Below are 56,076 nucleotides of genomic sequence, written 5' to 3' on the forward strand. Positions count from 1 at the left end.
CACTCAAGGGTAACGGCAACCCCGGGCCCCTCATGAACACCGCTGAGGGCAACCCCCTAAGGGGCGCGGGGCTGCATCAATTTGCGGCTCCGCCGCGTGGGCGCGACCAGCCACAACGCACCCGCACCCGCACCCGCACCCGCACCCGCCCCACAACCGTCCGATGCACCCCCCTAGGCGCTACGGCTCCAGCAAGCGCGGCGAAAGCGCCCCACACGGCACGAGATCAACCTCAGCCCCCGCATCCCGCAAATCCGTAAGCACCAGCTCGTCATACATCAACAACCCCGACTGCTCAGGCCAGACAACCGCCCACAGCCACAACCCCAACGCCTCGCCGGCGAAAACCGCCCGGTCATCCGGCGCCGTAGAAACATGCCACAACGGCGTAGGCCGCCCCGCGGCGAGCAACTTCGCCTGAGGAGGCTTCTCCACGTTCATGTAAGGCCCAGGATCCGGCCCGTCGATCCCCGCATACCGCGCCCCGAGCCCAACCCCCAGCTCCTCGGCGACAAGGATCAACTCCCCGACCCCTCCAAGGGGCCCCGGCCCGGAACAGGCAACAGCCGTAGCCCGCCCGCCACTACGGTCGTCCCCCGCACAGGCCACGCCGGTGAACAGCCACCCGACGGGCAACGGCCACGGCATCCACACCGGCACGTTCGTCCGATGCACCACGACACTGAGCGCCTCGACGCTGGGCGGGATCACGGGCTGCAGCGGATGCACCGTCCCGTGGACATCGCACTGCCAGGAATCGGCGAAGAGTCCGGGAGCCCTGACCCGGCCACCACACTTCGGGCAACTGGGTTCGCCCCTCATAGGGCCCCACGGTCCTACCCTCACCCGCGCACGTCAAGGACGATCACCCGTCCGGCCGGGACCACTCACGGAGCGAAACCAGGGCCATCCGCCGAGCGAAACTAGATGTAACTTGCATTCATTACCTTGCCTAACTTACTATGTGCATATACCAACTACTTGGGAGGAAGCATGGACGACCCCTTCGACAAGGGAGCCGACACCGGCTCGGGCAGCATCCTGCGGCAGCCCAAGGCGGTCTGGGCCACCGCCGGCGCCTCGGTCGTCGCCTTCATGGGCATCGGACTCGTCGACCCGATCCTGCCGTCGATCGCCAAGGGCCTGGACGCCACGGCGAGCCAGGTCTCCCTGCTCTTCACCTCGTACTTCCTGATCACCGCCATCGCGATGCTGGTGACCGGCTTCGTCTCCAGCCGCATCGGCGGCAAGAAGACCCTGCTGCTCGGCCTCGCCCTCGTCGTGGTCTTCGCGGGCCTCGCCGGCACCTCCGGCTCGGTCGGCGAACTGGTCGGCTTCCGGGCCGGCTGGGGTCTCGGCAACGCGCTCTTCGTGTCGACCGCCCTCGCCGTCATCGTCGGCGCGGCGGCCGGCGGCAGCGCCGCGGCGATCCTGCTCTACGAGTCCGCCCTGGGCCTAGGCATGGCCTGCGGCCCGCTGCTCGGCGCCCTGCTGGGCAACCAGAGCTGGCGCTACCCCTTCTTCGGCACCGCGTTCCTGATGGCGATCGGCTTCCTGTGCATCACGGTGTTCCTGAAGGAACAGCCGAAGCCGGCCCGGAAGACGTCACTGCTCGACCCGATCAAGGCCCTCGGCCACGGCGGTCTGGCCTCAGCCGCCGTCTCGTCCTTCTTCTACAACTACACGTTCTTCACCGTGCTGGCCTTCACCCCGTTCGTGCTGAACATGACCCCGTACAAGTCCGGTGCCGTGTTCTTCGCGTGGGGCGTGCTGCTCGCCGTCTTCTCGGTCTTCGTCGCCCCGCGCCTGCAGGCCCGCTTCGGCTCCCTGAAGGTGCTCGGCGGTTCACTCGTACTGCTCGCCGCCGACGTCCTGGTCCTCGGCTACGGCAGCCACACCACCGCCATCGTCTGCACGATCCTGTCCGGCGCCTTCATCGGCGTGAACAACACCGTCTACACCGAGCTGGCCCTGGGTGTGTCGGACGCGCCGCGCCCGGTGGCGAGCGCGGGCTACAACTTCGTCCGCTGGTTCGCCGCAGCTGCCGCGCCGTTCTTCGCGCCGAAGATCGAGGGGTGGAGCAACATCCACATCCCGTTCGTGGTCGCGGCCGTCACCGCGGCGCTGGGCGCGCTGGTGGTCCTCGTACGACGGAACGCGCTCACGCACGAGGCCGAGGAGCTGGAGCCCAGGCACGCGGTGGAGGACAGTGTCGCGGTGTTCGCCAACTGACGGATTCCGGCCGGGCATTGGTGACATCGGTCACGCGCGTGGCCGGTCAGGAGGTCAGTCCAGCGGGACGGACCTGCGGGAGGGATCCCGGAGGTCCGTCCCGTTCGTCAGCCAGCGTTCCTGGAGGGCCTGGGCGCCGTGGACGCGCTTCCAGGCGGCCTCGTTCGGGGTCATGGGGAGCAGCGGCAGGAAGCGCACCGGGTCGAGAGGTTCGTCGAGTTCCAGGTCCTCGACCAGGCCGCCCGGCTCGGCGACCAGAACCGAGGTGAACGGGGCGCCGGGCCACAGCGGTTCGCCCACGTCGAGCGAGGCACCGGGGGCCACGATCACGCCCTCGACCTGCGGGGACGCGGCGAGCACGGCAAGGGGCCGGAGCACTTTGTCGGTGTCGGCGAGGCCGCCGCGGACGGAGAGGACCAGCTCGGCGCGCGGGCCCGCGACCGGGTCGGCGAGCATCGCCGTGGGGTCGCTCATCGGCTGCGCGGACATGCCGAGGGTGGCGTAGCGGACGACGGTCCCGTCCTGGTTGTCGCCCGGGAAACGCAGGACCTCGACGCGGTCCGTGCCGAGGAAGGTGACCGCGGCGCGGGCGTCCGGATCGCCCAGCGCGGTACGCAACCGTGCCTCGACCAGAGCAAGAACATCAACCATGCGGCGAGCATAGAACTCGTCAGTACCGGGCAAAGCAGCGCCTTGACAGTTCAGTCGGCTGATAGTCTTGGCCGGTCGTTCGGGGCAGCACGCAGAAGCGTCGCGATCAAGTCCCGACGCCGTTGAGACTCCCCCACGGGGGACCGGCCGGAGGAGGTGGGGCTGCAATGGACCGAAGTCGGCCTGGCAGTACCACCCGCTCTTCCGGCCGCTGATGTCGTCGCTCTGGCTCTGCTTCTAGCCTCCAGTCGGCTGCCGCCGCCTCTCGCACTTCTTCACTGTCGCGGAAGAGCACTTCGTTTCTTTTTCCTGATCTGCCTGATCTGTTCGGTGTATCCGATCCGACCGATCTGTCTGTTCCGAAGTCAGTGCCTGTATCAGTAGCGAAGCTCGCCACCGCGACGGTGCGGTGCTCCCCGCTTTGTGGACGTGCCAAACATCCGCACTCAGGACGTCCCCATTCCGGGCAGTTCCAACCGTCGTCGGCGCCTTTCGTTGCTCTTCGCGAAGGAGCCCGCCATGTCGATGATCCGCGACCTGCGTGCCGTGGTCCGCCCGTCCCGTCCCTCCCTGCGCAAGGACAGCGGCGCGTACGACACGACCCGCGACCCCGGCACCCCCTCGGCCGTCGTCGACTGCGCCGTGTACCGCGACGGCGCCCGCATCGACACCGGCAAGCCGCTCACCCCGCACGAGGCGATGCGTCTGGTGCGCCGTGACGGCGGCTTCGTGTGGATCGGCCTGCACGAGCCGACCGAGGCCGAATTCGCCGGTATCGCCCGGGAGTTCGGACTCCACCCGCTCGCCGTCGAGGACGCCGTCCAGGCCCACCAGCGGCCCAAGCTGGAGCGCTACGACGACTCGCTGTTCACCGTCTTCAAGACCATCCACTACGTCGAGCACGACCGACTCACCGCCAACAGCGAGGTAGTCGAGACCGGCGAGGTCATGTGCTTCACCGGGCGGGACTTCTTCATCACCGTCCGGCACGGCGGCCAGGGCTCGCTGCGGGCGCTGCGGCACCGGCTGCAGGACGACCCGGAGCTGCTCGCCCGCGGTCCCTCGGCGGTGCTGCACTCGATCGCCGACCACGTCGTCGACGGCTATGTCGCGGTCGCGGACGCGGTGCAGGACGACATCGACGAGGTCGAGACCGAGGTGTTCACGCCGGGCCGCAAGGGCGGGGTCTCGCGCGGTGTCGACTCGGCGCGGATCTACCAACTCAAGCGCGAGGTACTGGAGTTCAAGCGCGCGGTGTCGCCGCTGCTGCGTCCCATGCAGCTGCTGAGCGAGCGGCCGATGCGGCTGATCGACCCGGACATCCAGAAGTACTTCCGCGATGTCGCCGACCACCTCGCCCGCGTCCACGAGCAGGTCATCGGCTTCGACGAGCTGCTCAACTCGATCCTCCAGGCCAACCTCGCACAGGCGTCCGTCGCCCAGAACGAGGACATGCGGAAGATCACCGCGTGGGCCGCGATCATCGCCGTACCGACAATGGTGACGGGCGTGTACGGCATGAACTTCGAGCACATGCCCGAACTGCACGCGCGGTACGGGTATCCGGCGGTGCTCGCCTTCACCGTGACCGTCTGTCTGGCGATCCACCGAACGCTGAAGCGCAACGGCTGGCTGTGAGCGGCCTGGATAGGCTGAGCCCATGACTAGCAGCGAGCTGCTCGACCAGGCCCTCGTCGAGGAGGCCACGAAGAAGTCCGGCCTCGTCTGGGTCAACGGTCCGGGCGTCCCGGCCCGCGCCCTGTGGCACGTCTGGCACGAGGGCGCGGCCTGCCTGATCGGCGACGGACCGGGCGAGCAGCCGCTGCCGGGGCTGACCGACGGCGGCCCCGCCGAGGTCACGGTCCGCAGCAAGGACAAGGGCGGCCGGCTCGTCTCGTGGACCGCGAAGGTCGTGGAACTGGCCCCGGACTCCGAGGCCTGGACGGCGGCCGTCGCCGAGCTGAAGGGCAAGCGCCTCAACGCCCCCGACGGCGAGGCGATGACGGCCCGCTGGGCCCGCGAGTGCCGGGTACTGCGCCTGGAACCGACGGGAGCGACGGCCGGTCTGCCCGAGGGTTCGCTGGCGGAGCCCCCGCTGCCGACCCCGGCGACGACCCGTCAGCCGGTCCCGGCCGGGTTGCCGCGCCTGCTCCTGAAGAAGAAGCGCAAGCAGCGATAAGTACGTAACTACCGCTAGGAAGACGGCAGTTGCTTGCCGTAGTCGACAGTGTCGTCGCCCGCCGGCTCCTTCACCGTGAAGCTCTTGCCCCAGTCCGAGAAGGTCAGGGTGCCCGCGCCGCCCGCGCGGACCAGCCGGAGCGGATACGGCTTGCCCTCCAGGGACACGTCGAGGGTGCCGCCGGAGCCGTGGTCGCCGGTGATGCGGATCGTCCGGACACCGTTCTGCGCGTGGTGTCCGTCCGTCGCGAGCGAACCGTGCAGGGTCAGCAAGCTGGAGAGGAGGATGTCCTTGTCCGTGAAACCACTGAACTTCTTGTACGAGGGGTCCCCCTGCGGCACCTTCACGTACTTGCCGTGCAGCGAGTCGCCGGCGCCCGAGTCCCCGTTGCTGTTCCAGAAGTCCGCGTCGGCCTTCAGGTACAGCTGCTCGCCGATCCGCAGCAGCCCGAAGGTCGACCCCTTCGAGGTGACCGACCCGCTGCCGCCGTCGGACTTCAGCCGCATGTCGAGCGTGTACGTCAACCCACTCGTGACGACGGTCCCGGACAGCCGTACGGCGTCGGCGGCGCCCGCGGCCGTCACCGACCTGGACTGGATCTTGTCGGCGGCCAGCTTGCCGACCCCGTTGGTCCCCGCGTCCGGGTCCCCGCCGCCGCACCCCGTCAGGGCCACGACACAGACCGCGCCGAGCAGCGCCGCACGACGGTTTCGGACCTGGGGGATCGCAGTCACAGGTGGGGTGCCTTCCGTGCGGCGGGGGCGATGGCGTACGGCAGCGTACCGGGGCCGCGAGGCGTCGGCCGAGCCAGTCCGTCCGGACCGCCCACCAGCGCGGATCACATGGGGACGGGCTAGCCTGAAGCCCGTCCGAGCAGGCATTTCGGAACATCCGGAAACCACGGAATCCACCAGCGGACCAGCAAAGAAAGAAGGAGGTGCGGCCATGGCAGCCGGCGCTCCCCGAGTCTTCGTGTCGCACCTCTCCGGTGTCGCCGTATTCGACCCGAACGGCGACCAGGTGGGCCGCGTCCGCGACCTCGTCGCCATGCTCCGTGTCGGCCGGCGGCCCCCGCGGCTGCTCGGCCTCGTCGTCGAACTCTCCACCCGGCGCCGCATCTTCCTCCCGATGACCCGCGTCACCGGCATCGAGTCCGGCCAGGTCATCACGACCGGCGTGCTGAACGTCCGCCGCTTCGAGCAACGGCCCACCGAGCGGCTGGTGTTCGGCGAACTCCTCGACCGGCGCGTCACCCTCGTCGAGACCGGCGAAGAGGTCACCGTCCTCGACCTGTCGGTGCAGCACCTGCCGGCCCGCCGCGACTGGGAGATCGACCGGGTCTTCGTCCGCAAGGGCAGGGCCGGCGGAGCCTTCAGAAGGGCCAAGGGCGAGACGCTGACCGTGGACTGGTCCAGCGTCACCGGTTTCTCCCTTGAGGAGCAGGGACAGGGCGCGGAGAGCCTCCTGGCCACCTTCGAGCAGCTGCGCCCCGCCGACCTCGCCAACGTCCTGCACCACCTCTCCCCCAAGCGCCGGGCCGAGGTCGCCGCCGCCCTGGACGACGACCGCCTCGCCGACGTCCTCGAAGAGCTCCCGGAGGACGACCAGATCGAGATCCTCGGCAAGCTGAAGGAGGAGCGCGCGGCGGACGTCCTGGAGGCCATGGACCCGGACGACGCGGCCGACCTCCTCTCCGAACTCCCCGAGGACGACAAGGAGCGCCTGCTCAACCTGATGCAGCCCTCCGAAGCGGCCGACGTACGCCGCCTGATGTCGTACGAGGAGCACACCGCGGGCGGCCTCATGACGACCGAGCCGATCGTCCTGCGGCCGGACGCGACCGTCGCCGACGCGCTCGCCCGCGTCCGCAGCGCCGACCTCTCGCCGGCCCTCGCCGCCCAGGTCTACGTCTGCCGCCCGCCCGACGACACCCCGACCGGCAAGTACCTCGGCACGGTCCACTTCCAGCGGCTGCTGCGCGACCCGCCGTACACCCTGGTCAGCGCGATCATCGACGACGACCTTCAGCCGCTCGACCCGGACGCGACGCTGCAGCTCATCGCCGGGTTCTTCGCGACGTACGACATGGTCGCGGCGCCCGTGGTCGACGAGACCGGGTCGCTGCTCGGGGCGGTGACCGTGGACGACGTGCTGGACCACATGCTGCCGGAGGACTGGCGGGAGACCGAGTTCCATCTCGACGAGGGCGACGGCGAGAACGAGGCAGAGACATCGGCAGAGGCGGAGGAGGTGGCGGCTCATGACTCCTGAGCGCGAGACCACGCGCGAGCGGACCCCGGCGGGCGCGACCGCCACCAGCCGGACGCGGGCCCGGCTCGACCAGCCGCGTTCGCCCCGGCGCCGGTTCCTGCCCGAGTACGACCCGGAGGCCTTCGGGCGGCTGTCGGAACGGATCGCGCGCTTCCTCGGCACCGGGCGGTTCATCGTCTGGATGACGATCGTCATCATCGTCTGGGTGCTGTGGAACATCTTCGCGCCGGCCGATGTGCGCTTCGACAACTACCCGTTCATCTTCCTGACGCTGATGCTGTCGCTCCAGGCCTCCTACGCGGCCCCGCTGATCCTGCTCGCGCAGAACCGGCAGGACGACCGCGACCGGGTCAACCTCGAACAGGACCGCAAGCAGAACGAGCGGTCGATCGCCGACACCGAGTACCTGACCCGCGAGATCGCAGCCCTGCGCATCGGCCTCGGCGAGGTGGCGACCCGGGACTGGATCCGCTCCGAACTCCAGGATCTGGTGAAAGAGCTGGAGGAACGGGAGAACGGCCACCACAAACACGTCGTATTCCCGGCGGAACGGTCGCACGGACGTGACGTAGACGACCGGTGACCGACTTACCTGGGGCCCGGCGCGGCGCCGTACCATCGACTCTATGGCTACGGAAGACGCGGTGCGTGAAGCGCTGTCGACGGTGAACGACCCCGAGATCAACCGACCCATCACCGAGTTGGGGATGGTCAAGTCGGTGGAGATCGGTGCGGACGGAGCGGTCGCGGTCACCGTGTACCTGACGGTCTCCGGCTGTCCCATGCGCGAGACGATCACGCAGCGCGTGACGGAGGCGGTCCTGGGTGTCGAGGGCGTCACCGGTGTCGACGTGACCCTGGACGTGATGAGCGACGAGCAGCGCAAGGAACTCGCGACCGCCCTGCGCGGTGGCAAGGCCGAGCGCGAGGTCCCCTTCGCGCAGCCCGGCTCCCTCACGCGCGTGTACGCGGTCGCGTCCGGCAAGGGCGGCGTCGGCAAGTCCTCGGTGACGGTGAACCTCGCGGCCGCGATGGCCGCCGACGGCCTGAAGGTCGGTGTCGTCGACGCGGACATCTACGGCCACAGCGTCCCGCGCATGCTGGGCGCCGACGGCCACCCCACCCAGGTCGAGAACATGATCATGCCGCCGTCGGCACACGGCGTGAAGGTCATCTCCATCGGCATGTTCACGCCGGGCAACGCACCGGTGGTGTGGCGCGGCCCGATGCTGCACCGCGCGCTCCAGCAGTTCCTGGCGGACGTGTACTGGGGCGACCTGGACGTCCTGCTCCTCGACCTCCCGCCGGGCACGGGCGACATCGCGATCTCCGTCGCCCAGCTCGTCCCGAACGCCGAGATCCTGGTCGTGACGACCCCTCAGCAGGCGGCGGCCGAGGTCGCCGAGCGGGCCGGCTCCATCGCCGTACAGACCCACCAGAAGATCGTCGGCGTCGTCGAGAACATGGCGGGCCTGCCGTGCCCGCACTGCGGCGAGATGGTCGACGTCTTCGGCACGGGCGGCGGCCAGTCGGTGGCGGACGGCCTCACGCGCACGACGGGCGCGTCGGTCCCCGTCCTCGGCTCCATCCCGATCGACGTCCGTCTCCGCGAGGGCGGCGACGAGGGCAAGCCGGTCGTCCTGACGGACCCGGACTCCCCGGCGGGCGCGGCACTGCGAGCGATCGCGGGCAAGCTGGGCGGCCGGCAGCGCGGTCTTTCGGGCATGTCGCTGGGGATCACCCCGAGGAACAAGTTCTAGGGATCTTCTTACGACGATGGGGGCGCCGTCCGGTGAGACGGCGCCCCCATCGTCGTAGCCGCTACTGGGGTGCGTAGGTCGCGATGTCCTTGATCATGGCGAAGCCGAGCCCGTACGCGCTCATGCCCCGGCCGTACGCCCCCACGTGCACGCCCTCCTGAGTCGACCCGGCGAGGACCCAGCCGAACTCGGACTCGCGGTAGTGGAAGGGCGTGGGGACGCCGTCCACGGGGAGGGACAGGGTCGACCAGTCGTCGCCGGCGAGGTCGTCGGCCAGTACCCAGGCCGTCTCCGTCTGCTGCTCCAGCCAGTCGTCGCGCAGGGTGTGGTCCATCTGGCCGGGCCAGGTGAAGGACAGCAGCCCCACACCGGCGAGCCAGGCCGCCGAGGAGACCGAGGTGGCCTCCAGGAGGCCCGTGCCGTCGGCGGTGCGCCGGGCGGGGTTGCCCGCGACGGTGACGACGACCGCGAACTTCTCCTTGTCCTCCGTGCCTTCGTTGCGTACGGAGGGCTCGTCGCCGTGCCCGATCGAACCGTGCTCGACGGCTCCGTCCGCCGCCATGCCCACCTGCATCAGCCAGCGCGGTCCCGTGAAGGCCTCGTCGAGGCCGTACCACGGGAAGGGCGCCAGCAGGTAGCCGTCGACCGTGCGCCGGGCGGAGGGGAGTTGTTGTCCACCCTCCGCGGCCGGCGCCTGCGCGCCTACCCGACTCGTCGTCTCCATGCTCCGGACGCCTCCTCGTTCTCGTCGGACCGGGGCGGCCCGCCCCCCTTCGGGCGACTCGCCCGGTCCGCACAACAACTCGGCAGCATAGCCACCTCGTGCGAGGCAGCCCGGAAAGCGCCCGGCGCGCGAGGCGCACGGGGGCCTTGTTCAGGCCGTACGGAGGCGTGGAAGTGACGGGAGACGTATGAAACGCGTCACGTAGGACGCGGTGAGGCGACTGTCCTCATGCGGCTCGGTCTGCGTCCGCCTACGGCTCAGGTGGCGTCCGCGTCGAAGGGCGGGCGGTCGTCCTTCTCCGGGTCCTCGGACTTCTTGGTCATGTCGAGACGACCGCTGCCGGAGGAGGACGAAGAGGGGGACGACGAGGAAGAGGAGGGGGAGTCCGCGCTCTGGACCGCCTCCGTGACCTCGGCCATCTCCTTCTTCAGGTCGAAGCCGTTGCGGATCTCCTTGAGCCCCAGTTCGTCGTTGTCCAGCTGCTTGCGCAGGAACGTCTTGGGGTTGAGGTCCTCGAAGTCGAAGTCCTTGAACTCCGGGCCCAGCTCCTCGCGGATGTCCGCCTTGGCGCTCTCCGAGAACTCTCGGATCTTCCGGATCGTCCGCATGACGTCCTGGATGACCTTCGGGAGCTTGTCCGGACCGAAGACGAGCACGGCGAGGACAATGATCGTCACCAGCTCTAGCGGGCCTATGTCATTGAACACCTGAAGCTCCTTGCGATGTCCTCGGTCCTCGGCCCTCGGTGGTCTGTGCGGGTCTTCCGTGGTCCGGGCCGGGTCCACGGTACCCGGCGATCCCACCCGACCGGTACTGTCCCGGGGGCTACGAGTGGGTGTACACCACCGGTTTTCCGGGTTGTTTGCCTAGTGGGACGGGGCGCGGGCCTCTCACCTGTGACGTTTCTGTCAATCACCGGTCGCCGAGCCCAGAACGAGCGACAAGGTCATCTCTTTGCCGCCTCGCCGCAAGGTCAGCCGCAGGTGGTCGCCGGGCCGATGCGCACGCGTCCTGACGATGAGCTCGTTCCCGGAGTGGACTGGCTCGCCGTCGACCCGGGTGATGACGTCGCCGGCCTTGAGTCCCGCCTTCGCACCGGGACCGCCCGCGGTGACGGCGGGCCCGTCCCCGCTGCCCTTCGTGGCGACCCGGGCCCCGTCTCCCGCGTATTCCATGTCGAGGGTGACGCCGATGACCGGATGAGTCGCCTTCCCCGTATTGATCAGCTCCTCGGCCACCCGCTTGGCCTGATTGACGGGAATGGCGAATCCGAGCCCGATGGACCCGGCCTGTCCGCTCTCCGTCCCGTCCCCTCCCCCGCCCCCGTAATCGGCGGACCGGATGGCCGAGTTGACCCCGACCAGCCGTCCCTGAGCATCGAGCAACGGCCCACCGGAGTTCCCGGGATTGATGGGCGCGTCGGTCTGCAACGCGTCGACATACGACACATCGCTCCCGTCCGACGCCTCACCCCCGGCGGTGATCGGCCGCTCCTTGGCACTGATGATCCCGGAGGTCACGGTGTTGTCGAGATCGAAGGGCGCGCCGATCGCGACAACGGGGTCCCCCACCCGCACGTTGTCGGAATTCCCTAGCGGCATCGGCGTCAGCCCCCGCACCCCGCTCACCTGCACGACGGCGAGGTCGTATCCGGTGTCACGCCCGACGACTTTGCCCTTGACGGTCTGTCCCCCACTGAAGCTGACGGATATCCGGCCGTCACCACCAGCGGACTCCACCACGTGGTTGTTGGTGAGGATGTGCCCCCGCGTGTCCAGCACGATCCCCGTCCCGGTCCCCGACTCCTCATCCCCGGTGACATGCAGCGTCACGACACTGGGCAGGGCCCGAGCGGCAATCCCGGCAACACTGCCGGGCGCCCGCCGGCTGTCCTCCTTACCGGCCTGCGGCAACACGATGTCCCCACCGATCCCGTCCCGCTCCAGATGCGCCCCTACGACGCCACCGATGCCGCCGGAGAGAAGAGCCAGGACGAGGGCTGGGCCGACGAGAAGCTTCCGGGTGCGGGCGCGCTGCTGTCCGGGGGTGGGGGTTGGGGTGCCGGTCTGTTGGAGGGGGGCGGGGGTGGCCCAGGGGTCGTAGCGGTGCCAGGGGTTGGTGGATGGGGCGGGGGCTGGGGCCTGGCCCGGGACAACAGGGGTGTGGGCGAGGTCGGGCGGGGTGAGAGGGCCGGTGGCCGAGGCGTTGGAGAGGGGTGGTGCGGGGGAGGCGACGGGCTCCAGGCCTGAGCCGTCGCCGCCAAGCCCGGGGCGCAAGGGTGCCGTGAGGCGCGATGGCGGCGAAAGATGATGCAGGAGCACCAGGAGACGCAGGACCGGCACACGGGACGGGCGTACCAGGAGCCACTGTGGAGGCCTGTGGGGCCGCCCCGGACCCAGAGGTGCCCCCCGGATGCTGAACGGCCGGCGCGGGCGCCCAGGGCCCCGGCTCACCGTACGGCGGGGTGCTGTAGGGGTCGGGGTCGTGCAGGGACCTGGGCCGGTCGGCGGGCGGGAGGACCGCGCCGGGCGGTATCGGGGGTTCGGCCACGGGAGGTCCCGGTTCCACATCAGCGCCGGCGCCTACAGAGGCGGCGGTCGGGGAGAACGACTCGGGGTGGTCCGACTCGGAAACACCGTCGACGTCTACGGCCGCGCCGCCGCGCCGGGAACCCGACGCGGGGTGGCCCCACCCGGAAACACCGTCGCCGTCCACGGCCACGCCGCCGCCCCGGGAACCCGACACGGGCTGGCTCAGCTCGAAGTCACCGCCAGCGTCTACGGCCGCGCCGACGGCCTGAGACCCCGACGCGGGATGGTCCAACTCGGAAACACCATCGCCGTCCACGGCCACGCCGCCACCCCGGAAACCCGACACGGGCTGGCTCAGCTCGAAGTCACCGCCAGCGTCTACGGCCGCGCCGACAGCCTGAGACCCCGAGACCGGGTGACCCAACAGGACACCAACGTCCGCTGCCGCAAGGCCCGTTGGAGACTCGGCCGCAGACCTGTCCAGCTCTGAGGCACCGCCTTCGCCATCGACCGCACCGCCGGGCGAGGACGCCGACGCAGGACGGCTCAACTCAAAGTCACCGCCAACACCCGCAACCGCACCGCCGGCCGAGACCTCCGGAACACAACGCCCCGACTCAGTCTCACCGCCAGCGTCTACGACCGCCCCGGCAGCCGAAGACCCCGCTACGGGACGCCCCAGCTCGAAATCCCCATCAACGTCCGCACCCGCACCGCCAGTTGGGGCCCCGCCCGCAGGCCGACCCGGCTCGACGTCACTGCCGGCATCGTCAGCCGCGTCCCCGGCCGAGCCCCTCGCCACAGGACGCCCCGTCTCGAAGTCGCCCCCACCGGAAGCCTCTTCACCGCTCGGTCCCTCGGCAGGTGCTCGCAGCTCGAAGTCCCCGTCGTCGGCTCCCCGCGACGTTTCGCCCCGCAACGCGCCCGGCGGCCGCGACGCAAAGTCCCCGTCGGCATTCCCGACACCCTGGGTATCCGCGCCGACATCCCCGTCGATGCCAACCCCGCGGACAGGGACCCCGGCATCACCCAAAGGCTCCGGCGCAGCACCCTCCGCCTCAGCCGCTCCCGGCACCGCGGGACCCCAGCCCCGAGCCCACCACTTCGTCTTCGCAGGCCCCTGACCCGACGTCCCCTCGTCCATGGTCCCGTCCCCCCCCCAACTGCCCGCGCCGACCCCGTACTCCCCGGATTCAACCAGGTTCGCGGGTCGTGGCGCAGAGGGCGGTCAGTGGAGGGGGTGGGAGGGGAGCGAGGGGGTGGAAGAGGGGGACGAGGTGGCGTCGGGCGCCGGGGTGCGGAGCAGGCCCGGGGTCATGACCTCGGGGGCCGCGGACCACGACGTGAGGGCGACCGGCGGGGTCGCGTTCAGCGGGCGTATCAGGGGGGACATGACCGCCGCTCCGGCCATCACCGGCGCGGAGAGCGTGTGCATGACCTCGTCGCCCTGGACGGCCGCAGGTGACGGCACTCCGGGGAGCAGCGGGGCGGAGACCGAGGTCGACGGGACCCCGGTGTCGCCGAGCATCGAGCGCTGGCTGGTGCCCTGGGCGAGCAGGGGGCCGACCGCACGGCGGCGCCCCGCGTCGGTGGTCGCCGCCGCACCCGTGCCCTGCGTACGCGCCGGCGTCACACCCGTACCGCCCCGCGCTTCCGCGGCCGTGTCGCCCGGCGCGACCGTGGCCACCCCGCCCAGCGCGATCGCGGCCAGCGAGACCGCCCCGGCAGCGACGAACGCGAACCGCATTCCGCGCGAGGCGGAGCGGTCGGCGTCGTGCCGGCTGACGTCATGGATACGGAAGCCGTCACGGGCGGACCGGGACGGGGACGAAGGGGTCAGGGCCGTAGCGGCATGCGGGCCCGCGGGGACGTAGCCGAACTCGAACGCGTCGAGCGGGCCGTCTCTTTTGACGCCGAAGACGCCGATTCCGGCGGCGAACAGTCCCCCGCCGGGCGGCTCCTCGCCGTCCGTGTCGCCGCCTCCCCCGGGGAGCCCCTGCAGACGGGCCAGGAAGCTCTCGGAGGGGGGCGGCGGGGCCATTTCCGCGAACACGTTCTTCAGTCGGCGCTGCGCGTCGGCCTCGGCCTTGCACTTCGTACAGGTGGCCAGGTGCGCCAGTACACGCTCGCGCGACTCATGACCGAGCTCCCCGTCCACCAGGGCGGAAAGTCGGTCTCCCAGGTGCTGCTCCGCAGGCGTAGGACGTGATCCACTCACGCGGTCGCGCCCCCTCCCCCCAGCGCGGGCACACGCGCCACGAAGGAACGGCGCTCGGCCCGTGCTTCCGGCGAGCGGTGCGCGAGGGCCTTGCGGAGCTGGGAGCGGCCGCGGTGGATCCGGGAACGGACCGTACCGAGCTTGACGCCCAGGGTCGCGGCGATCTCCTCGTACGAGAGACCCTCGATGTCGCACAGGACGACCGCCGCCCGGAACTCCGGGGCGAGGGTGTCCAGGGCCTGCTGGACGTCCGCGTCGAAGTGCGCGTCGTTGAAGACCTGCTGGGGTGACGGCTCGCGGCTGGGCAGCCGCTCGGCCGCGTCCTCCCCCAGCGCGTCGAAACGGATGCGCTGCTTGCGGCGGACCATGTCCAGGAAGAGGTTGGTGGTGATGCGGTGCAGCCAGCCCTCGAAGGTGCCGGGCGTGTACGTCGACAGCGAACGGAAGACCCGGACGAAGACCTCCTGAGTGAGGTCCTCGGCGTCGTGCTGGTTCCCCGTCAGGCGGTACGCGAGCCGGTACACACGGCCGCTGTGGGTGCTGACGATCTCCTCCCAGGTGGGCGGAGTCCACGCCTGCCCGTCCGCGTCGGTGGAGAAGGTCGCGGTCTGGGCATGGTCAGCGGCGTGGCTGTGGTCAGCAGCGGTGTCGTTCACGGATTTCGGCCTGCCCGCCGATCCGAGAAAGCGCCGAAGCACTCCTCCCCGATCCACAGGTACAGCCGCACCTCCCCTGTCGGCTCTGGTGGTGTCCAGTGGAGCCCCTACCATAGCCACCTCGCCCGTTAGCTCCGGATAAGCGGTTTTACGAGAATTTGATACACGCTCATACCGACCTGCCGGTGGCGTGAGCCGATGCCCGCGCCCCTGCCCGACGCCTTGCTCGACGTCGTGCTCGACAACCTGATCCATCGTCATCCCCCGCCCTTCCCTCCGGTCGCGCCCCCCAGTGCTTTCCTCCCCCCTCTAAACGCCCGGTCCCATCAGCAGGTTCCCGGCGCCAACGGATACAGTCACGCCCAGGCAACCACGGGGACAGGAGAGGGTCATTACCGGCAACCGGCAGACGAGCTGGGCGTTCGCCGACGCCTATGTCGCCGAGGACGAAGCACTGCGCTGGGCCCGTGACCGGGCCCGCGATGCAGGGCTGCGCTCGGTGTCGCCCGGCACGGGCGCCGCGCTGCGGATGCTCGCCGCCACCGTGGACGCGAAAGCGGTGGCCGAGATCGGAACCGGGACGGGTGTCTCCGGAATGCATCTTCTGTACGGCATGCGGCCGGACGGGGTACTGACCACCGTCGACCCGGAGCCGGACCACCAGCAGTTCGCCCGCCAGGCCTTCCGCGCGTGCGGCTTCGCCAGCAACCGGGCCCGCTTCATCCCGGGCCGCGCCCTGGACGTGCTGCCCCGGCTCGCGGACGCGGGCTACGACCTCGTGTTCTGCGACGGTGACCGGCTGGAGTTCCTGGACTATCTCGCTGAATCGTTGCGCCTGCTGCGTCCGGGTGGCCTGGTGGTCTTCGAGGGCGTCTTCGCCAACGGCCGCACCGTCGACTCGGGGCCCCAGCCCACCGAAGTCCTCCGGCTGCGCGAGCTGCTGCGCGCCGTGCGCGAGAGCCCGGAGCTGGTGCCGTCGCTGCTCCCGGTGGGCGACGGCCTGCTGTGTGCCGTCAAGCGGTAGAGCGGTAGACAGGCGTCAAGCGCCGGACCTGCCGTACGACTCCGAACTCAGGACCCCGGGAAAGCAGCTGCCCCGGCACCGTCTCGGGTGCCGGGGCAGCTGAAGGGGTATGGTCGCGTTCCGCCCCGTCAGCCGACGACCTTCTTGAGGGCGTCGCCCAGCGCGTCGGCCTCGTCAGGGGTCAGCTCGACGACGAGCCGCCCGCCGCCTTCGAGCGGAACGCGCATGACGATGCCCCGCCCCTCCTTGGTCACCTCGAGCGGGCCATCGCCCGTCCGCGGCTTCATGGCCGCCATGCTCGTTCCCCTTCCTGAAACCAGCTCATCGTCGCCGACGGCCCCATGGAGGGCACGCGCGGCCCCTAATGAGACACGCGTCACCGGCATCGAACACATTGCTTCCAAGCCATTATCCCGCATCTCAGGACCCGATGACCAACATCAGTCGGCATCGCTTGGGCAACGCGCGCGAGCAAAACCACTCAATTCGACGATGTGACTGCGATACTGCGCCGCCGCGCCGACCCCCGCCGCCCGAATCCGGAGCGGAATTCTTTGACGCAGGTCACACGTCCGGTCCGGTGCGCGGACGGTGATCTCCGCCATGCTGTCCTACGGACGTACGGCGTACCGACCGGTACGCCGGAGCCGCGACACCTGAGGGGATACGCCATGGCCGACACCGTGCTCTACGAGGTGAGCGACGGACTCGCGACGATCACGCTGAACCGCCCCGAGGCGATGAACGCGCTGAACATCGCGACCAAAGTCGCCCTCCGGGACGCGGTACGGGCCGCGGCGGACGACGACGCCGTACGGGCCGTGCTGCTGACCGCGGCCGGCGAGCGGGCGTTCTGTGTGGGCCAGGACCTCAAGGAGCACATCACGCTGCTGGCCTCCGACCGCGAGGCCGGGACCGGGGCCACGATGACCACGGTGAAGGAGCACTACAACCCCATCGTGCGGGCGCTGGCCGGCATGACGAAGCCCGTGGTCGCCGGGGTCAACGGGGTCGCCGCGGGCGCCGGTTTCGGGCTCGCCCTGGCCGCGGACTACCGGGTCGTGGCGGACACGGCCGGCTTCAACACGTCCTTCGCGGGGGTCGCCCTGACCGCGGACTCCGGCATCTCCTGGACGCTGCCCCGGGTGGTCGGTCCTGGTCGCGCCTCCGACCTGCTGCTGTTCCCGCGCACGATCACTGCGCAGGACGCGTACGACCTGGGGATCGCCAACCGTCTCGTGCCGGTCGCTGAGCTGCACGCCGAGGCGGAGAAGGTGGCCCGGCAGCTGGCGGACGGCCCGACGGTGGCGTACGCGGCGCTCAAGGAGGCGGTGGCCTACGGCCTGACGCACACCCTTGAGGAGACGTTGGAAAAAGAAGACGAACTTCAGTCTCGGGCGGGCGCGTCGGAGGACCACGCGATCGCTGTGCAGGCGTTCGTCAACAAGGAGAAGCCGAAGTACTTGGGCCGCTGAGTTCTCAAGCTGCGGGTGCGTGGGGGCTGGTCGCGCTCACGCGGCGGAGCCGCAAATCGACACAGCCCCGCGCCCCTTAAGGGGCGCTTCTCGCCACGCATGCTTCCAGGTGATCGTCGACCAACCCACACGCCTGCATCAGGGCGTATGCCGTCGTCGGCCCTACGAACTTCAGGCCCCGCTTCTTCAGGGCCTTAGACAGGGCCGTCGACTCGACCGTCACCGCCGGGACGTCCCCGAGTGTCTTCGGGGCCGGGCCCGGCTTCGGGGCGTGGGACCAGATGAACTCGTCGAGCTCGCCCGGCGCCCAGTCGGCCAGCACGCGCGCGTTGGCGATCGTCGCGTCGATCTTGAGGCGGTTGCGGATGATGCCGGTTTCGGCGAGGAGGCGTTCGCGGTCGGTGTCCGTGAAGGTGGCGACCTTGGAGATCTGGAAGCCGTCGAACGCGGCCCGGAAGCCCTCGCGGCGGCGCAGGATCGTGATCCAGGAGAGGCCGGACTGGAAGGCCTCCAGGCTGAGCCGCTCGTAGAGGGCGTCGTCGCCGTGGACCGGGCGGCCCCACTCCTCGTCGTGGTACGAGACGTAGTCCTCCGTGGACAGCGCCCAGGGGCAGCGCAGGGCGCCGTCCGGACCGGCGACGGCCCCGCCCTCGCTCACTGGTGGTCGCCTTCGACCGGCTTCTGCATGGAGACGTGGGCGCTGGCCTGCGCGCCCGCGAGGGCGTGCTCCAGGTCGGCGATCCGGGCGTCGCGCTCGGCGAGTTCGGCGGCGATGCGGCCCAGCGCGTCGTCCACCTCGGCCATGCGGTAGCCCCGCGCGGCGAGCGGGAAGCGGAGGGTCTCGATGTCGGCGTGGTTCACCGGCCGGTCCGGGGGCAGCGGGTCGTCGAGGCGCTCGGGCGCGGCGTCGGGCAGCGGGGCGCTCTCGCCGCCGCCGATCACCGAGAGGGTCACGGCGCCGACCACGACGGCGAGCGCGACGACCAGGAACACGAACATGAACATCTCTGAGGTCTCCACGGGCGTCGATGTCGGACGTGCCGAAGCCGAATGTGTCAGGGTCCGATCGTGCCATGCGACGCTGACAGTTAGGGTCACAGGCGGCTGAAGACCGGTACGTACTAGGAGAGGTCACAGGGGATGCTCAGGCTGGGCAGGCGTGAATTCGACGCGCACGAGCCGGTGATCATGGCGATCGTGAACCGGACCCCGGACTCCTTCTACGACCAGGGGGCCACGTTCCGCGACGAGCCCGCCCTCGCGCGCGTGGAGCAGGCGGTGGCCGAGGGCGCCGCGATCATCGACATCGGCGGGGTCAAGGCCGGCCCCGGCGAGGAAGTGACCGCCGACGAGGAGGCGCGGCGCACGGTCGGCTTCGTGGCCGAGGTGCGGCGGCGCTTCCCGGACGTGATCATCAGCGTGGACACCTGGCGGCACGAGGTCGGCGAGGCCGTCTGCGAGGTGGGCGCGGATCTCCTGAACGACGCGTGGGGCGGTGTCGATCCCCGGCTCGCGGAGGTCGCCGCGCGGTACGGCGTGGGACTGGTGTGCACGCACGCGGGCGGCGCCGAGCCCCGTACGCGGCCGCACCGGGTGACGTACGACGACGTCATGGCCGACATCCTGCGCGTGACCCTGGGTCTCGCCGAGCGGGCAGTGGAACTCGGGGTCCCCAGGGAGTCGGTTCTGATCGATCCCGGGCATGACTTCGGGAAGAACTCGCGGCACAGCCTGGAGGCGACGCGGCGGCTCGGCGAGATGGTCGGCACGGGGTGGCCCGTGCTCGTCTCGCTGTCCAACAAGGACTTCGTGGGCGAGACGCTCGACAAGCCGGTCAAGGAGCGGGTTGTCGGGACGCTCGCGACCACGGCGGTGTCGGCGTGGCTGGGGGCGCAGGTGTACCGGGTGCATGAGGTCGCGGAGACTCGGCAGGTGCTGGACATGGTTGCTTCGATCGCGGGGCATCGGCCTCCGGCCGTGGGGAGGCGGGGGCTGGCGTAAGTTTTTTTCGCCCCCGCCGCCCCTACCCGTCCCATCACTGGGGGCTGCCGCCCCCAGACCCCCGCTTCGGCCTGGACGGCCTCGTCCTCAAACGCCGGACGGGCTGGGAATCAACGTCCCGCTTCCTTCGAGACGAGGGCTACCGCCTCGTCCACGTCGTCCGTCACGTGGAACAGCAGCAGGTCCTTCTCCGACGCCTTGCCCTGGGCGATCAGCGTGTTCTTCAGCCAGTCGACCAGGCCGCCCCAGTACTCGCTCCCGAAGAGGACGATCGGGAAGCGGGTGACCTTCTGGGTCTGTACGAGGGTGAGGGCCTCGAAGAGTTCGTCGAGGGTGCCGAGGCCGCCGGGGAGGACCACGAAGCCCTGGGCGTACTTGACGAACATCATCTTGCGGACGAAGAAGTAACGGAAGTTCAGCCCGATGTCGACGTAGGCGTTGAGCCCCTGCTCGAAGGGCAGCTCGATGCCGAGGCCGACAGAGATGCCCTTGGCCTCCAGGGCGCCCTTGTTGGCCGCCTCCATGGCGCCGGGGCCGCCGCCGGTGATCACGGCCCACCCGGCCTCCACGAGGGCGCGTCCGAGCCGTACGCCCGCTTCGTACTCCGGTGACTCCGGCTTGGTGCGGGCGGAGCCGAACACGCTGATCGCGGGCGGCAGTTCGGCCAGGGTGCCGAAGCCCTCGATGAACTCCGACTGGATCCGCAGGACGCGCCACGGGTCGGTGTGGACCCAGTCCGAGGGGCCGCCCGCGTCCAGGAGGCGCTGGTCGGTCGTGCTCGCGGTCACCTGGCCGCGCCGCCGGAGGACCGGTCCCAGGCGCTGCTCCTCCGGTGGCTGCTGCTTGCCCTCGGGGTTGCCTGTAGCCATGTGCGCTCCCTCCACTTGCAGGTGTTTCGTACTTCAGCGTAGGTCTACGCGGGTTACGGAGGGGGGACATACGGATGTCAGGCGGTGAGCCAGTCCCGCAGCCGCCGCTCCGTCTCGGGGATCAGGGCCGCCTCGACCCGCTCGTCGACCTTGTGGGCGAGGAGTTGGGCGCCGGGGCCGTAGTTCACCGCGGGCACGCCGAGCGCGCTGAAGCGGGCCACGTCGGTCCAGCCGAACTTGGGGCGGGCTTCGCCGCCGACGGCCGCCATGAAGGCCGCGGCGGCCGGGTGGGTCAGGCCGGGGCGGGCTCCGCCCGTGTGGTCGTCGACGACGAACTCGTCGACCCCGCAGTCGGCGAAGTAGTCGCGTACGAAGGCCTCCGCCTCCTCCTCGCTGCGGTCGGGCGCATAGCGGAAGTTGACAACCAGGGTGCACGCGTCGGGGATGACGTTGGTGGCCACTCCCCCTTCGACGCGTACCGCGTTGAGGCCCTCGTGGAACTGGAGGCCATCCACCACGGGCGTGCGCGGCTCGTACGCGGCGAGCTTGGCCAGTGCCCTTGAGGCCGCGTGGATCGCGTTGGAGCCCATCCACGCGCGCGCGGAGTGCGCTCGTTCACCCTTGAACTTCAGGAACACCCGGAGCGTGCCCTGGCAGCCGCCCTCGACCTGACCGTCGGTCGGCTCCAGGAGGACCGCGAAGTCGCCCTCCAGCCAGTCGGGATGGGCCTCGGAGACGTGCTTGAGGCCGTTGAGGTGGGCGGCGACCTCCTCGTTGTCGTAGAAGACGAACGTCAGGTCGCGGTTGGGGGCCAACACCGTTGCCGCGATGCGGAGTTGGACCGCCACGCCGGACTTCATGTCGCAGGTGCCGCAGCCCCACAGGACGCCGTTCTCGTCGAGGCGCGAGGGGACGTTGTCGGCGATCGGGACCGTGTCGATGTGGCCGGCCAGGACGACGCGTTCCGTACGGCCGAGGTTCGTGCGGGCGACGACGTTGTTGCCGTACCGGTCGACCGTCAGGTGCGGCAGGGTGCGCAGGGCGGTCTCGATCGCGTCCGCGAGGGGCTTCTCGCTGCCACTCTCCGAGGGGAAGTCGACGAGCTGCGCGGTGAGCCGTGCGGCGTCCAGCGTGAGGTCAAGTGCGGTGTCGGCCATGGCGTCGACCCTAACCCGAACGGTCTGCACACCGTTTGTCCACACCCGGCGCAGCGGTAACAGGAGCCTCCGCTACCTTGTGGGGATGCTCCAGTCCCCCACCCCCAAGAAGCGTCGACGCGGCCGCCTCTTCCGGTTCTCCTCGGCGTTCGTGGTGCTGCTCGCGGTCGCGGGCTATCTGGTCGTCCAGTACGTCACCGGCGGCCGGGGCGGGCCCGGTTGCAAGGTGGTCTCCGGCAAGGACGACGGCCAGGCGTACGAGTTCTCGCAGGAGCAGACGATGAACGCGGCGACGATCGCCGCCGTCGGCACCGGGCGCGGTATGCCCGAGCGGGCCGTGACGATCGCGCTCGCGACCGCCCTCCAGGAGTCGCAGCTCGTCAACATCCAGCACGGCGACCTGGATTCGCTCGGCCTGTTCCAGCAGCGGCCCTCGCAGGGCTGGGGCACCAAGAAGGAGATCCTGGATCCGACGTACGCGGCGGGCGTCTTCTACGAGCACCTCTCCAAGGTGGACGACTACCAGCAGCTCCCCCTCACCGTCGCCGCGCAGCGCGTGCAGCGCAGCGGCTACCCGGAGGCGTACGCCAAGCACGAGCCCGAGGCCACGCTGCTGTCCGCCGCCCTCACCGGACAGGCGGCCGCCACGCTGACCTGCCAGGGCCTTCCGGACACCACCCGGGCGGACACCGGCCCGGACGCCGTACGGGCCGCGCTGGTACGGGACTTCGGGCGCACCGTGCTGAAGGAGACGGGCGCGGAGGTGACCGGGGACGGCTCGGCGTCGAAGGACAAATCGGAGTCCAAGGCGAAGGCCGAGTCCACGCCCACTCCCAGCACGAGTGCGTCCGGCGGGAGCAGCACGGTGACCCTGCCGGTGCGGTCCGGCAGCACGCGGACCGGCTGGCAGCTCGCGCACTGGGCGGTGGCCAACTCCTCGGTGCTGCACATCGAGCGCGTGTCGTACGCCGGCCGCGAGTGGGCCGCCGGCAGCGCGGACGACCCGTGGCACTCGACCGCCGCGAAGGCCTCCGGCGGGGTGCGGATAGTGACCGAGCGGCAGGGCGGGCAGAAGTAGCCGCGAGGTGTTGACCGGGCAGTCGTACGGGTCGTCACCCGTAGGGGTTATGCGCGGTCGTTCCGGGTCCGGGCGTGCTCAGGTTTTCGTGCCGTCACCCTGGCGTGCACCAAAGCCCTTGAAAACAAAGGGCTGCGAGCATTTGGCAGGCTTTCACACCGGGCGCTCTTTGTCCGTTTTTATCCGTAGCTGATTATGCGACGCATTGCCAACTCTTTGCGTTGCCGCTCCGCAACCTTCGCGCGCTTCGAGCGGTAGTCACTGCGTCCGAGCCCGGAGATCAACACAAGGAGCATCATGTCCCTCCCCCTGACCCGCCGGATCGCCCGTGCCGCGCTGCTCGTCGCAGCGGGAGCGGCAGCCGGGGTCGGTGCGGCCGGCTCCGCCAGTGCGGCCCCCTCCCTGCCGGCCACCCCGAACCTGGGCGCACTGACCGCCCTGGACGGGGCGAGCGTCGGCAACACGGTCGACGGCGCGAGCCAGAACGTCACGGGGGTCGCCGGCAAGTCCGGTGGCCAGACGCTGGAGAAGGCGGTGCCGGCCGCAGGCAAGACCGGCGGGAAGGTTGCCAAGACGGTGGCTCCGGCTGCGCAGCACGTTGCCGGGGACACGGCGGGGCAGGCCGGAGGCCTGCTCGGCGACACGGCCAAGACCGCGACTTCGGGTGGTGGGTTGCCGACCGACGCGGTGACCAAGGGTGGGTTGCCCACGGCGCAGGAGCTGCCGCTGAAGGGGTTGCCTCTCGGCTAGTTCGGCTGCGTTTTAGTGCGGCTGCGTTGAAGGGGTCCAGGGAGTTTCCCTGGACCCCTTTTCTGCGTTGTTTGTCGGCTTACGGCCGGTGGGGGCTGGTCGCGCAGTTCCCCGCGCCCCTAGGGGGTTTCAGCTCAGCCTGTTTACAGCTGCCTGTACTCGCTCGTCCGTTGCTGTCAGTGCCACGCGTACGAAGTTTTCGCCGGCCTCTCCGTAGAAGTCGCCCGGGGCCACGAGGATGCCCAGGTCGGCCAGGTGGGCGACCGTGTCCCAGCAGGACTCGCCTCTGGTCGCCCAGAGGTACAGGCTCGCCTCGCTGTGTTCGATGCGGAAGCCGTGGTTCAGCAAGGCCTCGCGGAGGGCCGTGCGGCGGGTGGTGTAGCGCTCGCGCTGTTCCTGGACGTGGGTGTCGTCGCCGAGGGCCGCCACCACTGCCGCCTGGGTCGGGGACGAGGTCATCATGCCGCCGTGCTTGCGGATCTCCAGGAGCGGGGCGAGGACCGCCGGGTCGCCGGCCAGGAAGGCGGCGCGGTAACCGGCGAGGTTCGAGCGCTTGGAGAGGGAGTGGACCGCGACGATGCCCTCGTACGAGCCGCCGTTGACGTCCGGGTGGAGGACCGAGACCGGGTCGGCCTCCCAGCCGAGTTCGAGGTAGCACTCGTCGGAGAAGATCAGGATGCCGTGCTGGCGGGCCCAGGCGACGATCCGGGTCAGCTCGTCCTTCGGCAGGACCTCGCCGGTGGGGTTCGACGGGGAGTTGAGCCAGAGGAGCTTCAGGCCCTCCGGGTTCAGCTGTGTCGGGTCGTCGTAGGTCTCGTACTCGGCTCGGGCCAGGCGGGCGCCGACCTCGTACGTCGGGTACGCGAGGCGCGGGTAGGCGACGCGGTCGCCGGGGCCGAGGCTCAGCTGGGTGGGGAGCCAGGCGACGAGTTCCTTGGAGCCGACGATGGGCAGGACGTGGCGGTGGGTCACGTCACGGGCGCCCAGGCGGCGCTCCACCCAGCCGGTGATCGCGTCGCGCAGTGCCGGTGTGCCCCAGACCGTCGGATAGCCGGGCGAGTCCGCCGCGGCGATCAGCGCTTTCTGGATCAGGTCGGGAACCGGGTCCACCGGGGTGCCGACGGACAGGTCGACGATGCCGTCCGGGTGCGCTGCTGCCGTCTTCTTGTACGGCTCCAGCTTGTCCCAGGGGAAGGCGGGCAGGCGGTCGGTGACTGCGGACACGATGACTGGCTCACTTTCTGGTGCGTGCGCCCCGTACGCGCGCCCCGTACAGCCGTCGTCAGACCGCCGTACGGCAAACGCCTCGGCCCCGTAGGGCGCTGATCGGGCGTGATCAGGCCGTACGGGACCGAGGCGGCGCGTCTGTTGCGGGCCGCTCTTACTGGTTCTGCGGCGGCAGCGCGGCGACGAAGGGGTGGTCGCGCTCGATCAGGCCCAGCTTGCTGGCGCCGCCGGGGGAGCCGAGCTCGTCGAAGAACTCGACGTTGGCCTTGTAGTAGTCCTTCCACTCCTCGGGAGTGTCGTCCTCGTAGAAGATCGCCTCGACCGGGCACACCGGCTCACAGGCTCCGCAGTCGACGCATTCGTCCGGGTGGATGTACAAGGACCGTGAGCCCTCGTAAATGCAGTCGACCGGGCACTCCTCGATGCACGCCTTGTCCTTGACGTCTACACAAGGCTGCGCGATGACGTAGGTCACGCTGTCGTTCCTCCTCGATAGGGCGCTGGCGGGCCTCCGTAGGCTCCGCCGCCCGGCGCGCGGGAGCGCGGCGTCGTCCATGCCCGCACCTAGTATCTCCGTTCCGGGGCGTGATCCATACAGGAGGGGTGAACTGACCTGTGGAAATCTCTGCGGCGGGACGTCTTGAGGTCCGTATAACCGCTGCTGACGTGGGCAAACGGGTGTCCGTCAGGTGCTTGACAGATGCTGAAGACACGACGGAGAAGTTCACCGACACGGTGGGTGTTCTCACATCATGGGACAGCGGTGTGTTGACGATCACACGGAAGGGTGGCGAGTCCGTCCGTATTTCGGAATCCTCGCTGGTGGCGGGCAAGGTCGTCCCGGCCGCTCCGGCCCGGCGACGGGGACCGTCCGCCACTTACGCGGAGTTGGCTCACGTCTCCTCGCGCGCGTGGCGGCCGGTGGAGAGCGAGCGGCTCGGCGAGTGGGAGCTGCGCGCCGCCGCCGGATTCACCCGCCGCGCCAACTCCGTGCTGCCCCTCGGCGATCCCGGCCCGCCCCTCGACGAGGCCCTGGCTGTCGTACGACGGTGGTACGGCGACCGCGGCCTGCCCGCGTACGTCCAGACCGCGACGGGCGCCGAGGGCACGCAGGAGCTGCTCTGCGCCGAGCTGGAACAGCGCGGCTGGACCCGGGAGGTGACGGCCGAGCTGTGGGTCGGGGCCCTGGCCCCTGTCGCCGACCGCGCCGATGCCTCCGGAGTCGTGCTGTCCCGGTCGGCCGACGAGGCGTGGCTGGCCCGCTATCAGCGCAAGGGGGTGAGCGAGGTGGCCCTGAAGGTGCTGGGGAGCGGGCCCTCGGTGTGGTTCGCGACCGTGCCCGGCGAGGGGGCCGAGCCTGCGGCCATCGGGCGGTGTGTCGTCGACGGGCGGTGGGCCGGGTTCGCCGCGGTCGAGGTCGATCCGGCGCTACGGCGGCGGGGGCTGGGGTCGGTCGTCATGGCCGCGTTGGCTTCGCGGGCGTTGGAGGAGGGGGCTTCGGCCGCGTGGTTGCAGGTCGAGGCGGACAATATGGGGGCGCGGGCGTTGTACTCCGGGATGGGGTTCTCCGCGCATCACGCCTATCACCACTACCGCGACGACCGCGGCGGTTCGTCGTGACGGGTTACGAGTTCGCCATGTCCGGTCCCTGCCCCCCGCCCCCCGAGCGGGCCGCCGAGGTACGTCGGCTGTTCGCCGAGGAGGTTCGGTCGGAACGGCCCGATCTGGCCGCACTGTGCCTGCTCATCGGAGCTGCGGCGGACGGGGCGCTGGACGACGCGGGCATCGACGTGGCGCAGATGGAGCTGGACCGGCTGGCCGGGCAGGTACCGTTCCGGCCCGGCGCGCCGCTGGCCTGGGCGAACGCGCTGCGCCAACTCCTGGGCGACCGTTTCGAGTTCCGGGGTACCCCGGGCGACTATCAGCGGCTGGAGTCCTCACTGCTGCACTCGGTGCTGCGGCGGCGGCGCGGGTTGCCCATCCTGCTCTCCCTGGTGTGGATGGAAGTCGCTCGGCGGGCGGGGGCGCCCGTGTACGGGGTCGCGTTGCCGGGGCACTTCGTGGTGGGGTTCGGGCCGGCGGAGGATCAGGTGCTGGTCGATCCCTTCGACGGGGGGCGGGTGTTGTCGGGCGGCGATGCGGAGTTGTTGGTGGCGGGGGCGACGGGGGCTTCGCTGGAACCCGGGATGCTGATGCCTGCGGCGCCTCTGGAGGTTGTTTCGCGTGTCCTGAACAACATTCGGGCGTGGGCTGCGGCTCGGCCTGAGCGGTCCGATGTTGCCCTGTGGGCTGTGGAGTTGGCGCTGTTGTTGCCGTCTCATGCGGCTCGGTTGCGGTATGAGCGGGCTCAACTGCTGGTTCAGCGGGGGGATTTCCTCACCGGGGCGGCTGAGCTGGACGCGTATGCCGAGGTGGTGGCGGTTGTGGATGAGCCGGCTGCGGATCGGGTGCGGGGGCAGGCGCAATCGGCTCGGGCTATGTTGAACTAACGCTCGCCTATGCGCCGTTGGGGCTTCGATCGTTTTGCGAGTGCAGGTACGTCGTGGCTGGTCGCGCCCACGCGGCGGAGCCGCAAATCGATACAGCCCCGCGCCCCTAGGTGGGCCGCCGAAGCCGGTGCTCTATAGCCAGCCTTTCTCTCTCGCGATCCGTACCGCCTCTGCTCTGTTCCGTACCGCCAACTTCTGGATCGCTGTCGACAGGTAGTTGCGGACCGTGCCCTGCGACAGATGAAGGGCCTTCGCCAACTCCGCGTTTGTCGAGCCGTCCGCCGCCGCCCGCAGCACCTCGCGCTCGCGGTCGGTCAATGGGTTCGCGCCCTCCGCCAGAGCCGCTGCTGCCAAGGTGGGGTCGATGACCCGCTCCCCCGCGAGCACCTTCCGTACGGCTTCGGCCAGTTGGGCTGCCGGGGCGTCCTTCACCAGGAAGGCGTCCGCTCCCGCTTCCATCGCGCTGCGGAGGTAGCCGGGGCGGCCGAAGGTGGTGAGGACCACCAGTTTCAGCGCGGGGAGTTCCTTGTGGAGTTGGGCCGCCGCCTCGATGCCTGTGCAGCCCGGCATCTCGATGTCGAGGAGGGCCACGTCCACGTCGTGCTGTCGTGCCGCCGCCAACACCTCGTCGCCGCGGGCCACTTGGGCGACGACCTCGATGTCGTCCTCCAGGCCGAGCAGGGCGGCCAGTGCCTCGCGGACCATCGACTGGTCCTCGGCGAGGAGGACCTTGATCGTACGGCTCATGCGGGCGATCCTACGTCCGTCGAGGCGGCCGGAGCGTCGGCGGGCACCCGTGCCACCAGCCGGAAGCCGTGTTTGAGGCGGGTCGCCTCCAGGGAGCCGCCGGCCTTCTCCAGGCGCTCGGTGAGGCCGGTCAAGCCGTTGCCGGGGCCCTTGCCCGAGCCGCCCGAGCCGTTGTCCTCGACGGAGAGTTCGAGCATCGGGCCGTCCAGGGTCTGGCGTCGGACCAGTTCCGCCACGCAGCGCTGGGCGCCGCTGTGCCGTACGACGTTCGTGATCGCCTCACGCAGGGCCCAGGCCAGGGCCGACTCGCTGTCCTCGGACACGGCGGTCAGGTCCGGTTCCGCCGGGAGGTCCGCGATGACTCCCGCCGCCGTCAACGCGACCTGAGCGCCCGCCAGTTCGCCGGCCAGGCGGGGACGGCGGTAGCCGGTGACCGCCTCGCGGACGTCCACCAGGGCCTGGCGGCTGACCTGTTCGATGTCGGCGACCTGCTGGGCCGCCTTGTCGGGGTGGCCGGGGAGCATGCGGCCCGCCAGTTCGCTCTTCAGCGTGATCAGCGAGAGGGAGTGGCCCAGCAGGTCGTGCAGGTCTCTTGCCAGCCTCAACCGCTCCTCGTTCGCCGCCAGTTGGGCCACCGTCGCCCGCGCCTTGCGCAACTCGACCGTCGTGCGCACCAGTTGGCGTACGCCCGTCATGGAGTAGCCCACCAGCAGCACGATCAGGAACAGGCCCCAGGCGTCGTCCAGGTCGTCGACGAACCAGCCCGCCAGCATCATCGCGGCGGTGGTCAGCGGGATCGTCCAGTACGCGGCGGTCAGGGGGAGGGTGACCCCGCAGGTGACGGAGACGTAGACGAAGAGGCCGAGCCAGGAGTGGCCGAGGGAGAGGGTCAGCGCTACCGCCAGTACCCACAGGACGGCGACCATGGCGCCGACGAGCCGGCCGGAGTAGGGGCGGCCCATGGTGCGGAAGACGACCGCCAGGTAGATCCCGGTGAAGGCCACCAGGCCCACCCAGCCGGCCGTCGTGGCCTCGGTGGTGTGGTGGCCGGCCAGCAGGTCCTGGACGGGCGAGCCGAGGAAGACCAGCCAGGGCAGGATCCACACCAGCTTGCGCAGCATCTCGCCCCGGTCGCGGGGCGGCTGTCCGATCCGGATCAGCCGCTCCACCCTGGCCTTCTCCGGCAGCGGGTCTTCGGTCATCGCGCTCACGCCTTCAGCGTGTCCTTCCGGTACAGCCACGCCGCCCCGCCCGCGAACAGGGCGAAGTAGACGACGAGGAGGGTGACGTCCTTGGCGTGGGGCGACCGGCTCTGCTCGATCGCCTGGCCGAGGGCAGCGTACGCGTGCGTGGGCAGCCACTTCGCGATGGACTGCAGCCAGTCGGGGAACGTCGTGGCGGGCATCCACAGGCCGCCCAGCATCGACAGTCCGAAGTACGTGATCATCGTGATCGGCCGGACCGCGTCCCCGCTCGCCATGTACCCGATGGCCACCCCGAGCGCGGCGAAGACGAGGCTCCCGGCCCAGATCGCGCCGGTCAGCGCGAGCCACTGCCAGGCGTCCAGCCGTACGTCCTTCACGGTCGCGGCGACGATGAAGACGACGATGATGGAGGGCAGGCTGACCACGGCGGCGCTGGCCGTCTTCGCGATCACATAGCCGCGGCCCGGCAGCGGGGTCAGCCTCAACTGCCGTACCCAGCCGCTCTCCCGCTCCTTCGCGATGCGCTCGCTGTTGCCCATCAGGACGGCGGTCAGGGCGCCGAAGGAGGCCATCGAGACCATCATGTAGGTGGCGACCGTCAGGCCCGTGCCGTCCACCTTGTCCGTGCCGCCGGCGCTGCCCGCGATCAGCAGGAACAGGGCCGAGGGGTAGATCACCGAGAAGAACAGGAACTTGCGGTTGCGCAGGGCGCGGGTGAGTTCCAGCTTGATGAGACTGTTCATGACTGCTTGGCCTCCTCGGCGGCGGTGATGGCGACGAAGGCCTGCTCCAGGCCGAGCCCGGCGACTTCGAGGTTGCGGGGGTAGACGCCGAGGCCGTAGAGCGCGTGGACGGTCGCGTCGGCGTCGGTGGACTGGATGCGGATCGTGGAGCCGCTTATGTCGACCGAAGTCAGGAAGGGGAGCGCACGGATCGGCGTCTCGTCGATCTCGCCCTCCAGGTCGAAGGCGACCTTGCGTGCGCCCGCCTTCGCCTTGATCTCGGCGGCGGTGCCGTCCGCGAGCAGCCGGCCGCGGTGCAGGACCAGCACACGGTCCGCGATGGCGTCGGCCTCTTCGAGGTAGTGGGTGGCGAAGAGGACCGTACGGCCCTGGTCGGCCTGTTCGCGCATGGTGGCCCAGAAGGCCTGCCGGGCGGTGACGTCCATGCCGGTGGTCGGCTCGTCGAGGACGATCAGGTCGCTGTCGCCCGCGGTCGCGAGGGCGAAGCGGACGCGCTGGGACTGGCCGCCGGAGAGCTTGTTGACCTTGCGGTCGGCGATCTGCGCGATGCCCGCGCGGGCGATCACATCGGCGACCTTGTACGGCTTGGGGTGCAAGTCGCAGGCCAGCCTGACCAGTTCACCGACGGTGACCTCGTCCATCAGCCCGCCGCTCTGCAGCATCGCGCCCACCCGCCCGGCGACGATGGCGTCACGCGGGCTGGTCCCGAAGACCTCGACCTTGCCGGTGTCGGCCTGCTTGAGCCCGAGCAGCAGATCCAGGGTGGTCGACTTGCCGGCCCCGTTCGGCCCCAGCAGGGCCACCGTCTCCCCCGGGTGCAGCACGAGCGACAGCCCGTCGACGGCCCGGACCTCGCCGTAGCTCTTGCTCACCTGGTCGAACCCGACCACCGCTGTGGTCGCGGTCCCCGCTGTTGTCGTCATGCCACCCATCGTGGCCGCCGGGGACCGGTGCCCGGCAGTGTCGGCGGTCCGGTGTGCCGCATGACAGATGTCATACGACCAGGGCGGATCCCGTACGACGAAGGGGCACCCGGCGCTGTGCCGGATGCCCCTCGTTCGGTCGTCGTGCGCTAGCTGGGGTTCGTGACGATGGTCCCGACCCGGTTGGTCTTGCTGATGAGGGCCTGGCGCAGGGCGCCGTAGACGTCCTGCGGGGTGACGGCCGTCTTCTGGCCGGTGGCCCGGGTGATCTTCACGCCGTCGAAGGTGCTGCCGTAGAGCGTCTTGAGGGCGGCGAGGTCGGGGCTGTCGGTGAGCTTGCCGTTGACCGCCTTCACCTGGAGGAACTTCCACAGGGAGTTCTTCGGGCTCAGCAGCAGCGTGACACCCGTGTCCGTCTTGACCGTGGCGAGGGCGGACATGGCGGGTTCCGCGAAGGCCTTCATCTCGCGGTCGACCTCGGCGTTCGAGACCGTCGGCTGCTTGGTGGTCGTCGGGACGGTCACCGGAGTGGCCGTGCCGGTCTCCACCTCGGTGCGGTACGCCTCCTCGACGGCGTCGGTGGACGCGGCCGCGTCGATCGCCTTGCCCGCCTTGCCGTAGACGGCGACCGCCTTGCCGGACGTGAACTTGATCGTGCCCTCGGTGACCGCGCCGGAGCCGGAGCCGCCGCCGAGGTCGGTGAGGGCCGCGTGCAGCTTCTCCTCGTCGACCGGCATGACCGGGGCGACGACCCGGTGCTGGCCGAAGAGCGAGCCGATCACGGAGACCGGGTTGTAGTCGCTGGTGGCGGCCGCGCTGACCGTGGCCGTGGTGTCGAACTGGAGCCCCGCCTGGTCCGGCTTGAGCGAGACCGTCTTGCCGCCGACCGACAGCTTCAGCGGCTTGTTCACGCGGTCGCCGAACGCGTCGTCGAGCTTCTTGACGGCGTCGTCACGGGTGCCGCCGCCGATGTCGACGCCGAGCACGGTGGTGCCCTTGGGCACGTCGGTGTGGTTCATCAGCAGGCCCGCGCAGTAGGCGCCGCCGCCGATGACGATCACGCCGACGCAGAGCAGGACCAGCTTGCTGCGGCCCTTCTTCTTTTTCTTCGCGCTCTTGCCGGTGCTCTTGGCCGCGGCGGGCTCGCTCTGCGCCGCACCGGGCTCGGACTGCTTCGGGGGCGTGTGCGGCAGCGGCCCGTCGGGGTGGGTGCCCGGGCCGAACGGCGAGTTCCCCGCGCCGGGGATGACCGGCATACCGCTGGTGACGGTGTGTCCGGAGACCTGGTCGGCGGGCGCGCCGTAGCCGGGGCCACCTGGTTCGGGGGCCGGCTTCTGCGGGGTGAGGATCGCGGTGTCGTCACTGAGCCCGCCGCCGGGGGGCATGCCGGGGAGACTCGCGCCGCCGGGGGTGCCGGGGCCCATACCCGGGCCGCCGGGGCCTGCGCCAGGACCAGCGGGGCCCCTGCCACGACCGCCGTGTCGGCCGGAACCCGCACCCGGGGCGCCGGGACCACCGGGACCACCCGGTCCGGCGAACGCACCGGGACCGCCAGGCCCACCGGCGCCGTTCGTGCCGCCAGGTCCAGGACCGTCGGCGTAACCGCTCAGCGCGCTGGGTGCGCCCGGTGCTCCGCCGCCCATGGGGCCGGGCGGCAGCATCAGGCCGTTGCCGGTGACCGGACCGCCGGTCGGGCCCGCAGGTCCCTCGGGACCGCCCGGACCGCCGCGCCCGTTCGGGCCGTTGAAGCCGTTGGGACCACCGGGACCGCCCGGGCCTCCGGGGCCCATGCCCTGGCCGTTCGGCCCGGGGAACTGTTCGGCTCGGTCCCCGGGGCCGTTGCCCCCGGGGAAACCGCCCAGCTCGCCCTGGCCGCCGGGCTCGGGGTAACCACCCTGGCCACCCTGGGCGTTGGGTCCGGGGTAACCGCCCTGCTGCCCGTTGTCCGAGAAGTACGGCAGGTCGTCGCGGCGCGGTTCGCCGGGGCCGCCGTTGGGGCCACCGCCGTTCGGGCGCGGCCCGTTGCCGGCTGCCAGCGCTTCCGTCACGTCGAAGGAACCCGTGCCGCCACCGTGCCCGGGGGCGACGGGTCCGGCACCGGTGGCGCCGCCGATTCCGGCGCCGTTCGTACCGCCGCCGTTCGCGCCGGCCTGACGGGCGGCGCTCGTCACGTTCATACCGCCGACCACACCACCGGGACGGCCGGCACTCGGCCGACCTGCACCGGGCGCACTCGGGGTGCCCGCGGCCGAACCGCCGGGAATTCCCGCGCCGTTGGTGCCGCCACCGCCCTGACCGCCCTTCGCGGGGCCGGACTTGCGGGGTGCGAACCAGTCGCTCGTCTTCTCCTCGGCGCCGGGCAGCGCGAGTTCGGCGGACGGCTCGACGCCGCCGCCCGTGGGCAGCGCGGAACTCGGCAGCTGCACCTCGGCGGTCGTGGATCCGTCGCCGGACCCGTTGTCCGCGACGGGCGTGCGCACGACGACAGGCGGAATGGGCCGCGAACCGGGGATGTTGATCCGGATCCGGGTCGTCAGCGTCGTCTCGGTCTTGCGTTCCTCCGGCTGCGCGGCCGAACGCCCCGCGTCCGTACGGTCGTCGGAAGCCGCCGGCGTCCCGTACGGCGGGGTCCCCGAGGGGTAAGCGGCTCCGCCGCGCCCGTCGGGCCCGGAGGACGGAGTGTCAGTTTCACGACTCAAGGCAGGTTCTCCCGGTTGGCTCCGCCGCCCGACACCCACGGGCGACTCGGCGGCGCGCACCACCATACTGGCCACTTCTTGGCGGTATCCCACGACCGCTGGGGAAACCCACACCGGACTCGCACGCGCGCGTCACCGCGAAGTGGTACGTCACTTGCCAAGTCGGACGTCAGGGCTGGTTGGTTGCCGCCCCAAACCCAACGTGGCACAGATCACAGCTACGGCCATCCCGCCGAGCAGGAACAGATAGGAACCGACTCCCGCGCCGAACAGGAAGTCGCCTTCCGGGCGGCTGGCGGTGAGCAGGATGACGGCCACCATCCAGCCCGCGGCGGGCGCCACGGCACCGCCCCGGCCCTCGGTCGCTCTCGCTCCGCCGACGAACGCCCCGGCCGCTCCCACGAGCGCGAGCAGCAGCCCGCCCGGGAACCACGCGGCCTGCACGAGGGCACCGGCCGCCCCGACGACCACGCCGAGCACGAAGAGCCCGAGGTAGGCCAACACCCGCAGTGCGGACGGCCGTTGCAGCGGCTGCGCGAGCAGATTCCCGCCGTTGGTGGCGCTCATCACAGGCCCAGCCCTTCGAAGAGATCGGTCTCGGGCGCCCCGTCACTCACCGCAGGATGCACCAACTCGTAGTACTCGGTGGTGAAAACGGGCTGCGCGAGGTCGTTCGACAGCGCGAAGTACGGCGCGTCCGGGGCCACTTCGATCTGCGTGGCGTGCGCGCGCATCGCCGCGGTCTTGGCGGCGGCGTACGCGGTGCCGTCGATCACGGTGGTGATCCGCCCGTCGTCCACGACACCCGGTACGTCGTCCACGGCGGCCGTCTCGGCGAAGGGCAGCTCCGGCAGCGCGTCACGGAGCCGCGCGAAGCCTTCGTCTACGACGGTCCTCGGGACGCGGTTCCAGTAGACCTTGGCAATCAACTGCCCGGCGTCGGCGGCGAGTTCGGCGGCGCGCATGGCGACGCGGTGGGCCTGGATGTGGTCGGGGTGGCCGTAGCCGCCGTCGGGGTCGTAGGTGACCAGGACCTGCGGACGTACCTCGCGGATCACCTCGACGAGGTGTCCGGCGGCCTCGTCGACGTCGGCCTGCCAGAAGCAGGCGGGGTCGTCGTTGTCCGAGGTGCCCATCATCCCGGAGTCCCGGTATCTGCCGGGGCCGCCCAGGAAGCCGTGGTCGGTGACCCCGAGGGCCTTCATGGCGGCGGTGAGTTCGCGCTCCCGCTCCTCGGCCAGTCCGGCGCCCGACAGATGCCGCAGTGCGGGCGGGATGACCTCGCCGCGCTCTCCGAGGGTGCACGTGATCAGTGTCACGTGGGCACCCTCGGCCGCGTACTTGGCCATCGTCGCGCCGTTGTTGATCGACTCGTCGTCCGGGTGCGCGTGCACCAGCAGCAGACGACGAGCGCAGCGAGATGGGGGTCCCCCCGCCCGCAGGGTGGGGGAGGGCAGTTCCGTCATGGACCCACCCTAAAGGCGAGCCGTCAGAACTTGATGCTGCCGATCATGCTCGCGATGTTCGTCGTGAGATCGCTGATCGTGGGCGCGATGGTCGAGGAGGCCAGATAGAACCCGAGGAGGACACAGACGACCGCGTGCCCGCCCTTCAGCCCTGATTTCTTGACCAGAAGGAAGACGACGATCGCCAGCAGCACCACCGCCGAAATCGAGAGTGCCACGGCGGCTCACCTCCAATGATCCCAGGGACTCGGGGGGTCGGACTATGGGGGCAATGGGATCCATGGGGTGGACCCCTTAGAGCAAATCGGTACAGCAAATCCATACAGGAGCCAGCAGGTTCATACCCACGCAGCGCTAGTGATCATAACTATCCGCGCTCGCGCATCGCTCGGCGCACAGCCGCACAAGGGGGCGCATGGCCAATATGGTCGGGGCATGACGACCGAGGCTGACTCCTTCCCCCGACGGCACGCCCGTACCCAGCGGTTCACGCTCGGCGCGCCGCGCGCGTTCACCGTGTCACCTGACGGTTCCCGGGTCGTGTTCCTGCGCTCCCCGTCCGGCACGGACCGGGCGAACGCGCTGTGGGTCCTCGATCCGGCGACCGGCGAGGAGCGCGTCGCGGCCGACCCGCGCGCCCTCCTGGGCGGCGCCTCGGAGCACCTCTCGCCCGAGGAGCGGGCCCGCCGCGAGCGCACCCGCGAGGGCGGTGCCGGGATCGTCGGCTACGCCACCGACAGCGAGGCCGAGTTGGCGTCTTTCGCCTTGTCAGGGCGGCTTTTCACGGCCGAGCTGCGGGCCGGCACGGCACGTGAACTACCGGTCCCCGGACCGGTGATCGACCCGCGCCCCGCCCCCGACGGACGCCACATCGCCTACGTGACCGGCGGCGCCCTGCGCGTCGTGGGAGCCGAGGGCGACGGCGACCGGGCGCTCGCCGAACCCGAGTCGGAGCAAGTCACCTATGGGCTGGCCGAGTTCATCGCGGCCGAGGAGATGAGCCGTACGCGCGGCTTCTGGTGGTCGCCGGAGTCGGACCGGCTGCTGGTCGCCCGCGCGGACGACACGCCGGTCCAGCGCTGGTGGATCGCCGACCCGGCCCATCCGGAGCGCGAGCCGCAGCGGGTCGCGTACCCGGCGGCGGGCACGGCCAACGCGGACGTACGGCTGTACGTGATCGGTCTCGACGGGACGCGCACGGAGGTCGTCTGGGACCGGGCGCGGTACCCGTATCTGGCGCGAGTGCACTGGTCAGCGGCGGGTGCGCCGCTGCTGCTCGTACAGGCCCGGGACCAGCGCAGCCAGCTGTTCCTCGCCGTGGAGCCCGGGTCGGGGGTGACCCGGATGGTGCATGCCGACGAAGATCCAGTTTGGCTTGATCTTTTCCCTGGCGTGCCGTGCTGGAGCCCTTCGGGACGGCTCGTGCGGATCGCCGACGAGGGTGGCGCGCGGGTGCTCGCGGTGGGTGAACGCCTGCTCACAGGACCGCAGTTGCACGTACGCGCGGTGCTGGACGTCTCCGACGACAACCTGCTCGTCTCCGCGTCGGCGGGCGAGGACGCGCCGACCCCGGAGACCGGCGAGGTGCACGTCTACCGCGTCAACGAGCTCGGCCTGGAGCGCCTCTCGCAGGAGCCCGGCGTGCACTCGGCGGTACGCGCCGAGGGCGTGACCGTGCTGATCTCGGCGGTGCCGGACCGGCCGGGCACCCAGGTCCAGGTGCTGCGCGCGGGCAAGAAGACGGTGACCATCGCGTCGTACGCCGAAGATCCCGGCCTGTCCCCGCGCATCACGTTCACCGAGGGGGGCGCACGGCGCGTCCCGTGCGCCCTGCTTATGCCACGGGACTACGACGGCAGCAGTCCCCTTCCGGTTCTGATGGACCCCTACGGCGGTCCGCACGGCCCGCGCGTGGTCGCCGCGCACAACGCGCACCTCACGTCGCAGTGGTTCGCCGACCAGGGTTTCGCGGTGCTCGTCGCCGACGGCCGCGGCACCCCGGGCCGTTCACCGGCGTGGGAGAAAGCCGTCCACCGCGACTTCACAGTCTCTCTGGACGACCAGATCGACGCCCTCCAGGACCTCGCGAAGAGCCACCCGCTGGACCTCTCCCGGGTGGCCATCCGCGGCTGGTCGTACGGGGGTTGGCTCGCGGGGCTCGCCGTGCTGCGCCGCCCGGACGTCTTCCACGCGGGCATCGCGGGCGCCCCGGTCACCGACTGGCGGCTCTACGACACGCACTACACGGAGCGGTACCTGGGCGACCCGGCCAAGGACCCGGAGTCGTACGCGAAGAGCAGTCTGATCACCGACGACGGGCTGTCCTCGCCCGCCGACCCGCACCGCCCGCTGATGGTCGTGCACGGTCTCGCCGACGACAACGTGGTGGTCGCGCACGCCCTGCGGCTGTCCTCCGCGCTGCTGGCCGCCGGCCGCCCGCACGAGGTGCTGCCGCTGTCCGGGGTGACCCACATGACTCCGCAGGAGCAGGTCGCGGAGAATCTCCTGCTGCTCCAAGTGAACTTCCTGCGGCGCGCGCTCGGCCTGGCCGGGCGGTAACACTCCACGGACCACCGCGGCCATCAATTGAGGAACCACGACGAAGCATCAGCCAGGTCCGCGAGAGCGGCGCCGGTTTAGGCGCAAAGAAAGGGCAACGGACCGGGGCGACATGGCGCGCCCCGGTCCGTTTACGGCACCCGCACGGCCGTACGTCATTCAGATTGACGCGTCCGTATATCGAGACCGGGTCGGCCGAGTTGCCTGCGTGTTAACGCGGTTGATGCCTGTTTGTGCGGTTATTCCACCCCATCCGCGAGATCGTCCGGGGTCGCTTCGGGGGTTTCGTCGTGGGTTTCTTCCTTCGGTACGACCGTCTTCTCCTCGGCGAAGTGACAGGCCGAGTCGTGTGCCGCGGGCCCGCTCGCGAGCCGGAACTCCGCGGGCACCGCGAGCAGCGGCACCTCCAGTGAGCAGCGCTCCCGCGCCTTCCAGCAGCGGGTGCGGAAGCGGCACCCGGAGGGGATGTTCGTCGGCGACGGCACGTCACCCGCGAGGATGATCCGCTCCCGGTGCTCCCGCGCGTCCGGGTCGGGCACGGGCACGGCGGACAGCAGCGCCTGGGTGTACGGGTGGGTCGGGTGGTCGTAGATCTCCTCGTCCTTGCCGATCTCCACGATCCGGCCGAGGTACATGACCCCGACCCGGTCCGAGATGTGCCGGACGATCGACAGGTCGTGCGCGATGAAGATGTAGGAGAGGTCGAACTCGTCCTGGAGCCGGTCGAGGAGGTTGATGACCTGTGCCTGGACGGAGACGTCGAGCGCGGAGACGGGTTCGTCGGCGACGATGACCTCGGGGCGGAGCGCCAACCCCCGTGCGATGCCGATGCGTTGGCGCTGGCCGCCGGAGAACTGGTGCGGATACCGGTTGATGTACTCGGGGTTGAGCCCGACCACGTCCAGCAGATCCTGAACCCGCTTGCGCCGGTCGCCCTTTGGCGCCACCTCGGGGTGGATCTCGTACGGCTCCCCGATGATGTCGCCCACCGTCATCCGGGGGTTGAGGGAGGTGTACGGGTCCTGGAACACCATCTGGATGTTGCGCCGCGCGGCCTTCAGGGCACGTCCCGACATCCGGCTGATGTCCTCGCCCTTGAACTTGATCGACCCTTCGGTCGGCCGCTCAAGGTTGACCAGCATCTTGGCGACGGTCGACTTGCCGCACCCGGACTCCCCGACGATGCCGAGGGTCTCGCCCTTGTTGAGCGTGAAGTCCACACCGTCGACGGCCTTGACGGCACCGACCTGTTTCTTGAAGAGGATGCCCTGGGTCAACGGGTAGTGCTTGACGAGTCCGGTCACCTCCAGGATCGACTCAGCCATTGAGGCACTCCCTCCAGAAGTGGCAGGCGCTGCCCCGGTGTTGATCCACCTCGTACAGCTCGGGTTCGTCGGTCCGGCACACGTCCTGGGCCATCGGACAGCGGGGGTTGAAGGCGCAGCCGGGCGGGATGTGCATGAGGTTCGGCGGTAGGCCCTTGATGGCGTAGAGCTCCTGCCCCTTCTGGTCCAGGCGCGGGATGGAGTCCAACAGGCCGCGCGTGTAAGGGTGGGCGGGCGCCTTGTAGATGTCGTGGACGGGGGCCGACTCGACGATCCGGCCCGCGTACATCACGGCGATCTTGTCGGCGACGTCGGCGACGACTCCGAGGTCGTGGGTGATGAGGATGAGCCCCATGTGCAGCTCGCGCTGCAACTCGGCCAGCAGGTCCATGACTTGGGCCTGGACGGTGACGTCGAGGGCGGTGGTGGGCTCGTCGGCGATGATGAGCGCCGGCTCCAGGGCCAGCGCCATGGCGATCATGATGCGCTGGCGCATACCGCCGGAGAACTGGTGGGGATAGTCACGCACACGCTGCGCCGCGCCCGGGATCCGCACCCGGTCCATCAGCTCAACCGCCTTGGTCCGCGCGTCCTTTCGGGACATCCCCCGGTGCACGATGAACATCTCGCCGAGCTGGTCGCCCACGGAGAGCACGGGGTTGAGCGAGGACAGCGCGTCCTGGAAGATCATCGCCATCTCGGCACCGCGGACCTTGCGCCGTTCCTCTTCCTTGAACTTCAGCAGGTCCTTGCCCCGGAACAGGATCTCCCCGCCGGTGATCTTCCCCGGCGGGGCATCGAGGATCCCCATCACGGCCTGCGCGGTCACGGACTTCCCGGACCCCGACTCTCCCAGCACGGCGAGGGTCTCCCCCTCGTCCACGCTGTAGTTGACCCCGTTGACGGCCTTGGCGACCCCGTCCCTGGTCCTGAACTCCACGTGCAGATCCCGCACTTCGAGCAGCATGACGCCGGTCACCTCAGCTTCGGATCGAGGGCGTCGCGTACCGCGTCGCCGAGCATGATGAACGCGAGGACCGTGATCGCCAGGGCGCCGGCCGGCCAGAGGAGCATGTGCGGGGCGTTGCGGATGTACTGGGAGGCCGCCGAGATGTCGATGCCCCAGCTGACCGTGGGGGGCTTAAGTCCCACCCCGAGGTACGACAGGGTCGCCTCCAGGGAGATGTACGTACCGAGGGCGATGGTGGCTACGACGATCACGGGGGCGACCGCGTTCGGGGTGATGTGGCGGAGCAGGAGACGGGAGTTGGAGGCGCCGAGGGCTCGCGCGGCCTGGACGTAGTCGTTCTGTTTGGCGGTGATGACCGAGCCGCGGGCGATGCGGGAGATCTGCGGCCAGCCGAGCAGGACCATGAAGCCGATGACCGGCCAGACCGTGTTGCTGGTCACCACGGAGAGCAGGACCAGGCCGCCGAGGACCACCGGGATCGCGAAGAAGATGTCCGTGAGGCGGGACAGGATCGAGTCCCAGATCCCCCCGAAGAAGCCGGCGAGTCCGCCCAGCACCGACCCGAAGATCGCCACCCCCAGCGTGGCGAGGACGCCGACCGTCACCGACGTACGGGTGCCGTAGACCGTGCGCGTGTAGACGTCGCAGCCCTGGCCGTCGTAGCCGAAGGGGTGGCCCGGCTGGGAGCCCTCCTGGGCCTTTGCGAGGTCGCACTTGAGGGGGTTGCCCGAGGCGATCAGGGAGGGCCAGAGGGAGATGACCACCAGGAAGAGGATGACGAGCGCGGAGATGATGAAGACGGGGTTGCGGCGCAGGTCGCGCCAGGCGTCGGACCAGAGGGAGCGCGGTTTGCCCGCCGGGCCCGTGCCCTCCGGTCCGCCAGGTGTCCTCTCAAGGGTTTCCGCCTCGCTCGTCGCGAGGTCCATCGCCCCGCCCATGCCGGTCCCGGCGATGGCGCGATCCTGCTCGAACGGCTGCTCAGGCATAGCGGATCCTCGGGTCGAGTACGGCGTAGAGGAGGTCGACGAGGAGATTCGCGACGAGGAAGACCAGGACGAGGACGGTCACGAAGCCGACCACCGTCTGCGTGTTCTGGCGCACGATCCCCTGGTAGAGCTGGAAGCCGACCCCGTGGATGTTGAAGATCCGCTCGGTGACGATCGCGCCGCCCATCAGGGCGCCGATGTCGGTGCCGATGAAGGTGACCACGGGGATGAGGGAGTTGCGCAGCAGGTGGCGGACGATCACCCGGCGTCTCGGCAGGCCCTTCGCGACGGCCGTACGGACGTAGTCGGAGCGCTTGTTCTCCGCGATGGACGTCCGGGTCAGCCGGGTCACGTACGCGAGCGAGACCGAGGCCAGCACCAGCCCGGGGACGATGAGTTCGCTGAAGGTGGCGTCCGGGGAGACGGACGGTTTGATCCAGCCCCACTCGACGCCCAGGAGCAGTTGCAGCAGCAAGCCGGTGACGAAGGTCGGGATGGAGATGACGACGAGGGTGAGCAGGAGCACGCCGGTGTCGATCGGGCGGCCGCGCTTGAGGCCGGTGATCACGCCGAGCGCGATGCCGACGACGACCTCGATGACGATCGCGACGAGGGTCAGCCGGATGGTCACCGGGAACGCGGTCGCCATCAGCTCGGTGACCTTCTGGCCGTTGAACGCCGTACCGAAGTCACCGGTGAAGACGTTCCCCATGTAGGTCAGGTACTGCTGCCACACGGGCTTGTCGAGGCCGAACTCCCGCTTCAGCTGGGCGGCCGTCGCCGGGTCGCACTGCCGGTCGCCGCACAGGCCCGCGATGGGGTCGCCCATCACGTTCACCATCAGGAAGATCAACAGTGTGGCGCCGATGAAGACCGGGATCATCTGCAGCAGACGCCGGATTACGTACCGTCCCATGGGGGCTCCGGGGATCGTGGGGGCAGGCGCTCGTGAACCCGCCCCCGGTGCGGCTCAGCTGGCCTTGATCTCGTTGTAGACGGGGACGCTGAACGGGTTGAGCGCCACGTTGGAGAGCCGGTCGGAGTAGCCCGCGCTGCCGTTCTGGTACCAGAGAGGGATGGCGGCCATGTTGTCGCGTACGACGCCCTCGGCCTGCTGGAAGAGCTTGATCGCCTTGCCCGTGTCCGTCTCCGCGTTGGCCTGGTTCACGAGCTTGTCGAAGTCCTTGTTGGACCACAGGCCGTCGTTGGAGGAGGCGTTGGTGTAGTACAGCGGCTGCAGGAAGTTCTGGATGAGGGGATAGTCCATCTGCCACCCCGCCCGGAACGGTCCGGTCATCTTGTGCTGGCCGATCTGGTTCCTGAAGTCGGCGAAGGTGCCGACCGGGTTCCCGACGCACGCCTTGTCGTTGCCGAGCGCGTTGTTGATGGAGTTGCACACGGCGTCCACCCACTCCTTGTGCGAGCCCGTGTCCGCGTTGTAGGTGATCTTGACCTGGCCGCCGGGGATCCCGCCGCCCTCCTGGACCAGCTTCTTCGCCTCGGTCGGGTTGTACTTGCAGGCGTCCCCGCACAGCCCGTCCTGGAAGCCGCCCGCGGTGCCGAGCACCGGTGAGGTCCAGTCGGTGGCCGGGGTGCGGGTCTTCTGGAAGATCGTGTTGGTGATCTGGTCCCGGTTGATCGCCATGGAAAGCCCCTGGCGGACCTTCTCCGAGCCGCTCTTGTTCCAGTTCTTGTCGTAGTACGGGAACGCGAGGGTCTGGATGATGCCGGCGGGCGTGTTGATGTACCGGCCGCCGAGGTCGCTCTTGACGTTCTTGAGCTGCGAGGCCGGGATGTCGTCGACGAGGTCGAGGTTGCCGGCCATCAGGTCGGTGTAGGCGGTGTTGTTGTCGGTGTAGACCTTGAGGGTCACGCCACCGTTCTGCGCCTTGTCCGTCCCGGTGTACCCGTCCCACTTCTTGAGCTGCATCTGCGAGCCCTTGGTGTACGACGAGATGGTGTACGGCCCGTTCCCGACCGGCTTCTTCAGCCAGCCCGCGTGGTCCGAGAAGAACGTCGACGGCAGCGGCGAGTAGGCCGCGTACCCGAGGGTGTCGGGGAAGGTCGAGAACTTCTGGGTGAGCTTGATGGTGAAGGTGTCCGTGCCGGTCACCTTGAGCCCGCTGAGCGTGCCGGCGGACTGCGAGCCGCTGTCGGGGTGGACCTTGTCGTAGCCCTCGATGTACCCGAAGAAGTACGCGTTCTTCTGGTTGTTCTTCAGGCTCGCCCCGTAGTTCCACGCGTCGACGAACGACTTCGCGGTGACGGCCTCGCCGTTGCTGAACTTCCAGCCGCTCTTGACGGTGACCGTGAAGTTCTGCGAGTCCGTGGTCTCGATCTTGTCGGCGAGCATGTCCTGGGCCTTGCCGGTCTTCGGGTCGTACCGCTTCAGCCCGCGGAAGACCATGTCGAGGACCTTGCCGCCCTGCACCTCGTTGGTGTTGGCCGGCTCCAGCGGGTTCTGCGGGTCACCCCAGGAGGCGCTGAGCACCGCGCTGCCGTCACCACCGCCGCCGCTGCTGCTTCCGCCGCCCCCACAGGCGGTCGCCGCGAGGGCTACCGCCGCCGCGCAAGCGGCCCATTTGGCGTGCGTGGCTCCACGCATCGAGTGCCTCCTCAGGAAAGCCGATCCATGCTGATCCGTTACCGGTCAATATCGACTGAAAAGGAGCACATCGCCTGCGGGCCCACCCTTTCGGGGGACCTCCGACGTCCGTTCAGAGGATCTTCGGTGTAGCGCACAATGGATCACCGCGAAGCGATGCGGAACCGTTGGATTGTGACGCCCCGGTGTACGCATTCCGATACAGAGGCGTCCGCATAACGAACTCATTGCCCGTTTAGCGCAGTTGGCCCGATATAAGGCACGGATCGATCACGGCACGCTACCCGCGTAGCTACGGACTGATCAAGAGATCGCAAAGAAGGTAAAGAGAAACCCAAGTCAGCCCAGATTTTATTGACCTTGCATGAATTGCGTTGAAAAAGTCCGGCGTAGCCCGTAGGGGAGTGCCCTGCGGAGTCTCATCAGACCCTCCCTTGGGCCAGGAGCACCATGACCCCCCCAACTCCATCCGCGGCCCCGCTTGAGGTGACCGACGAGAGCGTCGAGAAGTCGATCACTTCTCCCGCCTCGAAGGCCAACGAGAGCCGGTCCCCGGGTCAGCTCGCATGGCGCCGTTTCAAACGGGACCGTACGGGCGTCATATCGGCGATCATCGTGATCTTCTTCTTCGCGATCGCGCTGGCCGCACCGCTGATATCCAAGCTCTACGGGAAAGATCCGTACACGACGTACGCGAGCCAGGACCCGGGTCTGCTCGACGCCTTCTCCTACCCGGCGGGTCCCAACGGCGGCATGAGCTCGCAGTTCTGGTTCGGCATCGAGCCGCAGCTGGGCCGCGACGTCTTCACCTTCCTGATCTACGGCATCCGGACCTCGCTGGGCATCGCCCTGGCCGCCACCCTGATCACCACCGCCGTCGGCGTCGTGGTCGGCGTGACCGCGGGTTATCTGGGCGGCAAGACGGACTACTTCGTCGGCCGGGTCATCGACATCGTGCTGTCGATCCCCTCGACGCTGTTCATCATCGCCTTCATGCCGGTGGTGTTCGGACTGTTCGTCGCCGCCGACGACAACATCCCGACCTGGCTGCGGGCCACCGCGCTCATCATCATGATGTCCTTCTTCGGCTGGGCGTCGATCGCCCGTCTGCTGCGCGGCCAGGTACTCGGCCTGCGCGAGCGGGAGTTCGTCGAGGCCGCCAAGGTGACCGGGGCGTCACCGGCGCGCATCGTCTTCAAGGAACTCCTGCCTAACCTGTGGACCCCGATCCTCATCCAGTCCACGCTCATGCTCCCGGCCTACGTGACCGCTGAGGCGGGCTTCGCCTTTCTCGGTGTCGGCATGATCGACCCGACCCCCGACTGGGGCGTCATGATCCAGCGGGGCGCCCAGTTCTACACCCAGGACTTCACCTTCATGCTCTTCCCGGGCCTGGCCATGGTGATCTTCGTCCTGGCGTTCAACCTGCTCGGCGACTCGGCGCGCGACGCGCTCGACCCGAAGTCCAAGCGCTGACCCATCTCTCATCTCCGGCCCGGTCAACGTCGTCCGGCTGGTCCCGTCCCACCCGTAAGGCAGGGTTCCTGTGTCTTTTTCCCGTAGAAACTTCATGATCGCCACCGGTGTGGTGGCCGCGTCGAGCTCGGTGCTGACCGCCTGTGGCAGCGGCAACTCGACCTCGAACAGCAAGGTCCCCTCGGTCAGCAAGGCCAAGCAGAGCAAGATCGAGGTCGGCACGAAGGCCGACTCGACGGGCCCGGCTCCCGAGGTCGCCGGCGCGGTCAAGGGCGGGACGATCTACGGGCTCGACCAGTTCGACATGGACCACCTCGACCCGGCCCAGATCTACGTCTCCACCGAGATCCTCATCACCACGCCGATCATGCGCGGCCTGACCGGCTACAAGCTCGACTCCAAGGGCGGCGCCACCCTGGTCGGCGACGTGGCCACGGACGCGGGTACGGCCAAGGACGGCGGCAAGACCTGGTCGTTCACCATCAAGGACGGCATCAAGTGGGAGGACGGCTCCGACCTCTCCATGGACGACGTCCGGCACACCTTCGAGCGGCTCTTCGCCTCCTTCGTCACCGAGGGCCCGCGCTACGTCCAGCAGTTCCTGGTGGGCGGCGACAAGTACACGGGCCCCTACGAGGGCAAGAGCCTCGACTCCATCGAGATCGACGGCAAGACCATCACCTTCCGCCTCAACGAGGCCCGCGGTGACTTCAACTTCACGCTGGCCGAGCGGGCGTACTCCTTCGTGAAGAAGTCGAAGGACACCAAGGAGAAGTACGACAAGCAGCCGTTCTCCTGCGGCCCGTACAAGATCTCCGCCCGCGACGTCGGCAAGTCGCTGACGTACACCCGCAACGAGCACTGGGACGCGGCGACGGACCCGATCCGCAACGCCTACCCGGACAAGTACCTCTTCCAGTTCGGCTACGAACTGCTGGCCTCGACCGACCGCTACATAGCGGACAAGGGCAACGACCAGTACACGATGTCGATCTTCAACGAGGTCGCCCCCGAGCGGATCGCCACGGTCCTCACCAACGCGAAGCTCAAGCAGCGGGTGCTCACCGCGGTCGACACGGTCACCTACTACTGGCCGATCAACACCACCCGGATCACGGACGTCAAGGTCCGCCAGGCCATCAACTACGCCTGGCCGAACCAGCAGTTGCAGACCATCCGCGGCGGCGCGTCCACCAGCGCGATCGCGACCACGATCTTCTCCCCGGTGACGCCCGGTTACGTGGAGTTCGACCTCTACGGCAAGACCACGAAGCCCGGCGGCGACCCGGTCAAGGCCAAGGCCCTCCTCAAGGAGGCCGGCAAGGTCGGGCAGAAGCTGGTCATCGCCTACCAGACGTCCGACAACGCGGTGAAGCAGGCCGTGGCGATCAAGAACGCGCTGGAGGCGGCCGGCTTCACGGTCGTCAACAAGCAGATCGACAAGTCGACCTTCTACACCCAGATCGGCAAGATCGACAACACGTACGACCTGTTCGCGGCCGGCTGGAGCCCGGACTGGCCGGGCGGCTACTCGGTCTTCTACCCCTGCTGGGACGGCGAGAACATCGGCGACGGCCGCAGCAACTACGCCCAGCTGAAGAACGCGAGCGTCGACAAGGCCATCGCGGCCGCCTCGCAGATCACCGACGCGGACGCGGCCAACAAGGCCTGGGGCGCCATCGACAAGCAGGTCATGGAACTCGCGGCCTGCGTCCCGGACTACCACGCCATCCGCAACTGGATGCACGGTTCGAAGGTCGGCGGCTTCGTCTACGACGCCGGAAACACCGGCATCGCGCTCACGAGGCTCTACGCCAAGGCGTAGGCGCCACACGGCACCAGGGGGCGGCCTCACCGGGCCGCCCCCCACCGGCCCCACACCCCTCACGCCCCGGCAACGGCGCCTCGCCCGGAGAGTCCTGACCCCATGTTCCGCTTCCTTGTCCGCCGTACGATCGGCGCGCTGGTCATTCTGCTGATCATCAGCGCCATCACCTTCTGGCTCTTCTACGCCGTCCCGCGTGACCCGGCCATGATGTCCTGCGGCAAGAACTGCACGCCGGCCTCGCTGGCACAGATCCGGCACAACCTGGGCATCGACCACCCGATCCCGGTCCAGTACTGGGACTGGCTGAAGGCCATCTTCGTCGGGCGTGACTACAGCGGCTTCGGACACTGCAACGCTCCGTGCCTCGGCTACTCCTTCGCCAACAACGAGCCCGTCTTCGGCACGATCATGGACCGGCTGCCGCTGACCCTCTCGCTCGCCTTCGGTTCGGCCGTCATCTTCCTGATCTTCGGTGTCGGCACGGGCATGATCGCGGCGTTGAAGCAGGGCAAGTTCCTGGACAAGTTCGCGACCTCGGCGTCGCTGCTCGGCTCCTCGCTCCAGATCTACTTCGTCGGCTACATCGCGCTGTACTTCCTGGTCTTCAAGACGGGCATCCTCGACCAGCCCTCGTACACGCCACTGACCGACAACCCCGTCTCGTGGTTCTCCGGACTGCTGCTGCCGTGGCTGGTGCTGTCGATCATCTTCACCGCCAACTACACCCGTATGGCCCGCTCCCAGCTGGTCGAGCAGCTCAGCGAGGACTACGTCCGCACCGCCCGTGCCAAGGGCCTCTCCCGTAGCAACGTGTTCCTGCGCTTCGCCTGGCGCGGCGCGATGGGTCCGATCGTCACGGTGTTCGGCATCGACCTGGGCACACTGATCGGCGGCGCGATCATCACCGAGCAGGTCTTCAGCCTCCAGGGCATCGGCCGCCTCGCGGTGATCTCCGTCATCCAGAGCGACCTGCCGATGCTGCTCGGCGTCACCGTGCTGGCGGCCGCGGCGATCGTCTTCTTCAACATCATCGTCGACGCCGCCTACGCCTTCATCGACCCGCGGATCCGGCTCGCCTGACCCTCCGCCCGTACCCCCTACCCCCCGCATCGCCCCCCAGGAGCGTCTCCGTGACGAGCACCGATCAGCAGCCCTTCCTCTCCGTCAGGGATCTCAAAGTCCACTTCTCCACCGAGGACGGCATCGTCAAGGCCGTCGACGGGCTCTCCTTCGACCTCGCCAAGGGCAAGACGCTCGGCATCGTCGGTGAGTCGGGCTCCGGCAAGTCCGTCACCAACCTGACGATCCTGGGCCTCCACGACCGCGACCGTACGGCGATCGAGGGCGAGATCCTGCTCGACGACAAGGAGTTGCTCACCGCGAGCGAGCGGGAACTGGAGCGGCTCCGCGGCAACAAGATGTCCATGATCTTCCAGGACGCGCTGGCCTCGCTGTCGCCGTACCACACCGTCGGCAAGCAGATCAGCGAGGTGTACCGCAAGCACACCGGCGCCTCCAAGAAGGAGTCCCGCGAGCGGGCGATCGAGATGCTGAAGCGGGTCGGGATCCCCCAGCCCGAGGTCCGGGTGGACGACTACCCGCACCTGTTCTCGGGCGGTATGCGCCAGCGCGCGATGATCGCCATGGCGCTGGTCTGCGACCCCGAGCTGCTGATCGCCGACGAGCCGACGACGGCCCTCGACGTGACGGTCCAGGCCCAGATCATGGACCTGCTGAAGGACCTCCAGCAGGAGTTCGGCACCGCCATCGTGTTCATCACGCACGACCTCGGCGTCATCGCCGACATCGCCGACGACGTCCTCGTGATGTACGGCGGCCGGTGTGTGGAGCGCGGCACCAAGAAGGAGGTGCTGACGGACCCGCAGCACCCCTACACGCTCGGTCTGCTCAGCTCCATGCCGAGCCTCGACGGACCGGTCGACGTGCCGCTGATGCCGATCCCGGGCTCGCCGCCCTCGCTGCTCAATCCGCCGTCCGGCTGCCGCTTCCACCCGCGCTGCACCTTCGCCGAGAAGGTCGAGGGCGGCCTGTGCTCCAGCGAGCGGCCCGTGCTGGAGGTGGTCGACGGCCGGGGCTCCGCCTGCCACCTCACCACCGGGCAGCGCCAGGAACTCTTCGCCGACATTCTCGCCGTAGCCCAGCACAACTGACGTACTAGAAACGGGACTTCCCATCATGAGCAACGCGAACCCCCTCCTGGACGTCAGCGGGCTGACCAAACACTTCCCGATCAAGGGCGGCTTCCCGATCCGGCGTACGGTCGGTGCCGTGCAGGCCGTCGACGGGCTGGACTTCCAGGTCGGCGAGGGCGAGAGCCTGGGCCTGGTCGGCGAGTCCGGCTGCGGCAAGTCGACGACGGGCCGCCTGATCACCCGGCTCCTGGAGCCGAGCGGCGGCCAGATCACCTACCGCGGCCAGGACATCACCCACGCCTCCCGCAAACAACTGGCGCCCATCCGGTCCGAGATCCAGATGATCTTCCAGGACCCGTACGCCTCGCTGAACCCGCGGCAGACGGTCGGCAAGATCGTGGCCGGCCCGATGGAGATCAACGACATCAACCCGGCCGGCGGCCGCGAGGCCCGCGTCCGTGAGCTGCTGGAGATCGTCGGCCTCAACCCCGAGCACTACAACCGCTTCCCGCACGAGTTCTCCGGCGGCCAGCGCCAACGCATCGGTGTCGCCCGCGCGTTGGCCCTCGAACCGAAGCTGATCGTCGCGGACGAACCGGTGTCGGCGCTGGACGTGTCGATCCAGGCGCAGGTGGTCAACCTGCTCCAGAAGGTCCAGAAGGAACTCGGCATCGCGTTCGTGTTCATCGCCCACGACCTGGCGATCGTCCGGCACTTCTCACAGCGAGTCGCGGTAATGTACCTCGGCAAGATCGTGGAGATCGCCGACCGCGACGACCTGTACGGCAACCCGCGCCACCCCTATACGCGGGCCCTGTTGTCCGCCGTGCCCGAGGCCACGGTGGACGAGACGCCCGCCCGCGACCGCATCCGGCTGGTCGGTGACGTGCCGTCGCCGATCAACCCGCCCACGGGCTGCCGTTTCCGTACCCGTTGCTGGAAGGCGACGGAGAAGTGCGCGACGGAGGCTCCGCCGCTGGTACAGGCCGAGGGCAACAAGCCCGGTCACCTGACCGCATGCCACTACCCCGAGACGGCGGACACCGTTCCGGCACCCCGTCTCGCCAAGGACCCCGAGGCGGCGGTCTGACACACCCCTTTAGTCAGCCGCCCCCTTCAGGAACGGACTTTCACCGGCCCATTGACCCGAGCCCATGAATGTCCGATCCAGGGGACGAAGGCCCGCGCCCACCCAGGCGCGGGCCTTCGCCATGAACGGGCGGTCCGGGATTCGGCGTGACACACTGCCGCAGTGGTTGATCGTTCGTTCGCGGATCCCTCGCTAGCAGCGCTGTACGACACCCTCAACCCGTGGGGGCCCGGCGACGACTTCTGTCTCGGGTTGGTCATGTCCGCCGGCTCCGTGCTCGATGTCGGGTGCGGTACCGGGCGATTGCTCGGGCGGGCCCGGCGGGAGGGGCATCGGGGGCGGCTGATGGGGCTCGATCCCGCCGCGGCGATGCTGGTGCGGGCGCGGGCTCATGAACCCGGCGTCGAGTGGGTGCTCGGAGATCTACGGGCGCGCGCGTGGCACTGCGAGTTCGAACTCGCCGTCATGACCGGGCACGCCTTCCAAGTGCTGCTCGGCGACGAGGAGTTGCGCCTCGCCCTACGTGCCGTACGTGCAGCTCTCGTACCCGGCGGGCGGTTCGTGTTCGAGACGCGGAATCCGGGGGCCCGGGCGTGGGAGACGTGGACGCCGGACCGGGTGCGGGAGATTCCCGACGGGTGTGGCGGGGTCGTACGCGTGTGGCACGAGGTCGAGTCCGTGGCGGCGGGCGAGGAACGCGTGACGTTCACCGAGACCTTCGAAGGCGCCCAGTGGGAACAGCCTCAAGTCGACCGAACCACCCTGCGGTTCCTCGACACCGACCCCTTGGACCGCTTCCTGAGCGAGGCCGGGTTTGTCGTCGTGGAGCGGTACGGCGACTGGGGGCGGGGGCCGTTGGTACTGGACAGTCCCGAGATCATTACCGTGGCCGAGACTACGAGCCGGTGCGGCTAGGGCGTTTCCCGGTTGCCGTTGGGCCACTCGCTTCTTGGCCAGTGTCGGACTTCCACGGCCCGACACTGACCAAGAAGCGGGCGGCCCAACGGTCACCTCACAACCCAGGGCCGCAGCAACCCCCTAGTCCTCCAACGACTCCTCCAGCGCAGCCAACGCCGGGTCCAGCACGATGTCCTCGCCCCGGCCCTCGATCGTCGGCTCCTCCGGGAAGTGGCAGGCCGTCAGGTGGGCGGGGCGGTTGCCCTCGATCTGGATCAGCGGTGGTTCCTCGGTCGCGCACTTGTCCTGAGCCTTCCAGCAACGGGTGCGGAAGCGGCAGCCGGAGGGGGGCGAGATCGGGGAGGGGACGTCGCCGGCGAGGCGGATGCGTTCGCGGCCGACCGTTTCGTTGTCGCTGAGGTTCACCTCGGGCACCGCGGACAGCAGGGCGTGGGTGTAGGGGTGCCGGGGGCGGGTGTAGATGGAGTCGCGGTCGCCCACCTCGATGATCTTGCCGAGGTACATGACCGCCACGCGGTGCGAGAAGTGTCGTACGACTGCGAGGTCGTGGGCGATGAACAGGAACGCGATGCCGAGTTCCTTCTGGACCTCCTGGAGGAGGTTCACGACCTGGGCCTGGATCGAGACGTCCAGGGCCGACACCGGTTCGTCCGCGACGATCAGCTTGGGTTCGAGGGCCAACGCGCGGGCGACACCGATGCGTTGGCGCTGGCCGCCGGAGAACTCGTGCGGGAAGCGGTTGTAGTGCTCGGGGTTGAGGCCGACGATCTCCAGCAGCTCACGAACGCGGGCCTCGCGGCCGCCCTCCGGCTGGATGTCGTTGATCTCCATCGGGCCCGAGATGATCTTGCCGACCGTCTGCCGCGGGTTCAGCGACGAGTACGGGTCCTGGAAGATCATCTGGATCTCGGAGCGGATCGGGGCCAGTTGTTTGCGGGAGGCGTGGGTGATGTCCTGGCCGCTGTAGGTGATCTTGCCCGCGCTCGGCTCCAGCAGGCGGGTGATCAGCCGGCCCGTCGTCGACTTGCCGCAGCCCGACTCCCCCACCAGGCCGAAGCTCTCCCCCACGTGCACGGTCAGGTCGATGCCGTCGACGGCCTGGACGGCGCCGACCGTACGGCGGATCGGGAAGCCGCCCTTCACCGGGAAGTGCTTGGTCAGGCCCTCCACCACCAGCAACGGGTCGCCGGAGGCTTCCGGTACCGCGTCGCGCGGGGCGGGCAGGACGAGGTCCTCTGTCATGACGTCTCCTCCTAGCCCAGTCGGGGCTTGATCTCTTCGATGAAGATGCTGCGCTTGTCGTCCGCCGTGAGGTGGCAGGCCGAGGCGCGGTCGGGGGCGAGCAGCGGGCGTTCGGTGACACAGCGGGTGCCGCCGACCCGGTCCTGGAAGGTGCAGCGGGGGTGGAAGCGGCAGCCCGAGGGCGGGTTCAGGAGGGAGGGCGGAGCGCCGGGGATCGGGTCCAGCGGCGCGCTCAGGTCCGAGTCCAGGCGAGGCATGGAGTTCAACAGGCCCCAGGTGTAGGGGTGTTGGGGTGAGCGGAGGACCTCGTTCGTCGAGCCGCGTTCCACCGCGTTGCCCGCGTACATCACCATGATGTCGTCGGCCATGTCGGCGATCACGCCCAGGTCGTGCGTGATGAAGACGATCCCGGAGCCGAACTCCTGCTGGAGGTCCTTCAGGAGGTCGAGGATCTGGGCCTGGACCGTGACGTCGAGGGCCGTCGTCGGCTCGTCGGCGATCAGCAGGTCGGGGTCGCAGACCAGCGCCATGGCGATCATCGCGCGCTGGCGCATACCGCCGGAGAACTGGTGCGGGTAGTCCTTCGCCCGTTCCTTCGGGTTGGGGATGCCGACCTTGCCGAGCATCTCCACCGCGCGCGCCCAGGCGACCTTCTTCGAGGCGCCCAGGTGCTTCATGTACGGCTCGGCGATCTGGCGGCCCACCGTGTAGTACGGGGAGAGGGCGGTCAGCGGGTCCTGGAAGATCATGGCGACTTTGTTGCCGCGCAGTTTCTCCATCTCGGACTCGCGGGCCGTGGTCAACTCCTGGCCGTCCAGGAGGATTTCGCCCTCGACGGTGGTGAACATCGGGTTGTGCAGGCCGAGGATCGTCAGGTTGGTGACCGACTTGCCGGAGCCCGACTCCCCCACGATGCCCAGCGTCTTGCCGCGTTCGACGTCGAAGGAGAGACCGTCGACGGCGCGCACGATGCCGTCCTCGGTCTTGAAGCTGACATGCAGGTCCCGCACCGAGAGAAGCGCACCCGCGTCGGCCGGCGAGGGAGCGCCGGCTTCCTTGGTCAATGTGGTCACGAGTGCTCCTAGGCCAGCCGCACGCGCGGGTCGATGAAGGCGTAGCAGGCGTCGACGATGATGTTGAAGAGGAGGATCATGGAGGCGGAGAAGATCATCACGCCCAGCAGCAGCGGCAGGTCGCTGAAGAACACCGCCTGGACCGCGAGGTTGCCGAGGCCCGGCAGGCTGAAGGTGTACTCGGTGATGATGGCGCCGCCGAGCAGTGCGCCCAGGTCGATGCCGAAGATGGTGACGATGGGGATCAGCGAGCCGCGCCAGGCGTAGCGGAAGAAGACGTATCTGCGGGACATGCCCTTCGCCTTGGCGGTGCGGACGTGTTCCTCCTGGAGCTGTTCGATCATCGCCGAGCGCGCCATACGGGTGTACTGCGCGGCGAAGATCGTGGACAGCACCACCCAGGGGATGATCAGCCCGGTGAACCAACTGACCGGGTTCGCGGTGAAGTTGTTGTACGCCGGCTTGTCGAAGATGTGGGTCTGATAGACCAGCAGCGCCAGTGCCAGCGGGCCCAGGAAGTAGATCTGCATCGAGCTGAGAACCATCGCTCCGGCCGTGGCCGTCTTGTCGATGATCGTGCCGCGCTTCCAGGCGGCGAGCAGGCCGGTGCCGAGGCCGATGAGCAGGAAGAAGAAGGCGCCGCCGAGGGTGAGCGAGATGGTGGTGGGCAGCCGGTCGATCAGCGTGGCCCAGACCTGGTCGTTGGTGTGGTACGAGTACCCGAAGCACGGGGCGGGGCAGGGCCCTTGGGCGAAGCCGTTGCTGCCCATGACGAGGTTCTTCAGGAAGATCCCGTACTGCGTGCTGATCGGCTTGTCGAGGCCGAGCACATGGTGGATGTTTGCGAGGCTGGTCGGGTTGCACGTCTTGCCGCACATCAGCAGCCCCGGGTCGCGTGGCATCCCGAAGAACAGCAGGAACGTGACGATGCTCAGCAGGAACAGGATGACAACGGCGCCGAGGGTCCGGCGGACGAGGAAGCGCAGCATGACAGGGGCAGCTCTCTGACGTCGGCGGGCCGCCCGGCACCCGGTGCGTCGCCCCGGAGGGGGACGGACGCAACGGGTGCCGGACGGACGGCGGTTACTTGACGAACAGGCGACGCGGGTCGACGCCGCCGATGACGTCGTCGTAGACGAGGCCGCCGACCTTGGAACCGGCGATCTGGGTCTGCTTGTAGTACGCGGTCGGGACGAAGGCGACGAGGTCCTTCACGAGGTACTCGTCGATCTTCTCCCAGGCGGCCGCGGCCTTGACCGGGTCGGTGATCTTGTTCGCCGCGTCGATGTCGGCGTTCACCTTGGGGTCGTTGACCTGCGAGTAGTTCTGCGCACCGTCGGCGATGCCGCGTCCGTCGTAGAGCGGCGGGACGACGGTCGAGGCGGACGGCCAGTCGGCGCCCCACGCGGTGTGGAAGATGTCGTAGTTGTTGTCCAGCTTGCTGACCTGGTCGTAGTAGGTCTCGGCCGGGATCTCCTGGCGCTGGACGTTGAAGCCGGCCTTCTTCAGGCCCGCCGCCATGGCGGTGGAGTACTGCTGGCCCTCGGGGGTGTTGGTGTAGCCGAAGGTGAGCTTCATGCCGAGCTTGCCGGCCTTCTTCAGCAGCGCCTTGGCCTTCTCCGGGTCACCGGCCGGCTTCTTCTTCTTGCCGAACGGGTCGAACGCGGCGTTGTAGCCGGAGACGGTCGGGCTGATGGTGCCGCCGGCGACCTCCATCGCGTCCGTGCCGCCGAAGGCACGGAGGAACGGCGTGATGGGCAGCGCGTAGGCGATGGCCTCACGCACCGTCTTGTCCTTCATGGCCGCGTGGCTGTTGTTGATGTTCATCTGTCCCACGTACGGCTGGTAGCCGGAGACCGTGCGGGACTTCAGCTTCGGGTCCTTGAGGACGCTGGACAGGTTGCCCGCGTCGACCTGGTTGTTGAAGCTGATGCCGGTCTGGTCCGCGCCGCTGTCCGCGAGGAGCGCCTTCGTCGACGTCTCGAACTGCTGGTTGAACGTGAAGTTGAACTGGTCCACGTACTGGTGGCGGATCGGGTCCGTCTTCGGGTCCCAGTTGGTGTTCTTCACGAGCACCATCGACTTGCCGGACTTGAACGACTGGATCTTGTACGGGCCGCTCGTCACCGGCGACTTGTCGTACTTCGCCTGGGTGTCACCCTTGGCGGAGACGACGGCGTAGCCCGCCATGGCCAGGGCGTACGGCAGGTCGGAGTGCGCCGTCTTGAAGTGGAAGATGATGGTCTTGGCGTCCGGGGTCTCCAGGACGCTGCTCGGCAGGTGCTTGCCCTTGTACGGACCGTCCGGCAGCAGCTTGCGGTAGTCGGCGCCGGAGGTGTCGGCCAGCCACTGCTGGAGGTAGGACGGGCCCTGGTTGATGAAGGGCGCGAAGAGCCGCTCGAAGGTCTGGCGGAAGTCCGCGGACGTGATCGGCGTGCCGTCGGCGAACTTGATGCCGTCCTTGAGCGTGTACTTCCAGGTCTTGCCGCCGTCCGTGGTGGTACCGGAGTCGGTGGCGAGGTCGCCGACGACCTCGTGGCCCTTGCCGTCGTTGGTGGTGGTCTTGTAGCCCGTGAGACCCCGGTGGATCAGGGTCGAGAGCGAGCCCTCGTCCGAGACGTATATCTGGGCCGGGTCGAGGTGGGCGTAGCTGTCACGCTGGAGGACCTCCATCGTGCCGCCCGACTTGGCGCCCGGTACGGCCGCGGCCGGTCCGGTGGAGTCCGCGGTGTCGCCGAACTTGATCGACTTCTGCTGTCTTGCCGCGTTCTCCTTG

The 56,076-nt window shown here is 69.3% G+C and carries 53 protein-coding genes (1 of these 53 running past the window's edge); 21 read left to right on the plus strand and 32 right to left on the minus strand.

All coding sequences use genetic code 11. The features are described from left to right. Nucleotides 1-180: 180 nt before the first annotated feature. Entirely contained in the window at nt 181-822 is a 642-nt protein-coding gene (locus ACGFY9_RS42005; protein ID WP_393763353.1) for a DUF6758 family protein, read from the minus strand. Nucleotides 823-993: 171 nt separating this feature from the next. Here ACGFY9_RS42005 and ACGFY9_RS42010 point away from each other — a divergent pair, with 171 nt between their 5' ends. Next, nucleotides 994-2,232, plus strand: a complete 1,239-nt coding sequence (locus ACGFY9_RS42010) for an MFS transporter (RefSeq protein WP_393763355.1) — start codon at nt 994-996, stop codon at nt 2,230-2,232. Nucleotides 2,233-2,286: 54 nt separating this feature from the next. On the opposite strand, the gene ACGFY9_RS42015 is transcribed toward ACGFY9_RS42010, so the two are convergent. Next, on the minus strand, nt 2,287-2,883 hold the full coding sequence (locus ACGFY9_RS42015; RefSeq protein ID WP_393763357.1) for a suppressor of fused domain protein: 597 nt from the start codon (nt 2,881-2,883) through the stop codon (nt 2,287-2,289). Nucleotides 2,884-3,402: 519 nt separating this feature from the next. Between ACGFY9_RS42015 and ACGFY9_RS42020 the strand changes: the two genes are divergently transcribed. Further along, nucleotides 3,403-4,521: a magnesium and cobalt transport protein CorA gene (locus ACGFY9_RS42020; protein ID WP_393763359.1), complete on the plus strand. Its 1,119-nt coding sequence runs from the start codon at nt 3,403-3,405 to the stop codon at nt 4,519-4,521. A gap of 22 nt (nt 4,522-4,543) precedes the next feature. Next, nucleotides 4,544-5,062 (plus strand): hypothetical protein, encoded by a 519-nt coding sequence (locus ACGFY9_RS42025; RefSeq protein ID WP_393763361.1) that lies wholly within the window; start codon nt 4,544-4,546, stop codon nt 5,060-5,062. Between the two features lie 14 nt (nt 5,063-5,076). Here the strand turns inward: ACGFY9_RS42025 and ACGFY9_RS42030 are convergent, their stop codons facing one another. Beyond that, the gene (locus ACGFY9_RS42030; protein ID WP_393763363.1) at nt 5,077-5,796 is read right to left on the minus strand and encodes a hypothetical protein; all 720 of its coding nucleotides are present in this window, start codon (nt 5,794-5,796) and stop codon (nt 5,077-5,079) included. A 211-nt stretch (nt 5,797-6,007) separates the two neighbouring features. Here ACGFY9_RS42030 and ACGFY9_RS42035 point away from each other — a divergent pair, with 211 nt between their 5' ends. From ACGFY9_RS42035 to ACGFY9_RS42045, 3 genes are read left to right on the plus strand one after another with little or no spacing between them, the layout of a single operon-like run. After that, nucleotides 6,008-7,333, plus strand: coding sequence for a magnesium transporter MgtE N-terminal domain-containing protein (locus ACGFY9_RS42035; RefSeq protein ID WP_393763365.1), 1,326 nt, complete (start codon nt 6,008-6,010; stop codon nt 7,331-7,333). Continuing rightward, nucleotides 7,323-7,916, plus strand: coding sequence for a DUF1003 domain-containing protein (locus ACGFY9_RS42040; protein ID WP_393763366.1), 594 nt, complete (start codon nt 7,323-7,325; stop codon nt 7,914-7,916). The genes ACGFY9_RS42035 and ACGFY9_RS42040 overlap by 11 nt, the downstream gene beginning before the upstream one ends. A 43-nt stretch (nt 7,917-7,959) precedes the next feature. Further along, a complete protein-coding gene (locus ACGFY9_RS42045) occupies nt 7,960-9,093 on the plus strand; it encodes an Mrp/NBP35 family ATP-binding protein (RefSeq protein WP_393763368.1) in 1,134 nt (377 codons plus the stop codon). Nucleotides 9,094-9,154: 61 nt separating this feature from the next. Here ACGFY9_RS42045 and ACGFY9_RS42050 read toward each other — a convergent pair whose 3' ends face one another. The 3 genes from ACGFY9_RS42050 to ACGFY9_RS42060 all read right to left on the minus strand — a co-directional run bounded on the left by ACGFY9_RS42050 (nt 9,155) and on the right by ACGFY9_RS42060 (nt 12,093). Then, a complete protein-coding gene (locus tag ACGFY9_RS42050; RefSeq protein ID WP_393763370.1) occupies nt 9,155-9,817 on the minus strand; it encodes a hypothetical protein in 663 nt (220 codons plus the stop codon). 257 nt (nt 9,818-10,074) lie between these two features. Then, nucleotides 10,075-10,524 (minus strand): sec-independent translocase, encoded by a 450-nt coding sequence (locus ACGFY9_RS42055; protein WP_393763372.1) that lies wholly within the window; start codon nt 10,522-10,524, stop codon nt 10,075-10,077. Between the two features lie 201 nt (nt 10,525-10,725). Beyond that, the gene (locus ACGFY9_RS42060; RefSeq protein WP_393763374.1) at nt 10,726-12,093 is read right to left on the minus strand and encodes a trypsin-like peptidase domain-containing protein; all 1,368 of its coding nucleotides are present in this window, start codon (nt 12,091-12,093) and stop codon (nt 10,726-10,728) included. A gap of 340 nt (nt 12,094-12,433) precedes the next feature. Here ACGFY9_RS42060 and ACGFY9_RS42065 point away from each other — a divergent pair, with 340 nt between their 5' ends. Then, entirely contained in the window at nt 12,434-12,838 is a 405-nt protein-coding gene (locus ACGFY9_RS42065; protein WP_393763376.1) for a hypothetical protein, read from the plus strand. 738 nt (nt 12,839-13,576) lie between these two features. On the opposite strand, the gene ACGFY9_RS42070 is transcribed toward ACGFY9_RS42065, so the two are convergent. Further along, on the minus strand, nt 13,577-14,566 hold the full coding sequence (locus ACGFY9_RS42070; RefSeq protein WP_393763378.1) for an anti-sigma factor family protein: 990 nt from the start codon (nt 14,564-14,566) through the stop codon (nt 13,577-13,579). Further along, complete coding sequence (sigE, locus tag ACGFY9_RS42075; protein WP_019072074.1) at nt 14,563-15,264, minus strand: RNA polymerase sigma factor SigE; 702 nt, start codon at nt 15,262-15,264, stop codon at nt 14,563-14,565. The genes ACGFY9_RS42070 and sigE overlap by 4 nt, the downstream gene beginning before the upstream one ends. Before the next feature lie 283 nt (nt 15,265-15,547). Between sigE and ACGFY9_RS42080 the strand changes: the two genes are divergently transcribed. Continuing rightward, nucleotides 15,548-16,246 carry an O-methyltransferase gene (locus tag ACGFY9_RS42080; RefSeq protein ID WP_393763534.1) on the plus strand — a complete coding sequence of 233 codons (699 nt, stop codon included), beginning with the start codon at nt 15,548-15,550 and terminating at the stop codon, nt 16,244-16,246. Nucleotides 16,247-16,374: 128 nt separating this feature from the next. Here the strand turns inward: ACGFY9_RS42080 and ACGFY9_RS42085 are convergent, their stop codons facing one another. Beyond that, entirely contained in the window at nt 16,375-16,542 is a 168-nt protein-coding gene (locus ACGFY9_RS42085; RefSeq protein WP_003966491.1) for a DUF3117 domain-containing protein, read from the minus strand. Nucleotides 16,543-16,917: 375 nt separating this feature from the next. Here ACGFY9_RS42085 and ACGFY9_RS42090 point away from each other — a divergent pair, with 375 nt between their 5' ends. Next, nucleotides 16,918-17,721, plus strand: coding sequence for an enoyl-CoA hydratase/isomerase family protein (locus ACGFY9_RS42090; protein ID WP_393763380.1), 804 nt, complete (start codon nt 16,918-16,920; stop codon nt 17,719-17,721). 76 nt (nt 17,722-17,797) lie between these two features. Here the strand turns inward: ACGFY9_RS42090 and ACGFY9_RS42095 are convergent, their stop codons facing one another. Together ACGFY9_RS42095 and ACGFY9_RS42100 are read right to left on the minus strand one after the other, a co-directional pair. Then, nucleotides 17,798-18,379: a DNA-3-methyladenine glycosylase I gene (locus tag ACGFY9_RS42095; RefSeq protein ID WP_393763382.1), complete on the minus strand. Its 582-nt coding sequence runs from the start codon at nt 18,377-18,379 to the stop codon at nt 17,798-17,800. After that, nucleotides 18,376-18,726 (minus strand): DivIVA domain-containing protein, encoded by a 351-nt coding sequence (locus tag ACGFY9_RS42100; protein ID WP_393763384.1) that lies wholly within the window; start codon nt 18,724-18,726, stop codon nt 18,376-18,378. Before ACGFY9_RS42100 ends, ACGFY9_RS42095 begins: the two co-directional genes overlap by 4 nt. A 135-nt stretch (nt 18,727-18,861) precedes the next feature. On the opposite strand from ACGFY9_RS42100, the gene folP reads away from it, so the two are divergent. Further along, the gene (folP, locus tag ACGFY9_RS42105; RefSeq protein WP_393763386.1) at nt 18,862-19,722 is read left to right on the plus strand and encodes a dihydropteroate synthase; all 861 of its coding nucleotides are present in this window, start codon (nt 18,862-18,864) and stop codon (nt 19,720-19,722) included. Between the two features lie 110 nt (nt 19,723-19,832). On the opposite strand, the gene ACGFY9_RS42110 is transcribed toward folP, so the two are convergent. Both ACGFY9_RS42110 and dapE read right to left on the minus strand, forming a co-directional pair. Further along, complete coding sequence (locus ACGFY9_RS42110; protein WP_393763388.1) at nt 19,833-20,591, minus strand: TIGR00730 family Rossman fold protein; 759 nt, start codon at nt 20,589-20,591, stop codon at nt 19,833-19,835. Nucleotides 20,592-20,668: 77 nt separating this feature from the next. After that, nucleotides 20,669-21,748, minus strand: a complete 1,080-nt coding sequence (dapE, locus tag ACGFY9_RS42115) for a succinyl-diaminopimelate desuccinylase (protein WP_393763390.1) — start codon at nt 21,746-21,748, stop codon at nt 20,669-20,671. A gap of 85 nt (nt 21,749-21,833) precedes the next feature. Here dapE and ACGFY9_RS42120 point away from each other — a divergent pair, with 85 nt between their 5' ends. Then, nucleotides 21,834-22,826 carry a heavy metal transporter gene (locus tag ACGFY9_RS42120; protein ID WP_393763392.1) on the plus strand — a complete coding sequence of 331 codons (993 nt, stop codon included), beginning with the start codon at nt 21,834-21,836 and terminating at the stop codon, nt 22,824-22,826. A gap of 297 nt (nt 22,827-23,123) precedes the next feature. Beyond that, a complete protein-coding gene (locus ACGFY9_RS42125) occupies nt 23,124-23,576 on the plus strand; it encodes an ATP-binding protein (RefSeq protein ID WP_393763393.1) in 453 nt (150 codons plus the stop codon). A 129-nt stretch (nt 23,577-23,705) separates the two neighbouring features. Here the strand turns inward: ACGFY9_RS42125 and ACGFY9_RS42130 are convergent, their stop codons facing one another. Further along, the gene (locus tag ACGFY9_RS42130; RefSeq protein ID WP_393763395.1) at nt 23,706-24,800 is read right to left on the minus strand and encodes a bifunctional succinyldiaminopimelate transaminase/glutamate-prephenate aminotransferase; all 1,095 of its coding nucleotides are present in this window, start codon (nt 24,798-24,800) and stop codon (nt 23,706-23,708) included. A gap of 157 nt (nt 24,801-24,957) precedes the next feature. Beyond that, nucleotides 24,958-25,278 carry a ferredoxin gene (fdxA, locus tag ACGFY9_RS42135; RefSeq protein ID WP_019058397.1) on the minus strand — a complete coding sequence of 107 codons (321 nt, stop codon included), beginning with the start codon at nt 25,276-25,278 and terminating at the stop codon, nt 24,958-24,960. Nucleotides 25,279-25,418: 140 nt separating this feature from the next. Here fdxA and ACGFY9_RS42140 point away from each other — a divergent pair, with 140 nt between their 5' ends. Both ACGFY9_RS42140 and ACGFY9_RS42145 read left to right on the plus strand, forming a co-directional pair. Continuing rightward, the gene (locus ACGFY9_RS42140) at nt 25,419-26,423 is read left to right on the plus strand and encodes a GNAT family N-acetyltransferase (RefSeq protein ID WP_393763397.1); all 1,005 of its coding nucleotides are present in this window, start codon (nt 25,419-25,421) and stop codon (nt 26,421-26,423) included. A 17-nt stretch (nt 26,424-26,440) separates the two neighbouring features. After that, nucleotides 26,441-27,292, plus strand: a complete 852-nt coding sequence (locus tag ACGFY9_RS42145; protein WP_393763536.1) for a tetratricopeptide repeat protein — start codon at nt 26,441-26,443, stop codon at nt 27,290-27,292. A 132-nt stretch (nt 27,293-27,424) separates the two neighbouring features. On the opposite strand, the gene ACGFY9_RS42150 is transcribed toward ACGFY9_RS42145, so the two are convergent. The 8 genes from ACGFY9_RS42150 to ACGFY9_RS42185 all read right to left on the minus strand — a co-directional run bounded on the left by ACGFY9_RS42150 (nt 27,425) and on the right by ACGFY9_RS42185 (nt 35,293). Continuing rightward, nucleotides 27,425-28,039 carry a response regulator transcription factor gene (locus tag ACGFY9_RS42150; protein WP_366489671.1) on the minus strand — a complete coding sequence of 205 codons (615 nt, stop codon included), beginning with the start codon at nt 28,037-28,039 and terminating at the stop codon, nt 27,425-27,427. After that, entirely contained in the window at nt 28,036-29,241 is a 1,206-nt protein-coding gene (locus tag ACGFY9_RS42155) for a sensor histidine kinase (protein ID WP_393763538.1), read from the minus strand. Before ACGFY9_RS42155 ends, ACGFY9_RS42150 begins: the two co-directional genes overlap by 4 nt. Before the next feature lie 5 nt (nt 29,242-29,246). Beyond that, nucleotides 29,247-29,987 (minus strand): ABC transporter permease, encoded by a 741-nt coding sequence (locus ACGFY9_RS42160; RefSeq protein WP_393763400.1) that lies wholly within the window; start codon nt 29,985-29,987, stop codon nt 29,247-29,249. Further along, on the minus strand, nt 29,984-30,910 hold the full coding sequence (locus ACGFY9_RS42165; protein ID WP_393763401.1) for an ABC transporter ATP-binding protein: 927 nt from the start codon (nt 30,908-30,910) through the stop codon (nt 29,984-29,986). Before ACGFY9_RS42165 ends, ACGFY9_RS42160 begins: the two co-directional genes overlap by 4 nt. Nucleotides 30,911-31,059: 149 nt before the next feature. Further along, nucleotides 31,060-33,609, minus strand: coding sequence for a hypothetical protein (locus ACGFY9_RS42170; RefSeq protein WP_393763403.1), 2,550 nt, complete (start codon nt 33,607-33,609; stop codon nt 31,060-31,062). A 150-nt stretch (nt 33,610-33,759) separates the two neighbouring features. Further along, nucleotides 33,760-34,176, minus strand: coding sequence for a DUF6113 family protein (locus ACGFY9_RS42175; RefSeq protein ID WP_393763405.1), 417 nt, complete (start codon nt 34,174-34,176; stop codon nt 33,760-33,762). Then, nucleotides 34,176-35,075: an N-acetyl-1-D-myo-inositol-2-amino-2-deoxy-alpha-D-glucopyranoside deacetylase gene (gene mshB / locus ACGFY9_RS42180; RefSeq protein WP_393763407.1), complete on the minus strand. Its 900-nt coding sequence runs from the start codon at nt 35,073-35,075 to the stop codon at nt 34,176-34,178. The genes ACGFY9_RS42175 and mshB overlap by 1 nt, the downstream gene beginning before the upstream one ends. A 23-nt stretch (nt 35,076-35,098) precedes the next feature. Then, nucleotides 35,099-35,293, minus strand: a complete 195-nt coding sequence (locus ACGFY9_RS42185) for a hypothetical protein (protein WP_019058412.1) — start codon at nt 35,291-35,293, stop codon at nt 35,099-35,101. 217 nt (nt 35,294-35,510) lie between these two features. Here ACGFY9_RS42185 and ACGFY9_RS42190 point away from each other — a divergent pair, with 217 nt between their 5' ends. Continuing rightward, nucleotides 35,511-37,634, plus strand: coding sequence for a prolyl oligopeptidase family serine peptidase (locus ACGFY9_RS42190; RefSeq protein ID WP_393763409.1), 2,124 nt, complete (start codon nt 35,511-35,513; stop codon nt 37,632-37,634). A gap of 239 nt (nt 37,635-37,873) precedes the next feature. On the opposite strand, the gene ACGFY9_RS42195 is transcribed toward ACGFY9_RS42190, so the two are convergent. Genes ACGFY9_RS42195 through ACGFY9_RS42215 form a run of 5 tightly spaced genes read right to left on the minus strand, consistent with a single transcriptional unit; the run spans nt 37,874 to nt 43,520 of the window. Continuing rightward, nucleotides 37,874-38,959, minus strand: a complete 1,086-nt coding sequence (locus tag ACGFY9_RS42195) for an ABC transporter ATP-binding protein (RefSeq protein ID WP_393763411.1) — start codon at nt 38,957-38,959, stop codon at nt 37,874-37,876. After that, a complete protein-coding gene (locus ACGFY9_RS42200; RefSeq protein ID WP_390157363.1) occupies nt 38,952-39,926 on the minus strand; it encodes an ABC transporter ATP-binding protein in 975 nt (324 codons plus the stop codon). The genes ACGFY9_RS42195 and ACGFY9_RS42200 overlap by 8 nt, the downstream gene beginning before the upstream one ends. An 8-nt stretch (nt 39,927-39,934) precedes the next feature. Further along, entirely contained in the window at nt 39,935-40,915 is a 981-nt protein-coding gene (locus ACGFY9_RS42205) for an ABC transporter permease (RefSeq protein WP_393763413.1), read from the minus strand. Then, on the minus strand, nt 40,908-41,831 hold the full coding sequence (locus ACGFY9_RS42210; RefSeq protein WP_393763415.1) for an ABC transporter permease: 924 nt from the start codon (nt 41,829-41,831) through the stop codon (nt 40,908-40,910). Before ACGFY9_RS42210 ends, ACGFY9_RS42205 begins: the two co-directional genes overlap by 8 nt. Nucleotides 41,832-41,885: 54 nt before the next feature. Next, nucleotides 41,886-43,520: an ABC transporter substrate-binding protein gene (locus tag ACGFY9_RS42215; protein ID WP_393763417.1), complete on the minus strand. Its 1,635-nt coding sequence runs from the start codon at nt 43,518-43,520 to the stop codon at nt 41,886-41,888. Between the two features lie 450 nt (nt 43,521-43,970). Here ACGFY9_RS42215 and ACGFY9_RS42220 point away from each other — a divergent pair, with 450 nt between their 5' ends. From ACGFY9_RS42220 to ACGFY9_RS42245, 6 genes are all read left to right on the plus strand, one after another. Beyond that, nucleotides 43,971-44,996 carry an ABC transporter permease gene (locus tag ACGFY9_RS42220; protein WP_393763419.1) on the plus strand — a complete coding sequence of 342 codons (1,026 nt, stop codon included), beginning with the start codon at nt 43,971-43,973 and terminating at the stop codon, nt 44,994-44,996. Nucleotides 44,997-45,090: 94 nt separating this feature from the next. Next, nucleotides 45,091-46,821, plus strand: coding sequence for an ABC transporter substrate-binding protein (locus ACGFY9_RS42225; protein WP_393763421.1), 1,731 nt, complete (start codon nt 45,091-45,093; stop codon nt 46,819-46,821). A gap of 102 nt (nt 46,822-46,923) precedes the next feature. After that, a complete protein-coding gene (locus tag ACGFY9_RS42230) occupies nt 46,924-47,904 on the plus strand; it encodes an ABC transporter permease (RefSeq protein WP_393763423.1) in 981 nt (326 codons plus the stop codon). Between the two features lie 50 nt (nt 47,905-47,954). Beyond that, the gene (locus ACGFY9_RS42235; protein WP_393763425.1) at nt 47,955-48,995 is read left to right on the plus strand and encodes an ABC transporter ATP-binding protein; all 1,041 of its coding nucleotides are present in this window, start codon (nt 47,955-47,957) and stop codon (nt 48,993-48,995) included. A 25-nt stretch (nt 48,996-49,020) separates the two neighbouring features. Further along, the gene (locus tag ACGFY9_RS42240; RefSeq protein WP_393763427.1) at nt 49,021-50,067 is read left to right on the plus strand and encodes an ABC transporter ATP-binding protein; all 1,047 of its coding nucleotides are present in this window, start codon (nt 49,021-49,023) and stop codon (nt 50,065-50,067) included. 162 nt (nt 50,068-50,229) lie between these two features. Continuing rightward, nucleotides 50,230-50,982, plus strand: coding sequence for a class I SAM-dependent methyltransferase (locus ACGFY9_RS42245; protein WP_393763429.1), 753 nt, complete (start codon nt 50,230-50,232; stop codon nt 50,980-50,982). Nucleotides 50,983-51,105: 123 nt separating this feature from the next. Here ACGFY9_RS42245 and ACGFY9_RS42250 read toward each other — a convergent pair whose 3' ends face one another. The 4 genes from ACGFY9_RS42250 to ACGFY9_RS42265 all read right to left on the minus strand — a co-directional run. After that, nucleotides 51,106-52,227 (minus strand): ABC transporter ATP-binding protein, encoded by a 1,122-nt coding sequence (locus tag ACGFY9_RS42250; RefSeq protein ID WP_393763430.1) that lies wholly within the window; start codon nt 52,225-52,227, stop codon nt 51,106-51,108. 11 nt (nt 52,228-52,238) lie between these two features. After that, on the minus strand, nt 52,239-53,300 hold the full coding sequence (locus ACGFY9_RS42255; protein ID WP_393763432.1) for an ABC transporter ATP-binding protein: 1,062 nt from the start codon (nt 53,298-53,300) through the stop codon (nt 52,239-52,241). Nucleotides 53,301-53,308: 8 nt separating this feature from the next. Then, nucleotides 53,309-54,289, minus strand: a complete 981-nt coding sequence (locus ACGFY9_RS42260) for an ABC transporter permease (protein ID WP_393763434.1) — start codon at nt 54,287-54,289, stop codon at nt 53,309-53,311. A gap of 94 nt (nt 54,290-54,383) precedes the next feature. Then, nucleotides 54,384-56,076 carry the 3' portion of an ABC transporter substrate-binding protein gene (locus tag ACGFY9_RS42265; RefSeq protein ID WP_393763436.1) on the minus strand. Its footprint extends 116 nt past the window's final position, so only the last 1,693 of its 1,809 coding nucleotides appear in the window; the start codon falls outside the window, past its right edge; the stop codon is at nt 54,384-54,386.

Source organism: Streptomyces sp. NPDC048504 (assembly GCF_043200035.1).
Classification (GTDB): domain Bacteria; phylum Actinomycetota; class Actinomycetes; order Streptomycetales; family Streptomycetaceae; genus Streptomyces.

Excerpts from the sequence above, each read along its gene's own strand:
- ACGFY9_RS42005 (WP_393763353.1), bottom strand. The coding sequence starts at position 822 with ATGAGGGGCGAACCCAGTTGCCCGAAGTGTGGTGGCCGGGTCAGGGCT.
- ACGFY9_RS42010 (WP_393763355.1), top strand. The coding sequence starts at position 994 with ATGGACGACCCCTTCGACAAGGGAGCCGACACCGGCTCGGGCAGCATC.
- ACGFY9_RS42015 (WP_393763357.1), bottom strand. The coding sequence starts at position 2,883 with ATGGTTGATGTTCTTGCTCTGGTCGAGGCACGGTTGCGTACCGCGCTG.
- ACGFY9_RS42020 (WP_393763359.1), top strand. The coding sequence starts at position 3,403 with ATGTCGATGATCCGCGACCTGCGTGCCGTGGTCCGCCCGTCCCGTCCC.
- ACGFY9_RS42025 (WP_393763361.1), top strand. The coding sequence starts at position 4,544 with ATGACTAGCAGCGAGCTGCTCGACCAGGCCCTCGTCGAGGAGGCCACG.
- ACGFY9_RS42035 (WP_393763365.1), top strand. The coding sequence starts at position 6,008 with ATGGCAGCCGGCGCTCCCCGAGTCTTCGTGTCGCACCTCTCCGGTGTC.
- ACGFY9_RS42040 (WP_393763366.1), top strand. The coding sequence starts at position 7,323 with ATGACTCCTGAGCGCGAGACCACGCGCGAGCGGACCCCGGCGGGCGCG.
- ACGFY9_RS42045 (WP_393763368.1), top strand. The coding sequence starts at position 7,960 with ATGGCTACGGAAGACGCGGTGCGTGAAGCGCTGTCGACGGTGAACGAC.
- ACGFY9_RS42050 (WP_393763370.1), bottom strand. The coding sequence starts at position 9,817 with ATGGAGACGACGAGTCGGGTAGGCGCGCAGGCGCCGGCCGCGGAGGGT.
- ACGFY9_RS42085 (WP_003966491.1), bottom strand. The coding sequence starts at position 16,542 with ATGGCGGCCATGAAGCCGCGGACGGGCGATGGCCCGCTCGAGGTGACC.
- ACGFY9_RS42090 (WP_393763380.1), top strand. The coding sequence starts at position 16,918 with ATGGCCGACACCGTGCTCTACGAGGTGAGCGACGGACTCGCGACGATC.
- ACGFY9_RS42100 (WP_393763384.1), bottom strand. The coding sequence starts at position 18,726 with ATGTTCATGTTCGTGTTCCTGGTCGTCGCGCTCGCCGTCGTGGTCGGC.
- folP (WP_393763386.1), top strand. The coding sequence starts at position 18,862 with ATGCTCAGGCTGGGCAGGCGTGAATTCGACGCGCACGAGCCGGTGATC.
- ACGFY9_RS42110 (WP_393763388.1), bottom strand. The coding sequence starts at position 20,591 with ATGGCTACAGGCAACCCCGAGGGCAAGCAGCAGCCACCGGAGGAGCAG.
- dapE (WP_393763390.1), bottom strand. The coding sequence starts at position 21,748 with ATGGCCGACACCGCACTTGACCTCACGCTGGACGCCGCACGGCTCACC.
- ACGFY9_RS42120 (WP_393763392.1), top strand. The coding sequence starts at position 21,834 with ATGCTCCAGTCCCCCACCCCCAAGAAGCGTCGACGCGGCCGCCTCTTC.
- ACGFY9_RS42125 (WP_393763393.1), top strand. The coding sequence starts at position 23,124 with ATGTCCCTCCCCCTGACCCGCCGGATCGCCCGTGCCGCGCTGCTCGTC.
- ACGFY9_RS42145 (WP_393763536.1), top strand. The coding sequence starts at position 26,441 with ATGTCCGGTCCCTGCCCCCCGCCCCCCGAGCGGGCCGCCGAGGTACGT.
- ACGFY9_RS42150 (WP_366489671.1), bottom strand. The coding sequence starts at position 28,039 with ATGAGCCGTACGATCAAGGTCCTCCTCGCCGAGGACCAGTCGATGGTC.
- ACGFY9_RS42155 (WP_393763538.1), bottom strand. The coding sequence starts at position 29,241 with ATGACCGAAGACCCGCTGCCGGAGAAGGCCAGGGTGGAGCGGCTGATC.
- ACGFY9_RS42160 (WP_393763400.1), bottom strand. The coding sequence starts at position 29,987 with ATGAACAGTCTCATCAAGCTGGAACTCACCCGCGCCCTGCGCAACCGC.
- ACGFY9_RS42165 (WP_393763401.1), bottom strand. The coding sequence starts at position 30,910 with ATGACGACAACAGCGGGGACCGCGACCACAGCGGTGGTCGGGTTCGAC.
- ACGFY9_RS42175 (WP_393763405.1), bottom strand. The coding sequence starts at position 34,176 with ATGAGCGCCACCAACGGCGGGAATCTGCTCGCGCAGCCGCTGCAACGG.
- mshB (WP_393763407.1), bottom strand. The coding sequence starts at position 35,075 with ATGACGGAACTGCCCTCCCCCACCCTGCGGGCGGGGGGACCCCCATCT.
- ACGFY9_RS42190 (WP_393763409.1), top strand. The coding sequence starts at position 35,511 with ATGACGACCGAGGCTGACTCCTTCCCCCGACGGCACGCCCGTACCCAG.
- ACGFY9_RS42195 (WP_393763411.1), bottom strand. The coding sequence starts at position 38,959 with ATGGCTGAGTCGATCCTGGAGGTGACCGGACTCGTCAAGCACTACCCG.
- ACGFY9_RS42200 (WP_390157363.1), bottom strand. The coding sequence starts at position 39,926 with ATGCTGCTCGAAGTGCGGGATCTGCACGTGGAGTTCAGGACCAGGGAC.
- ACGFY9_RS42205 (WP_393763413.1), bottom strand. The coding sequence starts at position 40,915 with ATGCCTGAGCAGCCGTTCGAGCAGGATCGCGCCATCGCCGGGACCGGC.
- ACGFY9_RS42210 (WP_393763415.1), bottom strand. The coding sequence starts at position 41,831 with ATGGGACGGTACGTAATCCGGCGTCTGCTGCAGATGATCCCGGTCTTC.
- ACGFY9_RS42215 (WP_393763417.1), bottom strand. The coding sequence starts at position 43,520 with ATGCGTGGAGCCACGCACGCCAAATGGGCCGCTTGCGCGGCGGCGGTA.
- ACGFY9_RS42220 (WP_393763419.1), top strand. The coding sequence starts at position 43,971 with ATGACCCCCCCAACTCCATCCGCGGCCCCGCTTGAGGTGACCGACGAG.
- ACGFY9_RS42225 (WP_393763421.1), top strand. The coding sequence starts at position 45,091 with ATGATCGCCACCGGTGTGGTGGCCGCGTCGAGCTCGGTGCTGACCGCC.
- ACGFY9_RS42230 (WP_393763423.1), top strand. The coding sequence starts at position 46,924 with ATGTTCCGCTTCCTTGTCCGCCGTACGATCGGCGCGCTGGTCATTCTG.
- ACGFY9_RS42240 (WP_393763427.1), top strand. The coding sequence starts at position 49,021 with ATGAGCAACGCGAACCCCCTCCTGGACGTCAGCGGGCTGACCAAACAC.
- ACGFY9_RS42250 (WP_393763430.1), bottom strand. The coding sequence starts at position 52,227 with ATGACAGAGGACCTCGTCCTGCCCGCCCCGCGCGACGCGGTACCGGAA.
- ACGFY9_RS42260 (WP_393763434.1), bottom strand. The coding sequence starts at position 54,289 with ATGCTGCGCTTCCTCGTCCGCCGGACCCTCGGCGCCGTTGTCATCCTG.